General features: G+C 67.9%; 61 protein-coding genes (2 of these 61 cut by a window edge). 25 read left to right on the top strand and 36 right to left on the bottom strand.

Annotated elements, in window-relative coordinates; translation table 11 throughout:
• Positions 1-1,315: the 3' portion of a M1 family metallopeptidase gene (locus ABD231_RS30815; protein WP_344159640.1), read on the top strand. The gene continues 56 nt to the left of window position 1, outside the view; only the last 1,315 of its 1,371 coding nucleotides appear in the window; its start codon lies off the left edge, out of view; its stop codon occupies positions 1,313-1,315.
• Between the two features lie 122 nt (positions 1,316-1,437).
• Here the strand turns inward: ABD231_RS30815 and ABD231_RS30810 are convergent, their stop codons facing one another.
• Positions 1,438-2,304 carry a LysR family transcriptional regulator gene (locus tag ABD231_RS30810; RefSeq protein ID WP_344159637.1) on the bottom strand — a complete coding sequence of 289 codons (867 nt, stop codon included), beginning with the start codon at positions 2,302-2,304 and terminating at the stop codon, positions 1,438-1,440.
• A gap of 70 nt (positions 2,305-2,374) precedes the next feature.
• On the opposite strand from ABD231_RS30810, the gene ABD231_RS30805 reads away from it, so the two are divergent.
• Positions 2,375-3,337 (top strand): nitrilase family protein, encoded by a 963-nt coding sequence (locus tag ABD231_RS30805; RefSeq protein ID WP_344159634.1) that lies wholly within the window; start codon positions 2,375-2,377, stop codon positions 3,335-3,337.
• A gap of 40 nt (positions 3,338-3,377) precedes the next feature.
• Here the strand turns inward: ABD231_RS30805 and ispF are convergent, their stop codons facing one another.
• Genes ispF through ABD231_RS30790 form a run of 3 tightly spaced genes read right to left on the bottom strand, consistent with a single transcriptional unit; the run spans position 3,378 to position 5,086 of the window.
• Complete coding sequence (gene ispF, locus ABD231_RS30800; protein WP_344159632.1) at positions 3,378-3,857, bottom strand: 2-C-methyl-D-erythritol 2,4-cyclodiphosphate synthase; 480 nt, start codon at positions 3,855-3,857, stop codon at positions 3,378-3,380.
• Positions 3,854-4,549, bottom strand: a complete 696-nt coding sequence (ispD, locus tag ABD231_RS30795) for a 2-C-methyl-D-erythritol 4-phosphate cytidylyltransferase (protein ID WP_344159630.1) — start codon at positions 4,547-4,549, stop codon at positions 3,854-3,856. Before ispD ends, ispF begins: the two co-directional genes overlap by 4 nt.
• Positions 4,550-4,600: 51 nt before the next feature.
• Positions 4,601-5,086, bottom strand: coding sequence for a CarD family transcriptional regulator (locus tag ABD231_RS30790; protein WP_012918679.1), 486 nt, complete (start codon positions 5,084-5,086; stop codon positions 4,601-4,603).
• A 254-nt stretch (positions 5,087-5,340) separates the two neighbouring features.
• On the opposite strand from ABD231_RS30790, the gene ABD231_RS30785 reads away from it, so the two are divergent.
• On the top strand, positions 5,341-5,967 hold the full coding sequence (locus ABD231_RS30785; protein ID WP_344159627.1) for a hypothetical protein: 627 nt from the start codon (positions 5,341-5,343) through the stop codon (positions 5,965-5,967).
• A gap of 199 nt (positions 5,968-6,166) precedes the next feature.
• Here the strand turns inward: ABD231_RS30785 and ABD231_RS30780 are convergent, their stop codons facing one another.
• From ABD231_RS30780 to ABD231_RS30760, 5 genes are all read right to left on the bottom strand, one after another.
• Positions 6,167-6,649 carry a VapC50 family PIN domain-containing toxin gene (locus tag ABD231_RS30780; RefSeq protein WP_344159624.1) on the bottom strand — a complete coding sequence of 161 codons (483 nt, stop codon included), beginning with the start codon at positions 6,647-6,649 and terminating at the stop codon, positions 6,167-6,169.
• A gap of 104 nt (positions 6,650-6,753) precedes the next feature.
• Positions 6,754-7,287, bottom strand: a complete 534-nt coding sequence (locus tag ABD231_RS30775; protein ID WP_344159621.1) for a helix-turn-helix domain-containing protein — start codon at positions 7,285-7,287, stop codon at positions 6,754-6,756.
• A 493-nt stretch (positions 7,288-7,780) separates the two neighbouring features.
• A complete protein-coding gene (locus ABD231_RS30770; protein ID WP_344159618.1) occupies positions 7,781-8,791 on the bottom strand; it encodes an iron-siderophore ABC transporter substrate-binding protein in 1,011 nt (336 codons plus the stop codon).
• A gap of 76 nt (positions 8,792-8,867) precedes the next feature.
• The gene (locus ABD231_RS30765; RefSeq protein ID WP_185442982.1) at positions 8,868-9,545 is read right to left on the bottom strand and encodes a response regulator transcription factor; all 678 of its coding nucleotides are present in this window, start codon (positions 9,543-9,545) and stop codon (positions 8,868-8,870) included.
• Entirely contained in the window at positions 9,542-10,759 is a 1,218-nt protein-coding gene (locus tag ABD231_RS30760; protein ID WP_344159611.1) for a sensor histidine kinase, read from the bottom strand. The genes ABD231_RS30765 and ABD231_RS30760 overlap by 4 nt, the downstream gene beginning before the upstream one ends.
• Before the next feature lie 196 nt (positions 10,760-10,955).
• Here ABD231_RS30760 and phoU point away from each other — a divergent pair, with 196 nt between their 5' ends.
• Positions 10,956-11,669 (top strand): phosphate signaling complex protein PhoU, encoded by a 714-nt coding sequence (phoU, locus tag ABD231_RS30755; RefSeq protein WP_344159608.1) that lies wholly within the window; start codon positions 10,956-10,958, stop codon positions 11,667-11,669.
• Between the two features lie 3 nt (positions 11,670-11,672).
• Here the strand turns inward: phoU and ABD231_RS30750 are convergent, their stop codons facing one another.
• The 4 genes from ABD231_RS30750 to mshA all read right to left on the bottom strand — a co-directional run bounded on the left by ABD231_RS30750 (position 11,673) and on the right by mshA (position 15,516).
• A complete protein-coding gene (locus ABD231_RS30750) occupies positions 11,673-12,956 on the bottom strand; it encodes a hypothetical protein (protein ID WP_344159605.1) in 1,284 nt (427 codons plus the stop codon).
• Between the two features lie 67 nt (positions 12,957-13,023).
• Positions 13,024-13,770 carry a phosphoglyceromutase gene (locus tag ABD231_RS30745; RefSeq protein WP_344159602.1) on the bottom strand — a complete coding sequence of 249 codons (747 nt, stop codon included), beginning with the start codon at positions 13,768-13,770 and terminating at the stop codon, positions 13,024-13,026.
• Positions 13,771-13,780: 10 nt separating this feature from the next.
• Complete coding sequence (locus ABD231_RS30740) at positions 13,781-14,269, bottom strand: type III secretion system chaperone family protein (protein WP_344159599.1); 489 nt, start codon at positions 14,267-14,269, stop codon at positions 13,781-13,783.
• Positions 14,266-15,516: a D-inositol-3-phosphate glycosyltransferase gene (gene mshA / locus ABD231_RS30735; protein WP_425554228.1), complete on the bottom strand. Its 1,251-nt coding sequence runs from the start codon at positions 15,514-15,516 to the stop codon at positions 14,266-14,268. The genes ABD231_RS30740 and mshA overlap by 4 nt, the downstream gene beginning before the upstream one ends.
• A gap of 139 nt (positions 15,517-15,655) precedes the next feature.
• Here mshA and ABD231_RS30730 point away from each other — a divergent pair, with 139 nt between their 5' ends.
• Both ABD231_RS30730 and ABD231_RS30725 read left to right on the top strand, forming a co-directional pair.
• Entirely contained in the window at positions 15,656-16,660 is a 1,005-nt protein-coding gene (locus ABD231_RS30730) for a hypothetical protein (RefSeq protein WP_344159594.1), read from the top strand.
• Positions 16,657-17,400 carry an SDR family NAD(P)-dependent oxidoreductase gene (locus ABD231_RS30725; RefSeq protein WP_344159591.1) on the top strand — a complete coding sequence of 248 codons (744 nt, stop codon included), beginning with the start codon at positions 16,657-16,659 and terminating at the stop codon, positions 17,398-17,400. Before ABD231_RS30730 ends, ABD231_RS30725 begins: the two co-directional genes overlap by 4 nt.
• On the opposite strand, the gene ABD231_RS30720 is transcribed toward ABD231_RS30725, so the two are convergent.
• Complete coding sequence (locus tag ABD231_RS30720) at positions 17,394-18,227, bottom strand: erythromycin esterase family protein (protein ID WP_344159588.1); 834 nt, start codon at positions 18,225-18,227, stop codon at positions 17,394-17,396. The genes ABD231_RS30725 and ABD231_RS30720 overlap by 7 nt on opposite strands.
• A gap of 231 nt (positions 18,228-18,458) precedes the next feature.
• On the opposite strand from ABD231_RS30720, the gene ABD231_RS30715 reads away from it, so the two are divergent.
• The 3 genes from ABD231_RS30715 to ABD231_RS30705 all read left to right on the top strand — a co-directional run bounded on the left by ABD231_RS30715 (position 18,459) and on the right by ABD231_RS30705 (position 22,334).
• Complete coding sequence (locus ABD231_RS30715; RefSeq protein ID WP_344159585.1) at positions 18,459-19,586, top strand: FAD-dependent monooxygenase; 1,128 nt, start codon at positions 18,459-18,461, stop codon at positions 19,584-19,586.
• 148 nt (positions 19,587-19,734) lie between these two features.
• Complete coding sequence (gene typA, locus ABD231_RS30710) at positions 19,735-21,597, top strand: translational GTPase TypA (RefSeq protein ID WP_344159582.1); 1,863 nt, start codon at positions 19,735-19,737, stop codon at positions 21,595-21,597.
• 185 nt (positions 21,598-21,782) lie between these two features.
• Positions 21,783-22,334: a L,D-transpeptidase gene (locus tag ABD231_RS30705; protein WP_344159579.1), complete on the top strand. Its 552-nt coding sequence runs from the start codon at positions 21,783-21,785 to the stop codon at positions 22,332-22,334.
• A gap of 28 nt (positions 22,335-22,362) precedes the next feature.
• Here ABD231_RS30705 and ABD231_RS30700 read toward each other — a convergent pair whose 3' ends face one another.
• Positions 22,363-22,866, bottom strand: coding sequence for a macro domain-containing protein (locus ABD231_RS30700; RefSeq protein WP_344159576.1), 504 nt, complete (start codon positions 22,864-22,866; stop codon positions 22,363-22,365).
• Positions 22,867-23,000: 134 nt separating this feature from the next.
• On the opposite strand from ABD231_RS30700, the gene ABD231_RS30695 reads away from it, so the two are divergent.
• On the top strand, positions 23,001-23,792 hold the full coding sequence (locus ABD231_RS30695) for a L,D-transpeptidase family protein (protein WP_344159572.1): 792 nt from the start codon (positions 23,001-23,003) through the stop codon (positions 23,790-23,792).
• 7 nt (positions 23,793-23,799) lie between these two features.
• On the opposite strand, the gene ABD231_RS30690 is transcribed toward ABD231_RS30695, so the two are convergent.
• From ABD231_RS30690 to ygfZ, 5 genes are all read right to left on the bottom strand, one after another.
• Complete coding sequence (locus ABD231_RS30690) at positions 23,800-24,150, bottom strand: DUF2516 family protein (RefSeq protein WP_344159570.1); 351 nt, start codon at positions 24,148-24,150, stop codon at positions 23,800-23,802.
• A gap of 101 nt (positions 24,151-24,251) precedes the next feature.
• A complete protein-coding gene (locus ABD231_RS30685) occupies positions 24,252-24,806 on the bottom strand; it encodes a hypothetical protein (RefSeq protein ID WP_344159567.1) in 555 nt (184 codons plus the stop codon).
• Positions 24,806-25,273, bottom strand: coding sequence for a helix-turn-helix domain-containing protein (locus ABD231_RS30680; protein WP_344159564.1), 468 nt, complete (start codon positions 25,271-25,273; stop codon positions 24,806-24,808). Before ABD231_RS30680 ends, ABD231_RS30685 begins: the two co-directional genes overlap by 1 nt.
• Positions 25,274-25,330: 57 nt before the next feature.
• Positions 25,331-26,287, bottom strand: coding sequence for an asparaginase (locus ABD231_RS30675; RefSeq protein ID WP_344159561.1), 957 nt, complete (start codon positions 26,285-26,287; stop codon positions 25,331-25,333).
• 59 nt (positions 26,288-26,346) lie between these two features.
• Positions 26,347-27,339 (bottom strand): CAF17-like 4Fe-4S cluster assembly/insertion protein YgfZ, encoded by a 993-nt coding sequence (ygfZ, locus tag ABD231_RS30670; RefSeq protein ID WP_344159557.1) that lies wholly within the window; start codon positions 27,337-27,339, stop codon positions 26,347-26,349.
• 110 nt (positions 27,340-27,449) lie between these two features.
• Between ygfZ and ABD231_RS30665 the strand changes: the two genes are divergently transcribed.
• Positions 27,450-28,271, top strand: a complete 822-nt coding sequence (locus ABD231_RS30665) for an LLM class flavin-dependent oxidoreductase (RefSeq protein ID WP_344159554.1) — start codon at positions 27,450-27,452, stop codon at positions 28,269-28,271.
• Between the two features lie 338 nt (positions 28,272-28,609).
• On the opposite strand, the gene ABD231_RS30660 is transcribed toward ABD231_RS30665, so the two are convergent.
• A complete protein-coding gene (locus ABD231_RS30660) occupies positions 28,610-29,977 on the bottom strand; it encodes a cation:dicarboxylate symporter family transporter (protein ID WP_344159551.1) in 1,368 nt (455 codons plus the stop codon).
• Between the two features lie 130 nt (positions 29,978-30,107).
• Here ABD231_RS30660 and ABD231_RS30655 point away from each other — a divergent pair, with 130 nt between their 5' ends.
• Together ABD231_RS30655 and ABD231_RS30650 are read left to right on the top strand one after the other, a co-directional pair.
• On the top strand, positions 30,108-31,364 hold the full coding sequence (locus tag ABD231_RS30655) for a sensor histidine kinase (protein ID WP_344159548.1): 1,257 nt from the start codon (positions 30,108-30,110) through the stop codon (positions 31,362-31,364).
• Positions 31,357-32,034 (top strand): response regulator, encoded by a 678-nt coding sequence (locus ABD231_RS30650; protein ID WP_344159545.1) that lies wholly within the window; start codon positions 31,357-31,359, stop codon positions 32,032-32,034. Before ABD231_RS30655 ends, ABD231_RS30650 begins: the two co-directional genes overlap by 8 nt.
• Here the strand turns inward: ABD231_RS30650 and ABD231_RS30645 are convergent.
• On the bottom strand, positions 32,031-32,525 hold the full coding sequence (locus ABD231_RS30645) for a heme-binding beta-barrel domain-containing protein (protein WP_344159542.1): 495 nt from the start codon (positions 32,523-32,525) through the stop codon (positions 32,031-32,033). The two genes, ABD231_RS30650 and ABD231_RS30645, sit on opposite strands and share 4 nt — an antisense overlap.
• Positions 32,526-32,681: 156 nt before the next feature.
• Here ABD231_RS30645 and ABD231_RS30640 point away from each other — a divergent pair, with 156 nt between their 5' ends.
• The gene (locus ABD231_RS30640; RefSeq protein ID WP_344159540.1) at positions 32,682-33,044 is read left to right on the top strand and encodes a DsrE family protein; all 363 of its coding nucleotides are present in this window, start codon (positions 32,682-32,684) and stop codon (positions 33,042-33,044) included.
• Here ABD231_RS30640 and ABD231_RS30635 read toward each other — a convergent pair.
• Both ABD231_RS30635 and ABD231_RS30630 read right to left on the bottom strand, forming a co-directional pair.
• Entirely contained in the window at positions 33,041-34,414 is a 1,374-nt protein-coding gene (locus ABD231_RS30635; protein WP_344159537.1) for a putative sodium/potassium/calcium exchanger, read from the bottom strand. The two genes, ABD231_RS30640 and ABD231_RS30635, sit on opposite strands and share 4 nt — an antisense overlap.
• Complete coding sequence (locus tag ABD231_RS30630) at positions 34,414-34,971, bottom strand: hypothetical protein (protein ID WP_344159534.1); 558 nt, start codon at positions 34,969-34,971, stop codon at positions 34,414-34,416. The genes ABD231_RS30635 and ABD231_RS30630 overlap by 1 nt, the downstream gene beginning before the upstream one ends.
• A gap of 157 nt (positions 34,972-35,128) precedes the next feature.
• Here ABD231_RS30630 and ABD231_RS30625 point away from each other — a divergent pair, with 157 nt between their 5' ends.
• A complete protein-coding gene (locus ABD231_RS30625; protein ID WP_344159531.1) occupies positions 35,129-36,265 on the top strand; it encodes a molybdopterin-dependent oxidoreductase in 1,137 nt (378 codons plus the stop codon).
• A complete protein-coding gene (locus ABD231_RS30620) occupies positions 36,262-36,693 on the top strand; it encodes a hypothetical protein (protein WP_344159528.1) in 432 nt (143 codons plus the stop codon). Before ABD231_RS30625 ends, ABD231_RS30620 begins: the two co-directional genes overlap by 4 nt.
• Position 36,694: 1 nt before the next feature.
• Here ABD231_RS30620 and ABD231_RS30615 read toward each other — a convergent pair whose 3' ends face one another.
• A complete protein-coding gene (locus ABD231_RS30615; RefSeq protein WP_344159525.1) occupies positions 36,695-37,525 on the bottom strand; it encodes a beta-keto acid cleavage family enzyme in 831 nt (276 codons plus the stop codon).
• A 94-nt stretch (positions 37,526-37,619) separates the two neighbouring features.
• Between ABD231_RS30615 and dtd the strand changes: the two genes are divergently transcribed.
• Together dtd and ABD231_RS30605 are read left to right on the top strand one after the other, a co-directional pair.
• Complete coding sequence (dtd, locus tag ABD231_RS30610; protein WP_344159522.1) at positions 37,620-38,045, top strand: D-aminoacyl-tRNA deacylase; 426 nt, start codon at positions 37,620-37,622, stop codon at positions 38,043-38,045.
• A gap of 1 nt (position 38,046) precedes the next feature.
• Positions 38,047-38,937, top strand: coding sequence for a GIY-YIG nuclease family protein (locus ABD231_RS30605; protein WP_344159519.1), 891 nt, complete (start codon positions 38,047-38,049; stop codon positions 38,935-38,937).
• A gap of 85 nt (positions 38,938-39,022) precedes the next feature.
• On the opposite strand, the gene ABD231_RS30600 is transcribed toward ABD231_RS30605, so the two are convergent.
• The 7 genes from ABD231_RS30600 to arfB all read right to left on the bottom strand — a co-directional run bounded on the left by ABD231_RS30600 (position 39,023) and on the right by arfB (position 44,306).
• Complete coding sequence (locus ABD231_RS30600; RefSeq protein ID WP_344159516.1) at positions 39,023-40,249, bottom strand: choice-of-anchor P family protein; 1,227 nt, start codon at positions 40,247-40,249, stop codon at positions 39,023-39,025.
• A 292-nt stretch (positions 40,250-40,541) separates the two neighbouring features.
• Positions 40,542-40,838 carry a DUF1416 domain-containing protein gene (locus ABD231_RS30595; RefSeq protein ID WP_344159514.1) on the bottom strand — a complete coding sequence of 99 codons (297 nt, stop codon included), beginning with the start codon at positions 40,836-40,838 and terminating at the stop codon, positions 40,542-40,544.
• Between the two features lies 1 nt (position 40,839).
• Entirely contained in the window at positions 40,840-41,688 is an 849-nt protein-coding gene (locus tag ABD231_RS30590) for a sulfurtransferase (protein WP_344159511.1), read from the bottom strand.
• 14 nt (positions 41,689-41,702) lie between these two features.
• The gene (locus ABD231_RS30585) at positions 41,703-42,158 is read right to left on the bottom strand and encodes a DUF4395 domain-containing protein (RefSeq protein WP_344159509.1); all 456 of its coding nucleotides are present in this window, start codon (positions 42,156-42,158) and stop codon (positions 41,703-41,705) included.
• Positions 42,159-42,431: 273 nt separating this feature from the next.
• Positions 42,432-43,346 carry an RDD family protein gene (locus ABD231_RS30580; protein ID WP_344159506.1) on the bottom strand — a complete coding sequence of 305 codons (915 nt, stop codon included), beginning with the start codon at positions 43,344-43,346 and terminating at the stop codon, positions 42,432-42,434.
• Between the two features lie 42 nt (positions 43,347-43,388).
• Entirely contained in the window at positions 43,389-43,817 is a 429-nt protein-coding gene (locus ABD231_RS30575; protein WP_344159503.1) for a TlpA family protein disulfide reductase, read from the bottom strand.
• 60 nt (positions 43,818-43,877) lie between these two features.
• Positions 43,878-44,306, bottom strand: a complete 429-nt coding sequence (gene arfB / locus ABD231_RS30570) for an alternative ribosome rescue aminoacyl-tRNA hydrolase ArfB (protein WP_344159500.1) — start codon at positions 44,304-44,306, stop codon at positions 43,878-43,880.
• 46 nt (positions 44,307-44,352) lie between these two features.
• Here arfB and ABD231_RS30565 point away from each other — a divergent pair, with 46 nt between their 5' ends.
• From ABD231_RS30565 to ABD231_RS30555, 3 genes are read left to right on the top strand one after another with little or no spacing between them, the layout of a single operon-like run.
• Complete coding sequence (locus ABD231_RS30565; protein ID WP_344159497.1) at positions 44,353-44,994, top strand: hypothetical protein; 642 nt, start codon at positions 44,353-44,355, stop codon at positions 44,992-44,994.
• Positions 44,991-45,557: a DUF4352 domain-containing protein gene (locus ABD231_RS30560; protein WP_344159493.1), complete on the top strand. Its 567-nt coding sequence runs from the start codon at positions 44,991-44,993 to the stop codon at positions 45,555-45,557. Before ABD231_RS30565 ends, ABD231_RS30560 begins: the two co-directional genes overlap by 4 nt.
• Positions 45,554-46,171, top strand: coding sequence for a hypothetical protein (locus tag ABD231_RS30555; protein ID WP_344159490.1), 618 nt, complete (start codon positions 45,554-45,556; stop codon positions 46,169-46,171). The genes ABD231_RS30560 and ABD231_RS30555 overlap by 4 nt, the downstream gene beginning before the upstream one ends.
• Here the strand turns inward: ABD231_RS30555 and ABD231_RS30550 are convergent.
• Both ABD231_RS30550 and ABD231_RS30545 read right to left on the bottom strand, forming a co-directional pair.
• Positions 46,134-47,504, bottom strand: a complete 1,371-nt coding sequence (locus ABD231_RS30550) for a hypothetical protein (protein ID WP_344159957.1) — start codon at positions 47,502-47,504, stop codon at positions 46,134-46,136. The two genes, ABD231_RS30555 and ABD231_RS30550, sit on opposite strands and share 38 nt — an antisense overlap.
• A gap of 44 nt (positions 47,505-47,548) precedes the next feature.
• A complete protein-coding gene (locus ABD231_RS30545) occupies positions 47,549-48,262 on the bottom strand; it encodes a winged helix-turn-helix domain-containing protein (RefSeq protein ID WP_344159487.1) in 714 nt (237 codons plus the stop codon).
• A 133-nt stretch (positions 48,263-48,395) separates the two neighbouring features.
• On the opposite strand from ABD231_RS30545, the gene ABD231_RS30540 reads away from it, so the two are divergent.
• The gene (locus tag ABD231_RS30540) at positions 48,396-48,635 is read left to right on the top strand and encodes a MoaD/ThiS family protein (RefSeq protein ID WP_344159484.1); all 240 of its coding nucleotides are present in this window, start codon (positions 48,396-48,398) and stop codon (positions 48,633-48,635) included.
• Positions 48,636-48,767: 132 nt separating this feature from the next.
• Positions 48,768-49,073, top strand: a complete 306-nt coding sequence (locus ABD231_RS30535; protein WP_344159482.1) for a hypothetical protein — start codon at positions 48,768-48,770, stop codon at positions 49,071-49,073.
• Positions 49,074-49,111: 38 nt separating this feature from the next.
• Here the strand turns inward: ABD231_RS30535 and ABD231_RS30530 are convergent, their stop codons facing one another.
• Positions 49,112-50,869, bottom strand: coding sequence for a bifunctional metallophosphatase/5'-nucleotidase (locus tag ABD231_RS30530; RefSeq protein WP_344159478.1), 1,758 nt, complete (start codon positions 50,867-50,869; stop codon positions 49,112-49,114).
• Between the two features lie 146 nt (positions 50,870-51,015).
• On the opposite strand from ABD231_RS30530, the gene mshD reads away from it, so the two are divergent.
• Positions 51,016-51,960 (top strand): mycothiol synthase, encoded by a 945-nt coding sequence (gene mshD, locus ABD231_RS30525; RefSeq protein ID WP_344159475.1) that lies wholly within the window; start codon positions 51,016-51,018, stop codon positions 51,958-51,960.
• 85 nt (positions 51,961-52,045) lie between these two features.
• Here mshD and ABD231_RS30520 read toward each other — a convergent pair whose 3' ends face one another.
• Positions 52,046-53,101: an alpha/beta hydrolase gene (locus ABD231_RS30520; protein WP_344159472.1), complete on the bottom strand. Its 1,056-nt coding sequence runs from the start codon at positions 53,099-53,101 to the stop codon at positions 52,046-52,048.
• 76 nt (positions 53,102-53,177) lie between these two features.
• On the opposite strand from ABD231_RS30520, the gene ABD231_RS30515 reads away from it, so the two are divergent.
• On the top strand, positions 53,178-53,803 hold the 5' portion of the coding sequence (locus tag ABD231_RS30515) for an RNA degradosome polyphosphate kinase (protein ID WP_344159469.1). The gene runs 1,534 nt beyond the window's last position; 626 of the gene's 2,160 nt are visible here — the first part of the coding sequence; its start codon is at positions 53,178-53,180; the stop codon falls past the right edge of the window.

Here is a 53,803-nt window from a genome sequence, read left to right as displayed (position 1 = left end):
CGCTGGTGATCCCTATGTGCCCAGCCACGGCAACGGCGGGTACCACGTCGAGTCGTACGAGCTCGAGCTGGACTACCGCGTCAACAGCAACCGGCTGTCCGGTAAGGCCAACATCACTGCGGTCGCCGAGCAGGCCCTGTCCCGGTTCGCGCTCGACCTGTCCGGGCTGCGCGCCACCAAGGTGACGGTCAACGGCCGCCGGGTCTCGCGCTTCACCCAGCGCGCCGGCAAGCTGCACATCACCCCGGCGAGCACGCTGATGGACGGTGCGGAGTTCACCGTCGACATCCAGTACAACGGGAACCCGAAGCCCGAGGACAGTCCGTGGGGAGGCCTCGGCTGGGACGAGCTCACCGAGGGTGTGATCGTGGCCAGCCAACCCAGTGGGGCGGCCACCTGGTTCCCCTGCAACGATCACCCCGGCGACAAGGCGCACTACCGGATCACGATCACCACCGATTCGCCGTACCACGCTCTGGCGAACGGGCGACTGGTCTCGCGCCGGGTCAAGGCCAGTCGCACGACCTGGGTCTATGACCAGGCTGCGCCGATGGCGACGTACCTGGCGACTGTGCAGATCGGCCGGTACGACGCTCTCGATCTGGCCAGGACTCCGGTCACCACGCGCGCCCTGGTGCCGCCGGGCGAGCTGCGGGACTTCAAGTACGACTTCGGTCGGCAGCAGGACATGATGACGCTGTTCTGCCGAATGTTCGGGTCCTACCCGTTCGGCAACTACACGGTCGTGGTGACCGACGACGACCTGGAGATTCCCCTGGAGGCGCAGGGCATCTCGGTCTTCGGCAGCAACCACGTGGACGGGAAGCGCACGTCGGAGCGACTGGTCGCACACGAGCTGGCACACCAGTGGTTCGGCAACAGCCTCACTCCGTCGGCCTGGAAGGACATCTGGCTCAACGAGGGCTTCGCCTGCTACGCCGAGTGGCTGTGGTCGGAGGAGTCGGGCGGGCTGAGTGCCGACCAGCAGGTGTCCAAGGCGCACACGCGACTGCGTGGGCTGCCACAGGACCTGCTGCTGTCGGACCCCGGCCCGGAGCTGATGTTCGACGACCGCCTCTACAAGCGCGGCGCCATCACCCTGCATGCGATCCGCCTGCACCTCGGCGACGACGCCTTCTTCGACATGCTCCGCACCTGGACCAAGACCTACCGCCACGCGTCCGTCACCACCTCCGACTTCGTCGCCCTCGCCACCCAGTTCTCCCCCGACCAAGAGGCCCTCCGCTTCCTGTTCGCCAGCTGGCTAGGCGAATACGCCCTCCCCGACCTCCCCCGCCGCCCCCGCAAGCGCTAAACCCCGGCACCCCCAAGCCCTGCCCCAGCAACCATCTGATGGGTTACCCCACGAGGTTGTGGGTTCTGCACCCGCATGCGGTGGGGGAACCCACACGCCGATGGGTTAACCCATCAGATGGTTCAGGTGGTGCGGGCTACTTCGGCGGCGGCTTGGAGGAAGCGTTCGGTGAGGGGCGTGCGGGTGGACCAGGCGGCGCCGATCCACCAGGTGGCTGCGCGGCCGGGCAGTGGGACTAGGCGGACCTCGCCGGGGGCGATGCGTTCGGCAGACAGCGGTACGACGGAGGGTCCGGCGCCGGCTGCGGTGAGCGCGAGCATCGTCTGCAGGTCCCCGGCTTCCTGAAGTACTTGCGGGTGGCAACCGAGCTCGGCGTACAGGCCGTTGATCTGAGCTGTGAGGCCGGGGCCGCGGTCTGGCGTCAGTCGGACCAGTGGGCGACCGTCCAACCAGCGGGCGAGGTCTCGGGGCACGGACTGGTCGATGGGGAGTGCCAGGGCCAGGCGGTCCTTGCGGAGGCGCAGCTGCTCGAGGCCGGCCGGGACTGGGAGGCGGACGAAGCCGATCTGCAGACCGCCTGCTTGGAGCCGCTCACACTGCTCGGCCGAGGACATATCTTCCAGCGACACCGAGACTCGCGGCCAGCGGCTGCGGAAGAGCGCCACCGCGCGCGGGGCCAGCTCGATGCCGGACAGGCCGAAGCCGATCGCGAGCGAGCCCTCGACACCTGCGGCGACCTGAGCGGCCCGGCGTTCGAAGGCTTCTGAACGCTCGAGCAACTGCAGAGCGTCGGGTAGCAGCAGTTCACCCTCCGGAGTCAACCGCGCACCGTGCCGGCCGCGTACGAACAGCACCGAACCGAGCCGACGCTCCAGGACCTGGATCTGCTTGGTCAGCGCGGGCTGACTGGTCGCGAGCTCATCGGCCGCGGCCCCGAAGGTCCGCAGCCTGGCGACGGTGACGAATGCCCGCAGCAAGCGCAGGTCCATAACCATAGGATATGGAAAATCGATAAACATCTATTGGACGTGATGGATCGCTGGGCGTTTCGATGGTCGTATGAGGCTCTTTCGCACCGCCACCGTTCAGTTCCAGGCCGTCCCCGACCAGCCCGCCCAGAACCTCGCCACGGTCGAGCGGCTGGCCCGGCAGGCCGTTGCCGAGGGCGCGCGGCTGGTCGTCTTCCCGGAGCTCTGCCTGCTCGGCTACTGGCACTTGCGGCGGCACACGGCTGCGCGACTGGCCGAGCTGGCGCAACCGGTCGATGGTCCGCTGATCCGTCAGGTGCTTGCCCTGGCCAAGGACCTGGATGCTGGTCTTGGGGTCGGGTTCTTGGAGGCCGCTGGCGGTCAACTCTTCAACGCGTACGCCGTCTGTCTGCCGAACGGCGAGGTCCACGTGCACCGGAAACTGCATGCGTTCGAACACGAGGCGATCGCCAGCGGATCGTCGTACACGGTGTTCGAGACGCCGTGGGGATTCCGCGCCGGGGTACTGATCTGCTGGGACAACAACCTGGTCGAAAACGTCCGGATCACGGCGTTGCTTGGGGCCACGGTCTTGCTCGCTCCGCACCAGACCGGCGGTACGAACTCACGGAGCCCGCATGGGATGAAGCCGATCCCGCTGTCGGTCTGGGACGGAGATCCGACCGAAGCCTTCAACGGCCCGAACGGTCGCGAGTGGTTGCTGCGCTGGCTGCCGGCCCGGGCCCACGACAACGGCATCTTCGTCGTCTTCAGCAACGGAGTCGGCCCGGACGATGACGAACTCCGCACCGGCAACGCGATGGTCCTCGACCCCTACGGCCGCATCATCGCCGAAACCCCAGTCCCCGCCGAAGCAGTAGTAACCGCCGACCTCGACCTGGACCTCGTGCCGCTGTCCACAGGCCAACGCTGGATAAGGGGCCGCCGCCCCGACCTCTACGCGCCGCTGACGGTGGTCAGCGGAGACGAGTTAGATGCCCGAGCCACCCGCTTCTCGCCAGACCCGGTCGAGCGCAACGCGCCCCCGAGCTAGGCCCGGGCGAGGGCGACGTGCCCTTACTCCCCAACCACGGTCAGTAGATGAGGGCGGTGGCCATGGCGACTATGCCTTCGCCTCGGCCGGTGAAACCCAGGCCATCGCTCGTGGCGGCGGCTACTGAGACCTCGGCGCCGCAGGCTTCACTCAGGACCTCTTCGGCTTCCTGCCGGCGCAGGAGGAACCGTGGGCGGTTGCACACCACCTGCACGGTGACGTTGCCGATCTCGTAGCCGAGGGCACGCACACGGCTGGCGGACTCGGCCACCAGCGATACCCCGGACGCACCGGCGAACTGAGGATCATCCGTCCCGAAGTTGGTTCCGAGATCACCCAGCCGGGCTGCGCTCAGCAACGCCGTACAGATGGCGTGGGCTGCTGCGTCGCCGTCCGAGTGTCCTGCGGCGCCGACGGTTTCGCGCGGCCAGTGCAGGCCGGCCAGCCACATCGGGCGGCCCTCCTCCAACGGGTGAATGTCGATGCCGTTGCCGATCCGGGGGATCCTGCCCTCGATCAAACCAATCGCCTCTCCGCCAGCAGCGCCTCCGCCAGCAGTAAGTCCTGGGGGCGCGTCACCTTGAACGCGTCCGGCGACCCTTCGACCGTCAGCACGGTCACGCCGAGCGCCTCGCACAGCATCGCATCGTCGGTCGCCCCGACCACACCCGCCGCATGCGCGCGCCGCAGTACGTCGGGGGCGAAGCCCTGCGGAGTCTGCACCGCAACCAGCGTCGACCGGTCCGGCGTGGCCACGACCTCACCGGTCGGACCGACCTGCTTGATCGTGTCTGTCACCGCAACCGCCGGTACGACGGCCTCGGCGCCGGCTCGCACGGCCGCCACCACCCGCTCGATCGCGTCGACCGGGACGAACGCCCGGGCCGCGTCGTGCACGAGAATGCAGTCGATCCCCTCGACCGGAACCAGCTCGAGCGCGGTCCGGACCGAGTCCGACCGCTCCGCGCCACCCGCGACCACGAGCAGGCGGGTGTCCCCGACGTACGGGGTGAGCTCTTTGGTGACGGTTTCTTCGGTGCCGGGTGGGACTGCGACCACCAAACAGACGAGGTCGGCGGCGGACGCTGCCTTCAGTCCACGAACCGCATGGACCAGCAGCGCGTCGCCACCGACCTCTCGAAACGCCTTCGGGGTCTCACCACCGAGCCTCAACCCGAGACCTGCCGCCGGAATGATCGCCGCCGTACTCATCTGGCGACAACACAGGACAGCAGGGTCACGGGATCAGACTCGACCTGACAATCAGGACGCCAGGACCTCGTCGAGGATGGCTTCCGCCTTGTCCTCGTTCGTGTGCTCGGCTAGCGCCAGCTCCGAGACGAGGATCTGGCGAGCCTTCGCCAGCATCCGCTTCTCACCGGCGGACAGACCACGGTCCCGCTCACGGCGCCACAGGTCGCGGACGACCTCGGCCACCTTCATCACGTCACCGGAGTGCAACTTCTCCAGGTTCGCCTTGTAACGTCGCGACCAGTTGGTCGGCTCCTCCGTGTGCGGAGCCCGCAGCACGTCGAAGACGCGCTCCAGACCGGCCTGATCCACGACGTCACGCACGCCGACAAGATCGAGGTTGCACGCGGGGACCCGGACGACCAGGTCGTTCTGAGCGACGATCCTCAAGACCAGATAGGTCTTGTCCTCACCTTTGATCTGACGGGTCTCGATGTCCTCGATGACGGCCGCACCGTGATTGGGGTAAACAACCGTCTCGCCGACTGTGAAAGTCATATGTCACGTGCCCCTTTCCGAGTCCTATCCTACCACGCGCCGGCTGGTCCGGTTCTGACGTTTGTGCTGGTCAGAGGCCATTTCCCGCCTTGACAAAGGCTCCCCGCCATGCCTCGTGCGCGCGAAGACTGTTGCCGGTGACACCAACGGGTGCCCACCCGGCGTCGGCCCTCACCCGGGGTGGCACTACGCTGTGCTGCGCCGGAGGCCGTGCGCCGAAGGACCCCGAAACAGCTTGCAGGAGAGGGATTCCAGTGCCGATCACGTTGTCCGCGCGGTCCGTCCGGCGCGCCGCGCTGGCGAGTGCCGCCGCCACTCTCAGTATCGTCCTGGCGGCCTGTGGCGCGAACTTCAACGCCCAGACCGCACAGCCGTACCAGCCGGCCGAAGGCACCAACGCCTCCTCCGGCGGCATCGTGGTCCGCAACCTCCTGGTCCTCGCGGACGAGCACGGCAAGGGCGAACTGCACGGCGTAGTCATCAACAACGGCACCGCCACCGACACCCTGGTCTCCATCACCCAGGCCCCGCCGAAGCCGCCGACCGCCGACACCCCGCCGGAAGACCCGGCGCCCGTCACCTTCGGCAAGTTCGACCCCCTCAGCCTCGCGGTAGGCGCCGCCCTCCGCCTCCCCCAGACCGGCGGTGTCGACGCCACCCCGACGGCCACCCCGAGCACCACCCCCACGGTCACTCCCTCGGGCACCCCGAAGACCCCCGCGGCGGCTCCCTTCTCGGTCACCGGCGCCGAGCCCGGCAAGATGGTCAACGTCGTCATCACCTTCGCCAAAGCCGGCCCCATCACCACCGACATCCCCGTCCTCACCGACGACCACTACGCCCCCACCCCGCGCGACGACGCCCCCAAGGGCGAGCACTAGTACCCCTCGCACCGGCTCCCGCCTCGCTACCGCTCGGCCCGCCGGTGCCCCACCCACCCTTCCTGCGCGGCTGCCGCCGCTTCCTGCCAACAGCATTTCGGCGACCGCACATTCGCGACCGCCGCCGCTAAGCCCGCTCCTCCGTCGCGTGCACGCGGCTTGCTGACCCGGATGAGTGCGGTTCGGATCCCGACCGCGGTTAGCGGGCGTCGTTGATCAAGGCGACTGCCTCGTGCATCTCGTACCTGTCGCGCAGAACCGCGAGAATGTCGTCCACCGACATCGGAGGATCGATGAGGCGCCGGGTCATTTTCGACACCGCGTCCAGGGCCGCCTGCGGTGAGACCGCCACGGTGTTGGCAGCGAACTCTCGCGGTACCACCACCTGGATCCCGTGCGGAATCTTCTCCGCCGGGAAGTCCTTCAGATTGTCCGTCACGATCGCACCGGCATGACCCGCCACCGCGGCTGCCACGACATGTTCGTCATGGCGATCCGGGAGGTCGAACTGGCCGTCGCACGGCTCCCAGTTCGGTACCTCGGCGTCGTCGAAGAATCTGCGCAACTGCTCGATGAGACGTGCCGATCTCGTCTCGGCCTCGGCGAGGGGAAGTCCGTCTCTCGTTGTGTACTTGTCGATCTCGCAGTGCTCGAGCTCGTCGAGGATCGCGCTACTCCACAAGGGGCGGTAGAGATTCTCACGGCGAGACTGAGCAGGAAGTCTCTTTGGCGGCTGGGCTACAGGACGCAAGGATCGAGGAGTGCAGCGAACACTCCGCGATGATGTCAGAGTTCCGCTGCTCGCCGCCGCTCCTCGGCACGCTGCTTCCGAATCCGCTTGAGGCGCTCGGCCACGACCGCAGGATCCTCGTCTTCGCTGACATCGACCGACGTGTCTGCGATCGCCTGGTACTGCCTCTGTCGACGGAGTTCGCGGTAGGCCAGAAGGCTCCGCAGCGGGATCTTCCGCCGGCTGCCGATCCGGTCGCAGTCGAGTTCGCCCGCGTCGATCAAGCGGATCACTGTCGGTCGGCTGACGCCGAGGAGATCCGCGGCCTGTTGTGTCGTCATCATCGGCATCGTCGGCGAGAGCGTGATCGCCTTCCCTGCCGTCAAAGCCGCGACAGCCTGCACGAGCACGTTGTGCAGTGACTCGGGAAGCTCGATCTGCTCGTGCTCGTCGGCGCCTACGAGAAGGTAACGCCGCTCGGGTAGCTCGCCCGTCTTGCTGTGGTGGGCTTCGAGGAAGCTGGCGACCGTTGCCAGTTGCTCACGCTCGTCGGGCAGGTAAGTCTGCGATTCGAGAGATTCAGCAGTCATGACGGCTCCAGCGGTGAACATTGCGCACATGTGTTCATAACGTGCGAATATTGTCGCAGGTTACTGCAGATCTCAGCAAGGGTGCGGTCGGCCGGCGAGACGGATGCAATTCACCCGTGATGTGCAGCCCGGATCGGCAAAGACACTTTCGGCCTCGCGTAACCCGAGAGGGCGGCCGTGGGTGCCGCTCCTGAGCGCGGGGCACGCCGTGTGCATCGCAAGCGGCGCGCACCACTCCACCAATCCGGTTCAGCGAGCGGCGTGCACGCGACGGAGGAGCGGGCTTAGCGGCGGCGGTTGCGAATGTGCGGTCGGGCGAACTGTTCTCACCAGGAAGCAGCGGTAGCCGCGTGGGCACCGGCGGGCCGAGCGGTAGCGAGGTGGGAGCGAGGTGGGAGCGAGGCGGGGGTAGACAACCGAACGGGCCGCTCCCGGCGCGGGGCGGCCCGTTCGTCGTGCCGGCGGGGCCTGTGGCCGAGGTCCCGTCGGACGTTCAGTTGGCGGCTTGGGCCGCTTTGGCGAGGCTGGGGATCATTTTGTCGAGGACCCAGGGGACGCTCAGGACGCTGACCGAGCTCATGCCGGAGATGACCTGTTCGTCGTCGAGGGCGTAGGCGCTACCGCGTTTGACCGCGCCCAACGACGAGTAGACGGGGTCGGCGGCGAACTTCGCCGTACCCAGGCCGTCGACGTACGCGATCAGTACGTCGGCATCGGCGTCGGCGATCTTTTCCTTGCTGATGCTGATCGCGAACTCGTTCTTGGTGTTCTTCTTCTGCTGTGCCTCAACGCCGGGCGCGTTCACGAAGCCCATCTGGTTGAGGATCTGCACGCGCGGGTCGCCCGGCATGTAGAGCCAGTTCTCTTGGCCGAAGGAGCCGACGGCGAGGGTCTTGCCCTTGAATTCGGGGTGCTCGGCGGCGACCTGGTTGATCTTGTCGTTGAGGCCGGTGATCAGCTTCTCGGCCTCGGCCTTCTTGCCGAGGGCTTCGCCGACCAGCAGGGTCTGGTCCTGCCAGGTCGTCTGCCACGGGGCGCCCGGGTACGCGACCGTCGGCGCGATGCCCGACAGGGTGTCGTACGTCGCCTTGTCGAAGCCCTCGTACGGCGCCAGGATCACGTCCGGCTTCAGCGCCGCGATCTTCTCGAACGGGTACTTGTCACCGGTGTCGAGCAGTTCGGTCTTCGCGGGGTCGAACCACGACGCGTCCCAGGCGGTGACGCCGGCCGGGGTCGGGCCGTAGGTGACCTTGGGCATGGCGACCGGGGTTTCGCCGAGGGCGTGGACGATGTCCTGGGCGTTCCAGCCGAGGGTGACGATCCGCTGCGGCTTCGCGGGTACGACGGTCTCCCCGAAGGTGTTCTTCAGCTTCACCGGGAATCCCGCCGTACTGGCGGACCCCTGCGGCTGCGGGTCGTCGGCAGTACTGCAGGCGACGAGCAAGCTGGTTGCGATCAGTACGCCGGCGGCCGCACTGATCGCCCGGAAGGGGGGCAATGCCATCAGAGACTCTCCTCAGTCGAAACTAAGGACAGCCTAAGCTAACCCCGACGGTCCTGACGACCCGCGGGGCTGTGAGTCAGGACTCGAACTTGTAGCCGAGGCCGCGGACGGTGACCAGGTGCGACGGGTTCGAGGGGTCCTTCTCGAGCTTCGAGCGCAGCCGCTTCACGTGGACGTCGAGGGTCTTGGTGTCGCCCACGTAGTCGGCGCCCCAGATCCGGTCGATCAGCTGGCCGCGGGTGAGCACCCGGCCGGTGTTGCGCAGCAGCATCTCGAGCAGCTCGAACTCCTTCAGCGGCAACCGGATCTCGGTCCCACCGACGGTCACGACATGCCGCTCGACGTCCATCCGGACCGGCCCCGCTTCGAGGGTGTCCGGCAGCAACTCGACGTCCTGACCACGACGCAGTACGGCGCGGATCCGGGCGAGCAGCTCGCGCGGGCTGTAGGGCTTGGTGACGTAGTCGTCCGCGCCCAGTTCGAGCCCGACGACCTTGTCCACCTCGGTGTCCTTGGCGCTGACGATGATGACCGGGACGTTGCCGCGGCTGCGCAGCGCGCGGCACACCTCGGTACCGGACAGGCCCGGCAGCATCAGGTCGAGCAGCACGATGTCCGCACCGGCCCGGTCGTACTCGTCCAGTGCGTCCGGCCCGGTCTCCGCGACGGCGACCTCGAAGCCTTCCTTGCGCAGGACGTACGACAACGCGTCGCTGTAGCTCTCTTCGTCTTCGACGACCAGCACTCGGGTCACGAAGCTGTCTCCTTTGTGATCTGCTCCGACGGGGTAGGCGTCAGAGTGACGGCCGGCTCCTCCTGGCTGGGGGAACCGGTCTGGCCCGGGGCGGATTCGAGCCGCAACGGGAGTCTCACGGTGAATGTGGAGCCTTGGCCTTCGACACTCCAGACTCGCACGTCACCGCCGTGGATCGAGGCGATGTGCTTGACGATCGACAGCCCTAGCCCGGTGCCGCCGGTCTCCCGGCTGCGGGCCCGGTCGACCCGGTAGAAGCGCTCGAAGATGCGCTCGAGGTCGCTGGTCGGGATGCCGACGCCCTGGTCGCTGACGGTCACCTCGACCAGGTCGCCGATCGGGTGCGCGGCGACCGCGACCCGGGTGCCGTCCGGGCTGTAGTTGACCGCGTTCTCCACCAAGTTGCCGATGGCAATGGACAGCTGGTCCTCGCTGCCCATCACCTCCAGCTCCGGCTCGGTCTTCACGACGATCTTGATGTCGCGGTCCTCGGCGTCCACCCGGCAGCGGTCGACGGCGGCCTCGATGACCCCGTTGATGTCGACCGAGTGCGGGTGCTCCAGCGGGTCGTCGCCCTGCAGCCGGGACAGCTCGATGATCTCCTTGACCAGGCGGCTGAGCCTGGAGGCCTCGATCCGCATCCGGTCCGAGAACCGCTGCACCGCCTCCGGGTCGTCCGAGGCCTCGGAGACCGCGTCGGCGAGCAGGATCAGCGCGCCGACCGGGGTCTTCAGCTCATGCGAGACGTTGACGGTGAAGTCGCGCCGGATCGCCTCCAGCCGGCGCTCGCGGGTCCGGTCCTCGACCAGTACCAGCACCAGCTGGCTGCCCAGCGGCGCCACTCGGGCGCTCACGTACTGCGTGGCGCCGAGCCGGCCGCGGACGATCTCCAGGTCCTGCTGGCGAATCTCGCCGTCCCGGCGGACCGCCCGGACCATGGTCAGGATGTCGTCGACCACCAGCCGCTCACCCCGGACGATGCCGAGCACGTGCGCCGGAGCGCTTGCCTGCAGCACCTGATCCTCGGGGCCCATCACGACCGCCGAAGAGCGCAGTACGGACAGCACCGTCGCGACACCACTCGGTACGGCGGGGTCCGGGGACTCGGGGATCTTGCGCTGGGATCGCTCGGAAAGCATCATCGCGCCGAGTGAAAGGAGGGCCAGGGCCGCGCCGATGACGCCGCCCAGCACCGCAGCCAGCGTGGGGTCCACAGCATCGATGCTACGCGGGCAACCAGCAGGGAAAGCCCGTATGAGCACCGGATGACCGGGACACGTCTCAACTGTTCATCAGGCGTTCACCACTCGTCGCCGTCCGGCAACCTCGACGGCATACCGTCACCGTTGGACGGGTACTGGCCTGTCCGGCACCGGGGAACGGGCACACCACAGATCGGAAACGAACACAATGCGTGACAGTTACCACGAGCAGCTCGACGACATCCTCGCCGAGCTCGAGCGGATGACCCGGACCGTGTCCACCGCCGTCCGCCGGTCGACCGCAGCTCTGCTGGAGGCCGACATCCGCCAGGCCGAGGACGTCATCGCCGCCGACATCCAGCTGGACGCGGCCGGTGAAGGCGTCGAGGAGAAGGTCTTCGAGCTGATGGCCCGCCAGGCCCCGGTCGCCAACGAGCTGCGGATGCTGGTCGCCGCCCTCCGGATGGTCGCCGACCTCGAGCGGATGGGCGACCTCGCCGCCCACGTCTCCAAGATCGCCCGGCTGCGCTACCCGTCCCCGGCCATCCCGACCGAGCTGCACGACGTCATCCAGGAGATGGGCACCGTGGCCGGCCACATGGTCGACGCCGCCGGTGACGTGATCAAGACCCGCGACGTCGAAGCCGCCAGCGCCCTCGAGGCCACCGACGACGAGATGGACAAGCTCCGCACCAACCAGTTCCGCCTGATGATGGACGACAGCTGGCCGCACGGCGTCGAGGTCGCCGTCGACATCGCCCTCCTCGGCCGGTACTACGAGCGCATCTCCGACCACGCCGTCTCGATGGCCCGCCGCGTCGTCTACCTCGTCACCGGCGAGCTCCCGGTCGCCGTCGGCGGCACCGCCGCGGGCTCCGGCGCCGGCGCCTCCACCCCCAACCCGAACGGCAACGGCGACTGACCGTCAGAGCTGCACGGGCTTCGCAGCCCGCCAGAGGATCTCAGCCTCTTCCAGGAACTGCGGATACCAGGTGTCAGTCGGCTGAAGGACGAACTTCGGTTCGCCTTCAGCCTGGAAGGTGTAGTACTCGACGAACAGCGCCGAGTACTCCGTTTGCCCGTCAGGGTCGACTGCGACGACCCCGAGCGGGATCGGATGATTCGTGAGCCGAACCTCGAGTGATCCACCGGTCGATGCGGCCAGCTCGGCCAGCAATCGCAGCGACTGCTCGATCCTGGCCCTGGCCGACGCCGGCGATCGTTCTGCGTAATAGCGTTCGGCGGCGATCCCGACCGCACCGGACGAGGGTTCGATCAGCAGCATCCGGATCGAGCAGCCGTGCCGCAGCCGGCGTTCGAACTCGTTGTAGTTCTCGGTCAAGAGCGTGTTCCGCGCGACGCCGGTGATGAACAGGTCGTTCGCGGCCTTGATCGAATTCATGAGTTCGGGTCCGAACGACTGGGCGAACTGCGGTCGCGCCATCGCCTGCAGCCGTCGGCTCGGCGGTGGCGGCCACGCCGTACCGGCCTCCCAGAGCCGTTCGGCCTGCTGCGCGTAGAAGGTGAACCAACCACCGTCTGACTCGGCGAAGTGCATGATCGGGCCGGGCTCGGACGCGGGCCGCAACTCGGGCTGCTGGACGGTCACGGTCGACGAACCACGCGACCGGATCAGGTTCACACCGATCGGCGGGACGAACTGCGCGACCCGGATCTCGAGGTTTCCCTGCGTGCTGGCCTTGAGCTCGTCCAGTTCCTCGAGCGTGCTCAGGATCCGCTGCGACAACAGCGCCGCACGCCCGACCGGCCGGTTCATCGCAGCCTGCTCGACGAGCGCCTGCTCGTTCGGATCGACTACCAGCACTCGCAGCCGCGCCCCACGCACCAGCGCCCGGTGGAAGTCGTCGCGCGATCCCTGAACGGTCCGCGCCATCGCGATCCCGATCAGCAGTACGTCGTCCGCCTCGGCCCGCCGCCGCGCCAGATCCTCAGGAAAATCCCGCAACAGTACGTCGGCCGGTCGGCCCTTGCCCGCCATCTCGGCCACCAGTCGCCGGGACCGGATCTGTGCAAACGCCAAGACGGCCAGCAACGCCAGAATCGCCGAACTCAACACAGCCATGTCGGCCACATCCACGATGCCGAGCACCGTGAACACTCCGGCTGCGCCGGTCAGCAACCACAGATCGAGGTTGTCGCTCTTCAACACCCGCTGAACGCCCCGCCCCAGGGCTCGCACGAAACTCACGCACCAACCGTACGAACCCGAACCCCCACCCGCGCACTCACGCGTGTCCGGGTGGGGAAGGCAGCTGTCAGCGGCCTTGGTTCTTGACTGCTTCGATGGCGTCGGCGGCTGCGGCGGGGTCGAGGTACTCGCCGCCGGGGGTGATCGGCTTCAGGTCCTCGTCGAGTTCGTAGAGGAGGGGGAGGCCGGTGGGGATGTTGAGGCCGACGACGGTGGGCTCGTCCAGGCCGTCGAGGTGCTTGACCAGGGCGCGCAGGGAGTTGCCGTGGGCGGTGACCAGGACGGTCTTGTTGGCGCGGAGGTCGGGGACGATCGCGTCGTACCAATAGGGGAGCATCCGGGCGACGACGTCCTTGAGGCACTCGGTCGCGGGGAGGATCTCCGGCGGGAGGGCCGCGTAGCGGGCGTCGCCGGCCTGGTCGAACTCGGAGCCGCGCTCGATGGCGGGCGGCGGGGTGTCGTAGGACCGGCGGAAGAGCATGAACTGCTCCTCGCCGAGCTCCTCGAGGGTCTGCTTCTTGTCCTTGCCCTGCAGGGCGCCGTAGTGGCGCTCGTTGAGGCGCCAGGAACGGCGGACGTCGATCCACTGGCGCTCGGCCACCTCGAGCGCGATGTTCGCGGTGCGGATCGCGCGGCGCAGCAGCGAGGTGTGCAGGACGTCGGGGAGCAGGCCGCGGTCGCGGAGCAGCTCACCGCCGCGGTGCGCCTCCTCGACACCCTGGGCGTTCAGGTCGACGTCGACCCAGCCGGTGAAGAGGTTCTTGGCGTTCCAGTCGCTGTGGCCGTGGCGGAGCAGGATCAGACGATAGGTCATGCGGCCGAGTCTAACGAGGCTCCAGCCAGCCCTTGAAAGCGTCCAGATTCCGGGTGGATTCGCCCCGCGAGATCCGCCAGTCGTACTCCTTGCGGATCGACGAGGCGAAGCCCAGCTCGAGGATCGTGTTGAACGACGAGTCCGCATACTCCAGTACGGCGCCCAGCAGCCGATCCACCTCTGTCGGGGTGATCGCGTGCAGCGGGACCCGGCCGTCCAGATGGATGTCGCCGAGATGGTCGACCGCGAACGCGACGCCGTACATCTTCAGGTTCTTCTCGAGGAGCCAGCGATAGACGGCCTCGTGGTTCTCGTCCGGGTGCCGGGCCACGAAGGCGTGCACCTGGACGGCCTGGGCGCCGACCGTCAGCGCGACCGTGGTCTTGAGCTTGCGCTCCCCCGGCAGGTCGGCGCTGAAGACGCCTGGTGAGCTCTCGGTGAACTCGATCTCGTTCTCGGTCAGCACCTGGCGGATCACGTCCGCCGCGGACACTCTCATCCGGCTACCTCCGCAGCCAGATCGGCCGCCATCGACTCCGCTGCGGTCCGGTACGCCGTCAGCGTCTTCCGAGCGGTCAGTTCCCAGCCGAAGCCGCGCGCATGCTTGACCGCTGCCTGGCTCATCGTCTCGCGGGTGACCGGATCCGTCGCGATCCGGGCCAGCGCGTCGGCGAAGTCGTCGACCCGGTGCCCGTCGACCAGCAGCCCGGTCTGCCCGTTCGCGACCGCGGTCGTCAGCCCACCGACGGCCGCCGCGACCACCGGCGTACCGCAGGCCTGCGCTTCCAGGGCGACCAGCCCGAAAGACTCCGAGTACGACGGGACGCAGACGACCGAGGCGGCTCGGTACCAGTCGGCCAGCCCGCTCCGCTCCATCGGCTTCACGAACCGGGTCACGTCGTCCACGCCCAGCTCCCGCGCCAGCTCGGCATGCGCCTCCGGGTGTTCCATCCCGTTGCCCGACGGACCGCCGATGATCGCGACCACCAGCCGATTCCGAAGCGACGGGTCCCGCTCCAGAATCCGCGCGGCCGCCCGAATCAACAGATCGGGAGCCTTCAGCGGCTGAATACGCCCGACAAAAGCCAGGACAACAGCATCCTCCGGTACGCCGACCGCCCGCCGCGCCGCCGCTTGGTCGCCGGGCCCGAACACCTCCAGGTCCACGCCAGGGTTGACCACACCGACCTTCGCCGGCTGAGCGCCGTACAGGCTGATGAGCTCCTGGGCCTCGTCCGGAGTGTTGGCCAGCAGCCGGTCCGCGGACTCGACCACTTGCTCCTCGCCGATCACGCGGGCCGGTGGTTCCGGTATGTCGTCCTCGGCCAGGCTGGCGTTCTTGACCTTCGCCATCGTGTGCATGGTGTGCACGAGCGGGATCGCCCAGCGGTCCCGCGCCAGCAACCCGACCTGCCCGGACAACCAGTAGTGCGAGTGGATCACGTCGTACCAGCCGGGTTCGTGGATCGCTTCGGCTCGCAGCACGGCCCGGGCGAACGTACACAGCTGGGCCGGCAGCTCGTTCTTGGTCAGGCCCTCATACGGACCCGCGGCGACATTGCGAACCGTCACGCCGGGCATCAGCTCGATCCGCGGCGGCAGCGCCGAGGTGGTCGCCCGGGTGAAGACGTCCACCTCGATCCCGAGCTCCGCGAGCTGTTTCGACAGCTCAACGACGTACACATTCATGCCGCCGGCGTCACCGATACCCGGCTGGTCCAGCGGCGAGGTGTGCAGGCTGATCATCGCGACCCGCCGCGGCGGGCGGTCGGCGGACGGCGGGAAACTCACCTCGCCAGCGTACGCCGGTAAGTAGACCTACCACCCCCATGGGAGGCGGACTGAGCCCACTGCGGTGCAGGCGTTGCGCAGAAAGCATGAATGCATGCACAAAGTCCTCGCCGAAGTACGCACGTGGCATCGCCCGCTGATGGTGATGGTGTCGGTCATGGCCGCCCTGGTCCTGGTCTCGTTCGTCGGTCTCCTGATCGACAGCCGCGAGATCCTGAACGAGTCCGTCTGGCTCAAGCCGGCCAAGTTCGGCATCTCCTTCGTCCTGTACGGCGCGACGCTGGCCTGGCTGCTGTCGCGGCTGCGCAAGGGCAAGCGGTTCGGCTGGTGGCTGGGGACCGTGTTCGCGGTCACCGGTGTGGTCGACGTCGGGTTCGTCGCCGTGCAGGCCGCACGCGGCACGTTCAGTCACTTCAACGCCAACACCGACACGTTCAACCAGGTCGGTCAGCAGGTCTTCATGTCCGGCGTTCTCGGGCTGTTCGGCGCGAGTCTGGTGATCGCGATCCTGCTGCAGTTCCAGCGCGTCGGCGACGCCCCGCTGAACCGCGCGATCCGGACCGGCATCGCGCTGGCGCTGGCCGGGATGGCGCTGGCCTTCTACCTGGTGGGTGCGAACGGGGCGCGCCAGCAGACTGTGGACGCCTACGGCAACGCGGTCGAGCTGGGCGGTAGCCACGGCGTCGGTGTCGAGGCGGGCGGTCCAGGCCTGCCGTTCGTGCACTGGAGCACCGAGGGCGGCGACCTGCGGGTCCCGCACTTCATCGGATTGCACGCGATCCACGCCCTGCTGGCGGTCGTCGTACTGCTGAGCATCCTCGCGGCCCGCGTGGTCTGGCTCCGGCCGGAACGGGTCCGCGCCCGGCTCGTCGGTGTAGCTGTCATCGCCTACACCGGTCTGATGGTGACCACCAGCGTCCAGGCGTTCCGCGGGCAGTCGGTCATCCACCCCGACGGACAAACGCTGGGTTTGTTCGGTGGTTTCCTCGCACTCAGCCTGCTCCTGCTGGTGTTCACGATCGCTTCCGCGCGGCGACAGGCCGCCGTACCTGAGACAGGTTCGGACAAGATCCTGGCGAGTGAAACACTGAAGGTATGACTGAACGTCCACTTGCCGTGGTGACCGGAGCGAGCAGCGGGATCGGGGCCGCCACGGCCCGCCGGCTGGCCAAGGATGGGTTCGAGGTGATCGCGGCCGCCCGGCGGCTGGATCGGACCGAGGCGCTGGCCAAGGAGATCGACGGTCGCGCGGTCCAGTGTGATGTCACGTCGGCGGACGACGTGGCCGCACTGGCCGCGACTGTCGGTGACCGGCTGGATCTGCTGGTGAACAACGCCGGTGGCGCGTTCGGCGCCGAGCCGGTGGCCGACGCCGATCTGGACGCCTGGCGGCGGATGTACGAGGTGAACGTGATCGGCGTCGCGGCCGTCACCAAGTCGTTGCTCCCGGCCCTTATCGCCGGGCAGGGCACGATCATCGTGATGGGCTCGACCGCCGGTCAGGTGGCCTACGAGAACGGCGGCGGGTACGTCGCCGCCAAGCACGCCACCAAGGCGGTCGTCGACACGCTGCGGCTCGAGCTGTTCGACCAGCCGGTCCGGGTCAGCGAGATCGCGCCCGGCATGGTCAAGAGCGAAGGCTTTGCCCTGACCCGGTTCGAGGGCGACCAGGCCAAGGCCGACGCCGTGTACGCCGGGGTCGCCGAACCGCTCACGTCCGACGACATCGCCGACATCGTCAGCTGGGTCGCCTCACGCCCACCCCACGTGAACCTCGACCGCATCACCGTCCGCCCCCGCGCCCAAGCGGCGCAGCACAAGGTCCACCGCGTTCAGTAGGCGTGCGTCGGCGATACCCGGTGTTCGAACCAGTCGGGCTTGGCCGGCGGCAGGTCGACGCCGCCGAACGCCGTACCGCGGTCGAACGTGCAGCCGAGTGAGCGGTAGCGATCGCCGTACCAGTCGCGGAGCGCCGTACCGACGTTCTTGAAGGTGGCATCGGGGGTCACGAAGCGCAGGTTCGGAGCGTTCATGGTGTGGGCGTTGGCGGCCCAGTAGATGACCTTGTTGCGGGTGAATCCGTGCCACCAGCGCACGTTCTCGGCCGCGCGTGCATCGCGGTAGGCCCAGATCTCGGCCTCGGGCAGACTGAACGCCGTGTAGAACGACCGGATCTGCCGGGCGTGCTGCTCGGTGATCGCGTGATCCCGGTCGTTGGCGCGATGCGGGAGATCCGCGATCAGGTCGTGCACTGCCTCCGCCTTCGCGATGTACGACGCCTTGTCGGCTGCCGGGACTTCGCGCCAGTACCGCTGCACGTAGTCGCCGATATCCGTCATGGTGGGCCGGATCGGATTCAGGCTGCGGCGCAGCTCCGACAGGCGGTCCGGGGCGCGGCGGCCGACGTACTCGTCGATCGCGTCGTAGGAGAGATGTCTGGTGGCGAAGTATTCCGCGCCGGCGAAGCGGACCTTGTCGCGATGGGTTGAGTTGTAGGCGCGAAGGTATTCGAACAGCTCGGCGATCTCGTGGGTCCGGGATTCCTTGCTGAGCTGGCGAACCAGTGTCCGCAGATCGCCGCGACCGGTGAGCACGTACTCGTTGAGCTGCGTGCCAAGCGACCAGTCGTCCTCAAAGGCGATCGCCCGGAAACCCAGCTCCTCCACGAGAAACCGGACCACTCGCAGCTTCAGACGGGTGAGTTCCGCCGTACCGTGCACGGCCTCGCCGAGCCCGACGATCTGCGCGCCACCGATCGACCGACGTAGGTCTCCGATCGGCGTCCATGGTGATCACTCTGGGCGCGGCAGCATCCGGCGGGCATCCGCCACCGGAAGGCTCCGCGAATACGCCCAACGCCGTACGCGAAGAACGCCGCAAACTTCTAGCGTGGAGCCATGGCACAACGAGCAATTGTGATCGGTGGCGGGATCGCCGGGCTGACCGCTGCGGCGTCATTGCTCCAGGCGGGTTGGCAGGTGCAGATCCTCGAGAGCGCGCCGGAGCTGGGCGAGGTCGGCGCCGGGCTGGCCGTGACGGTCAACGGGATGCGAGCCCTGGCAGCGATCGGCGCGGCTGATGCGGTCCGACGATCCGGGTACGCCGTTCGTCCGGCCGGGACCCGGCGTTCGGACGGCAAATGGTTGCTGAGGGCACCTGAACCGGACGCGCTCAGCGAGATGGTCGGTATCCACCGCCAAGCACTGCACGCAGCACTCGCCGGGGCGGCTCGCGGCGCCGACCTCGTCACCGGAGCGCGGGTCACCGCCGTCGAGCCCGGTACGCCGGGAGCCGAACGAGCCAAGGTGATCTGGGGCACACACACCGCGACCGCGGATCTCGTGATCGGCGCCGACGGGATCCGGAGTGCGACTCGGGATGCGCTCTTTCCTGGCCATTCGTTGGCCTACAGCGGGTATTCGAGCTGGCGTGCGGTCGTGGCCGACGCGACCACGGCGGCCGATCGGTTCGCGATGGTGTGGGGACCGCGAGCCGAGTTCGGCAGGCTGCGGATCAGCGCTGAGCAGATCTATTGGTACGGGTACGTCGCATTGTCGGCTGGGCACCGATTCTCGGACGAGCTGGCCGGTGTTCACGAACACTTCGCTTCGTGGGCTCCCGACGTACAGGCGTTGATTGCGGCGACTGAGTCGTCGGAGTTGATCCGGCATGACGTGTGGCAGCTCGCGAAGCCCTTGCCGCGATACACCCGGGGGCGTACGGCGTTGATCGGTGACGCGGCTCATCCGATGCTCCCGACACTTGGGCAGGGGGCGAATTCGGCGCTCGAGGACGGTGTATCGGTTGGAGCGCTGGCGCGGTCGGATGGTGATCTGCGCGACTACGAGAGCGCGCGCTACCGGCGTACCCAGAAGTTGGTTGCCAGGTCGGCGCAGATGGCGCGGGTGGGCGCACACCTCGGGCGCGGGCAGGCGTTGCGCAATGCACTGCTCCGCTTGACTCCCGCCCGTACGGCGCAGCGGTCGGGCACCCGGGCCCTGGACTGGCAGCCACCGGGGAGCTGATCGCGATTCGTTGCCACGCACCGTGACAGGTAGGATAGAGACGCTGTGCCTTGCGTCGAGTGGCCCCTGCTGCAAATCAATGCGGCGTGACTCAACACACGCCGTAGCCACCGCCTGACACCCAGTCTACTGCTTGGAGCGCTTCCCCATGCCTGTCCGTAACGACCTGCGCAACGTCGCGATCGTGGCCCACGTCGACCACGGGAAGACCACCCTGGTCGACGCGATGCTGTGGCAGTCCGGCGCCTTCGGCGCCCACCAGCACGTGGACGAGCGGGCGATGGACTCCGGTGACCTGGAGCGTGAGAAGGGCATCACGATCCTCGCCAAGAACACCGCCGTCCGGCACAAGATGGCCAGCGGTGAGACGGTGACGATCAACATCATCGACACCCCCGGTCACGCCGACTTCGGTGGCGAGGTCGAGCGCGGCCTGTCCATGGTGGACGCGATCGTGCTGCTGGTCGACGCCTCCGAGGGCCCGCTGCCGCAGACCCGGTTCGTGCTGCGCAAGGCGCTGGCCCGCCGGATGCCGGTCATCCTCGTGGTGAACAAGGTCGACCGTCCGGACTCCCGGATCGCCGAGGTCGTCGACGAGACCTACGAGCTGTTCCTGGACCTGCTCGACCACGACGCCGACCAGAGCGCCCTGGACTTCCCGGTCGTGTACGCCTCGGCGCGCGCGGGCCGGGCCTCGCTGACCCAGCCCGCCGACGGCGGCCTGCCGGACTCCGAGGACCTCGAGCCGCTGTTCGAGACGATCCTGGCCAACGTGCCGGCCCCGGAGTACACCGAGGACGCGCCGCTGCAGGCCCACGTGACGAACCTGGACGCCTCGCCGTTCCTCGGCCGGCTCGCGCTGGTCCGGGTGCACGAAGGCACGCTGAAGAAGGGCTCCCAGGTCGCCTGGTGCCGCCACGACGGTTCGATCCAGCGGGTGAAGATCACCGAGCTGCTGGTCACCGAGGCGCTCGAGCGGGTGCCCGGCGACTCGGCCGGCCCCGGTGACATCGTCGCGATCGCCGGTATCCCGGAGATCATGATCGGCGACACCCTGACCGACCCCGAGAACCCGAAGCCGCTGCCGCTGATCACCGTGGACGAGCCGGCCATCTCGATGACGATCGGTACCAACACCTCGCCGCTGGCCGGCCGGGTCAAGGGCACCAAGGTGACCGCCCGCCTGGTCAAGGACCGGCTCGACCGTGAGCTCGTCGGCAACGTCTCGCTGAAGGTGCTGCCGACCGAGCGTCCGGACGCCTGGGAGGTGCAGGGCCGTGGTGAGCTGGCGCTGGCCATCCTCGTCGAGCAGATGCGTCGCGAGGGCTACGAGCTGACCGTCGGCAAGCCGCAGGTGGTCACCCGCGAGATCGACGGCAAGCGGCACGAGCCCGTCGAGCGGCTGACCATCGACTGCCCCGAGGAGTACCTCGGGACCGTCACCCAGCTGCTCGCGGTCCGCAAGGGCCGGATGGAGCAGATGACGAACCACGGCACCGGCTGGGTCCGGATGGAGTTCCTGGTGCCCGCGCGTGGCCTGATCGGCTTCCGCACCGAGTTCCTCACCGACACCCGGGGTACCGGTATCGCGCACCACGTCTTCGAGGGTTACGAGCCGTGGTTCGGCGAGCTGCGCACGCGCCCGTCCGGTTCGCTGGTCTCCGACCGGGCCGGCGCCGCGACGTCGTACGCGATGATCAACCTGCAGGAGCGCGGCACGATGTTCGTCGAGCCGACCACCGAGGTGTACGAGGGCATGATCATCGGCGAGAACTCGCGCGCCGACGACATGGACGTCAACATCACCAAGGAAAAGAAGATGACCAACGTCCGCTCGAACGCGGACGAGTTCGAGAAGCTGGTGCCGGCCCGCAAGCTGTCGCTCGAGCAGTCGCTGGAGTTCTGCCGCGAGGACGAGTGCGTCGAGGTCACCCCGGACGCGATCCGGATGCGCAAGGTCGCGCTGACGCAGATCGAGCGCGCCAAGCTGGGGCGCAAAGCCAAGGCCTGATAAGCCTTTTCGCAACACGGTTCGGCAACGCCGACCCCGACGACGTGCGCCGAATTCCACCGGTGTGATACACCGTTTTTCGGCCGGTCGTCGGGGAGATACTTCTGGATCGTTACCAACCAGATGGCGCTGCCCGACGTCTGACTCTGTGAACAGCAAAACTTCAGTTGGGGGAAGGAAACACCATGGGCATGCTGCGTAAGCTCGGCGCCACCGTGACCGCAGTCGCATTCGTCGGGGTCGGTGCTCTGACAGTCGGTACGACGGCACAGGCCGCGACCGTGGCTCCGAAGGTCGCACCCAAGACCGCCGTGGCCGTGCCGCAGAAGGCCGCCGTCAAGACCAAGTACATCGGCCGCTACCACCTCGACCCGCGGTGCATGAAGGGCCGCGTCATGTGCGCCAACAAGAAGACGCGCAAGATGGTCTACCTGATCAACGGCAAGACCATCTACGTCCTGGACGCCCGCTTCGGCGGCTCCAAGACGCCGACCCGGAACGGCCAGTTCAAGGTCTACCGCAAGTCGAAGAACCACGTCTCGAAGCTCTACAAGTCGAAGATGCCGCTGGCGATGTTCTTCAGCGGCGGCCAGGCCGTCCACTACTCGTCCGACTTCAAGGCCCGCGGCTACAACGGCGCCTCGCACGGCTGCCTGAACATCCGCGACAAGGCCAAGCTCGCCAAGATCTACGCCCAGATCAAGATCGGCGACAAGGTCGTCGTCTACAGCGGCTGACATATCGTTCGTGCACAGCGGCCGGGGCTCACGCCTCGGCCGCTGTTGCGTTCCCGAACGCCTTGTACAGCCGCGGCTCCACCAGACAGAACGTCGCTGTCACGACACTGCTCGCCGTACGACGAACTGTCCCGACCGCGATGTCGGCCGCCGACTGCGCCGGCCACCCGAAGATCCCCGCCGAAACCGCCGGCAGCGCCAACGTCTTCACGCCGAGCTCGTCGGCGATCCGCAACGCGTTGCGGTAACACGATTCCAGCAACGCCGGATCCCGTTGCCCGGCGTTGTAATTCGGCCCGACCACATGGATCACGTACGACGCCGGCAGCGCCCCCGCGGTCGTCCACACGGCCTCGCCCGGTGCCGCGCCACGGGGATAGCGCTCGATGAGTTCCGCCAGGATCTCGGGACCACCGGCCCGGTGAATCGCGCCGTCGACACCGCCTCCGCCGCGTAAGGCGTGGTGGGCGGCGTTCACGATCGCATCGGCAGGCACGGTGGTGATGTCCGCCGTACTGAGGACGATCTCCATGCGGGGTTCTCCGGTCACGAGTTGCTTACGGCGGATGCGGGGTGGTGGTGAGTAATTTACGCTGGGGGGTCAACAAAAGTGGCTGTGAGGACGTCCTACGGGGTACGGGGACAAGGTCGACTGAGGGGTGTCCGATGCGCGCGCTGATCATTCGCAACGTGGTGGCCGGGGTGGTCGCCGGGGTGGCGGTTGCGGTGGTGGCTGGGGCTGGGGTGGTTGCGAAGGCGACGCCGGCTGAGGTGAAGGTGGTGCCGTTCGAGGTGAGCGGGGAGCTGCCGATCTATCCGAAGGCCCTGTACCGGTACGGCGCGGTGAGTGTGAGCGTGCGGAAGCTCGAGGCTCGGTTGATCCAGCTGAAGCTGCTGGACAAGCGGTATCTGGACAACGAGTACGGGACGATGACGCGGTCAGCGGTGAAGAAGTTCCAGCAGTCCAAGGGGATTCCGCCGCTCGGGTATGTCGACCAGAACACGTGGGACAAGCTGGCTGCGGTCACGAAGGAGCCGATGCAGAAGGAGCTGTACCCGCCGGTGCCGGTGGTCGACGGGCGGAAGCTGGACTCGCGGTGTGCGACCGGGGTGGCGTTGTGCATCGACAAGACCACGCGCAAACTGCGGTACGTCGTCGATGGCGTCGTGAAGATGCAGTTCGACGTACGGTTCGGGGCGGTGAAGACCGCGACTCGTGAGGGTGGCTTCACGGTTGGCTGGAAGAGCCGGAACCACGTGTCGAAGCTGTACGACTCACCGATGCCCTACGCGATGTTCTTCAGCGGCGGCCAGGCCGTCCAGTACTCGTCGGACTTCGCGGCCCGCGGCTACAACGGGGCGTCACACGGCTGCGTGAACGTCCGGGACCTCGGCAAGATCAAGATCCTGTTCGACCAGGTGCACGTCGGCGACAAAGTGATCGTCTACCGCTCGTAGCGGTACCTCAGAGCGGACGGGGGCCGCGCCGGCGGCGGATGCCCCAGCCGCCCCGGCCGCGGCCGGTGGCGGCGCGCAGGGCGGGCCGGGCGTCGACGAGGTAGACACCGGCGGCCGCGATCCCGATCAGGCCGAAGAAACTCAGCCATCCCTGGAAGAGCTGGCTGAGCGAGAACACGACCAGGATCAGCACCCAGCCGGGCTTGGTCAGCTTGTCCGCGGCGAGGAACACCGCCCGCGGCCGGAAGGCCGCATCGAGGAGCGCGACCAGCTTCAGCCCGAGCAGCACCCACCAGATGATCTCGAACGGGCCCGCGAACCCCGGGAAGAGGTTCGGGAACGTGGCGAGTGGGAGCATGCCCCGAGCCTAGCCGAAAGACCGGGCGGCCCACCCCTGTCATGCACAGGTGCGGGCCGCCCAGGCGGAACTTTCACCCAGTGTTGGGTGAATTACTACTGTCAGTCGCCAACCTTGGCGGCCGCGTCGGTGGTGGCCTTGGCGGCCGTCTTCGCGGTCTTCTTGGCCGCGGTGGTGGTCGCCTTGACGTTGCGCTGCGCGGTCTCGGCGGTCTTCTTCACCGTCGTACGGGTGGCCTTGGCCTTGCTCACCGTGGTCTTCGCGGCGGCCTCGAGGTCCTCGGTGGCCTGCTGCGAGCGGATCCGCTCGACCAGGTCCTTGCCGCGACCGGCGAGGTCCTCGTAGGTCTCCTCGGCCTGGCCGAGCACGGTGGTGAAACCGGCCTGCGCGACGGCCGGCAGCTCACGCAGCTTGGCCGGAGCGGTGCGGGCGTCGGCAACCAAAGCCTCGAAGCGCTTGGTCAGCTCGGCCTGACGCTTGGTCAGCTCCGCGGTGAGCTCGCTCTGGCGCTTGCTGATCTCGGCCTGCACGGTCTTCTGGTCGAGCTTGGCGAACCGGGTGGTGACGTCGGCGCCGACAGCGCGGACCTTCTCCACGGCCAGGTCGCCGGCACCGGCGATCGCGTACAACGGGGTGACGGGCGTACGGGTAGCCATCAGGCTTCTCCTTGAATTTTCGGCGAGTTGGTACTGCGGGGTCGTGCAGGGGTCTTCTTGGCCGCGGCCCGCTTCTTCGCAGGCTCCTCGGTGGGCGTGTTCTCACGGACGAACGAGGCGTACACATCGAGCAGAACCCGCTTCTGCCGCTCATTGAGCGAGGGGTCCAGCAGGACGGCATCAACCACCCCGGAGGCGCGTTCGCCGTCCGAGCTGTCGTCCGGATCGAGAATGCCGGCCCGTACGTACAAGGTCTCCGCAGAGATCCGCAACGCCTTCGCAAGCTGCTGCAGCACATCGGCCGACGGTTTCCGCAGGCCGCGCTCGATCTGGCTCAAGTACGGGTTCGACACTCCAGCCAGATCCGACAGCTGCCGCAACGACAACTGCGCCTGCCGCCGCTGCTCGGCCAGGTACTCCCCCACGGAGCCCACCGACCCGGCAACACGATCACTCAATCTGGCCATACCCACAGTCTGCTAGCAACCTGCTTGCAATTGCAAGCAGACCCGCAGTGACCTCACTCACCCAAAGGCAGGAGCATGCGGCTGCACGGCGCCGACCTGGGTGCCGCCGCCCAGTAGCGGGAACTGGGACTGCTGGTCGATGACCTCGTGGTTGACCCCGAGCTTGCGCAGTACGGCGGCCATCACGACCGCGCGGGCTCGCGGCGTACCGTCTTCGATCTTGATCGCGATTCCGCGGCCGTCGTCGAGGCCTACGGCGTAGACGGCCTCGGCGCCGACCTTGCAGAACAGGCCGGGGACCGCGCGCATCAGGGCTGCCTCGTCGCGCGTACTCCCGCTGGCGTACTCGGGGTAGGCGCGGAAGGCGTCCTTCACCTTGGCCTCGAGGGTGCCGGGGGCCGCGGCTGCGAAGAGGCCGAACGAGCGGGCTAGACCGGCCAGGCTGATCGCGAGGATGGGCGCACCGCAGCCGTCGACGGCGACGTACGAGACCTTCTCCCCCGCGATGTCCTCGACCGCGGTCCGGATGGCCTGCTGGAGCGGGTGGTCGGGCGAGCGGTACGTGTCGATCGGCCAGTCGTTGGTCACGCAGGTCAGCAGCATCGCGGCGTGCTTGCCCGAGCAGTTCATGACGATCGATTCCTGGCCATGGCCGGCCCGGACCCAGGCATCGCGTACGGCGTCCTCGATCGGGTACGCCGGCGGTGTCTGGAGCGCCGACTCGTCCAGGTTCGCAAGGCTGAGGATCTCGCGGACGCCGTCCACGTGGAACGTCTCACCCGAATGCGACGCTCCCGCCAACGACAACAGTTTCCCGTCCAGCGGGAGGCCGTGGCGGAGCATTCCTACGGCTTGCATGGGTTTGTTGGAGGAGCGGGGGAACATCGGCTGGTCGGTGATGCCGACCGACCAGGAGACGGTGCCGTCGGGGTCGGTCACCACGACGGAGCCACGGTGGTGGCCTTCGACGAAGCCGCTGCGGACGACGTCGGCCAGGATCACAGGTTCGCTCACGGCACGAACTGTACGGCCTGAATGTCAGGGGCAAAAAGCGGTCTTGCGAATGATCCGGCTCACAGCCGGGAGCGGACGTGCAGACCGACCTCGGGGTCGACCAGGACCTCCTGGGTCGCGGTCACGGTCGGCTGCTCGTCGGCGACGACCTCGAGGATGGCTTCGGGGTCGACGTTCCGCTTCACCAACGCGAGCGCAATCGGGCCGAGCTCGTGGTGCCGGGCCGCGGAGCCGATGAAGCCGACCTGCTTCTCACCGACCCGTACGGCGTACCCGTGCGTGGGGAGGTGGTCGACCGAGCCGTCGAGCAGGAGTCGGACGAGGCGGCGCGGTGGGCGGCCGAGGTTGTGGACACGGGCGACTGTCTCCTGACCGCGGTAGCAACCCTTGTCCAGGTGGACGCCGATGCCCAGCCAGCCCAGCTCGTTCGGAATCGCGCGCTCGTCCGTGTCCAGGCCGAAGCGCGGGTGGCCGGCCTCGATCCGGAGCGCCTCGTACGCCCAGATGCCGGCGGCCGGACCCTCCAGCGTGGCGAGCTCAGCCCGCGGGAGGAAGACCTCATGCCCGCCCAGCGAGTCCGCGCCCGAACGCGTCAGGTGCTCAGCGCTAGCCGCGCCCGGCCGCCAGACGATCGCGTAGTCGTCCGTGACGTCGGTGATCTCGACTCGCGACATGAAGACCATCTTCTGCAGCCACTCGACCAACGCAGCCGCTGCACCAGGCTCGGTGTGCAGCCAGAACGTTTCGCCGTCGTCGACGCCGTACATGGCGTGCTCCACGTGACCGGTCGGCGACAGCAGGAGCGCGGTGGTCGACGTACCGGGCTTGAAACCTTCGAAGTACTGGGTGGTGAGCGCGTGCAGCCAGGTCAGGCGGTCGGGCCCCTTGATCGTGACGACGTCACGGTGCGACAGGTCGACGAACGCCGTACCGGCGACCAGGGCGCGTTGTTCGCGCAGATCCGAGCCGTAGTGGGCCGCGACTCCGGCGTCGAGTCCGTCGGCCTCGACGGCTGCGGGCCGGTCGAGCAGGGGGCTGCGGGTCCGTGACATGTCACCAGAGTACGTCGCCCGGCGTACGGCGATCGCCTCCCACCGTGGGATGTGGACGACACCCGTCTCCGGCGAGGCTGTGGGTACACCAGGTTGAAGGGAGCAGGACGATGAGTGACAGGCGATTCCGGTTCGGTGTGGTGGGTAGCCCGCGGAGCGGAGCGGATTGGATGACGACCGCACGGCGAGCGGCCGAACTCGGCTACGAGACCGTGCTGATGCCGGACGGGCTGCAACTGCCGTCCCCGTTCCCGTCGCTGGCGATGGCGGCCGCTGTCGCCGACATCCGCGTCGGCACGTTTGTGGCCGCGGCCCCGCTGCGCACCCCGCGGCAGACGGCTTGGGAGGCGCACACGCTGACCGTGCTGACCGACGGCCGGTTCGAGTTCGGCATCGGTACCGGACGCCCGGTCGCCGAGCAGCAGACCGCCGAGGTCGGCCTCCCCTGGGGCACGGCTCGCGAACGCCGTGAGCAGGTCATCGAGACGCTCGACCTGCTGCGCGAGCTCGACGGAGAACGCCGTACGCCGATCATGCTCGCCGCCGGCGGGCCCAAAGCCCTCGCGCTTGCCGCCGAACGCGCCGACATCGTCTCGCTAGCCAAAGACGCCACCACCCCACGCTCCGAGGTCATCGCCGTCGCGAACGAACTCCGCACCCTGGCGGGCTCCCGAGCCGACGACATCGAACTAGCCACGAACCTCCTAGCCGCCGGCACCCGCCCCCTCCCGCCCTGGACCAAACGAGCCTCCGGCGTAGACCCCGACGCCCTAGAAGCCATGGACTCCCTAATGCTCCTCCGCGGCACCCCACACCAGATGGCCGACGAACTCCTCCGCCGCCGCGAATCCATCGGCACCACCTACATCACCGTCAACGACACCTACCTAGAAGACCTAGCCCCCGTCATCGAACTCCTCGCCGGCAACTAACCACCCCCCACCCCGCCTCGGCCGCCGGCGGCGAACCCCCCATCTCAGGGGATATCCACCGAGTTGAGGGGTTGCCCACTGAGATTCCGAGGGGGCAACCCCCGATGTGGAGGGACACCCCCTCAGCTGGGGGGTTGGCGGGAAGAGTAGGGGGTTGCCCACTGGGATGGGGGGTTGCCCACTGAGATTCGGAGGGGGCAACCCTCGAGGTGGATGGGCATCCCCTCAGTTGGGGGGTTGGCGGGGGGAGTGGGGGGTTGCCTGCTGGGGTGGGGGTGGGCGTGGCACTGCCCGCCGGGCTGTGGTTCCGGCGGGCAGTGTGGGGGTGGGGAGGGTGGTTAGGGGGTGGTGGCGGTGCTGGGGGCGGTGGGGTGGGGGACGTCGCCGGCGTGGGTGTCGCCGGCTGCGAAGGCGGCTTCGTCGAAGGGGTCTTCGCCGGCGAAGACCTGGCGGGCCTGGGCCTTGTCGAAGTCGCCGACCCAGTGGCCGACGAGGACGGTGGCGACCGCGTTACCGGCGAAGTTGGTCAGGGCGCGGGCCTCGGACATGAAGCGGTCGATGCCGACGATCAGGCCGACGCCGTCGACGAGTTCGGGGCGGTGCGACTGCAGGCCGCCGGCCAGGGTGGCCAGGCCGGCGCCGGTGACACCGGCGGCGCCCTTGGAGGCGACGATCATGAAGACCAGCAGCGAGACCTGCTGACCCAGCGAGAACGGGGTGTCCATCGCCTCGGCGATGAACAGGGACGCCATGGTCAGGTAGATCGCGGTGCCGTCCAGGTTGAACGAGTAGCCGGTCGGGACGGTGATACCGACGACGGGCTTGCCGACGCCGAGGTGTTCCATCTTTCCGATCAGTCGCGGCAGCGCGGTCTCCGACGACGAGCTCGAGACGATCAGCAGGAACTCGCGGCCCAGGTACTTGAGCAGCTGGAAGATCGAGATCCCGGTGACGATCTTGAGAATGGTGCCCAGGACAACGAAGACGAACAGCGCACAGGTGATGTAGAAGGCGACCATGATCTTCAGCAGGCTGACCAGCGCGGTCGAGCCGGCCGCGCCGACGACCGCGGCGAGCGCGCCGAAGGCGCCGATCGGGGCGGTCCACATGATCATCGACAGGATCTTGAAGACCAGCCGCTGGATGTGGCCGATGCCGACCAGGATCGGCTGACCCTTCGAGCCCAGAGCCTGCAGGGCGAAGCCCACCAGCAACGCCACCAGGACGGTCTGCAGGACCTCACCTTCGGTCAGCGAGGACAGCAGCGACTTCGGGATGATGCCGAGGATGAAGTCGGTCGTCGTCTCGTGGGCGCCACCGGCCTGCTTCTGGCCGGCCTCGCGGAGCTTGTCGGTCAGGTTCAGGCCGGAGCCGGGCTGGACGATGTTGCCGACCAGCAGCCCGATGAACAGCGCGACCGTCGACATCACCAGGAAGTAGACGAGCGCAAGGCCACCGACCTTGCCGACGGACGCCGCCTGGCGGACCGAGCCGATGCCGATCACCAGGGTGCAGAAGATGATCGGGCTGATCAGCATCTTGATCAGGTTCACGAATCCGGTGCCGAGCGGCTTCAGCTCGACCGCGAAACTCGGGAACAGCAGTCCGACACCGATACCGAGCAGAGCGGCGACGATGACGGCGATGTAGAGGAAGTGGGTTCGATCGTTCCGGACCGGGGTGGGTCGGGGTTCGGTCGTGGCCATGCGGGACTCCTGTATCGGCCGGCGGGCAGTACTGACAACCAAGGGGCTGGGAGGGCTTGAGTAACTGTGACGTGACGCACAGGAGAAGTGCGCGTTTCGTTCATATCGTTCTCGGTGCAGACTGTCCGGTGTGAAACGCAGGCCGTGGGAACTCCGTCGCCAGGTTCTCTGGCTGCAGACGGTCACGGTCCTGGTGCTCATTGTGATGGTCTGGATCTCTCTGGTCGCAAGATCCCGCGCCCAGGCCGACCGGGACGCGGCCGCGACCGGCACTACCCCGGCCGGATTGTGGGAGCTCATCCGGCTCGACCTGCGCCCGATGCTCGGTATCGCCAGCCTGATGCTCGGGGTCGCGATCGCCGGGAATGCCCTGGTCGCCTTCCGGGTCCGCCGTGCTACCCGCGGGATCGGCACGCAGTCGCTGGCTCGGATGCTCGACTTCTACGAGGGCGTTCTACACGCCGCCCGCGAAGGCCTGATCCTGCTCGACGCCAACGGCCGGGTCCAGCTCGCGAACGACGAGGCCTTGCAGCTGCTCGGCCTGCGCGAGGTCCCACCCGGTACGCCGATCGAGGAGCTCCACCTCGGTACGCCGCTAGCCGAACTCCTCCGCGACGGCCGGACGGCGTACGACGAACTTCACCTCGGCGCGAGCGGTGTCCTGGTCGTGAACCAGCAACCGTCCCGGGCCGGCCGGATCGTCACCCTGCGAGACCACACCGAGCTGCAGCGACTCCTCGGCGAGCTGGACGCGGTCCGCAGCCTGGCCGAATCGCTGCAGGCACAGAACCACGAAGCATCGAACCGGCTGCACACGGTCGTCAGCCTGATCGAGATCGGCAAGCCCGAGCGGGCCAGGGAGTTCGCAGTGTCCGAGTTGCAGTTCGCCCAAGCGATGACGGATCGAGTGGTCGGCACCGTCGGCGACCCGGTGCTGGCGTCGCTGCTGCTCGCCAAGCTGGCGCAGGCCCAAGAGCGCGGTGTCACGCTCACCCTCGAGCTCGGCCACGAGCCCCTGAACACCCGGCTCCCGGCGCAGGACGTCGTCACCGTCGTCGGCAACCTCCTCGACAACGCGATCGAGGCGGCCCGCGGCGGACCGGCACCCCGCCGCGTCGAGCTCCGAGCCGGTACGACGCCAGACGCGATCGACCTGATTGTCACCAACACCGGTGCCGAGCTCGGCGCGACCGAGCTGGCGCACATGTTCGAGCGCGGCTGGACCACGAAGGCCGAACCCGGTCATGGCCTCGGGCTCGTCCTCGTCCGCAGCACGGTCGAGCGCTGGCAGGGCACCCTGATGGTCGACCCGGATTCCGAACTGGCCGACGTACCGGCTCTGACCGTGCGCGTGCGGCTGCCGCGGGCGGTGAGCGCGAGTGCCTGACCTGCAGGTCCTCGTGGTCGAGGACGACCCGGTCGCGGCCGAGGCACATCGCATGTACGTCGATCGGCTGCCGGGGTTCACGTGTATCGGCATCGCCGGTACGGCGGCCCGCGCGCTCCAGGTGCTCACCCGGCCCGGCGTGGATCTCGTACTGCTGGACATGAACCTGCCGGACGGTCACGGGCTCGACGTGGTTCGCCGAATGCGGGCCCAGGGCAACCAAACCGACGTGGTCGCGGTGACGTCGGCACGGGAGGTCGCGGCGGTACAGGCGGCGGCACGGATCGGCGTCGTCCAGTACGTGCTGAAACCCTTTGCCTACGAGACTTTGCGCGACCGACTCACGGCGTACGCCCGCCAACGCCGCGCCGCCGAGGCCGGCCAGGTAGTCGCCGACCAGGACGAGGTCGACCGTTTGTTGCACCCGGCAAGAATCTCCTCGGTCCCGAAGGGCCTGGCCGGCTCGGTCCTGGACCGAGTGGTCCAACTCCTCGGCAACCGCGAAGGCTGGACCGCAGAAGAAGTCGCCACCTCACTCGGTACGTCGCGCATCACCGCACGCCGCTACCTGGAACACCTCGCCGACCAGGGCCAGGCGCTGCGCACCCAGCGGTACGACGGGCGCAGCGGCCGCCCGAAGGTTGAGTACAGCTGGGTGGCCGAGAGCTAGGAGCGGACGAGAGTGGCCCAGAGGTGGGGTTGGAGGGGCTGGCCTTCGGCGGCCATGTCGTAGGCCCACATGAGTTCGCCCTTGACCAGGCCGTAGAGGCGGTGGCCGGCGGTGACTTCCTTGGCCGTCTCGGTGCGGGCGACGACGTCGGTCCGCAACTCGATCTTGGCGCCCTCGATCTCGCCGTACCAGATCTCGGCGAAGCCGGTCGGGTGCGCGAGGATCACCTCGAGCTTGTTGTCCGGCTTCGGCCGCCAGAAGCCGGTCTCGAGCGCCAGCGGACGCTCCCGCTTGCCGTCCTCGCCGACCACGAAGGTCTGGCTGACGTAGTGCAGGAACGGCTTGCCGTTGTGGCTGAAGTCGATCTGCTGCCCGAACTCGAACTTCTCGATGGTCGGGTAGTCACCGTGCCCGCGGCCCTCCCAGCGACCGAGCAGCCAGGCCAGCGGCATCAGGTCGGGGTGCAGGTTCTGCGGGATCTCGAACGCCATCAGCTGGCCGTCCGGCCCTTGAACAGCCGGTAGACGACGTATGCCGAGAACCAGCCCATGAAGATCGTGACCAGGACCAGCAGCGTGGTGAAGATGACGTGGAGCACGATCACGAGTCTAGAGGATGGTTCGCGGGGCTTCGGCTACCGTGGCGTGATGTCCCGCACGCTGGTGATCAAACTGACCGCAGGCGCCGACGAGGCCGAGCGCGCCAACCAGGCCTTCACCGTCGCCGCCACCGCGGTCGCGGCCGGTGCCGAGGTGTCGCTCTGGCTGACCGGTGAGGCCGTCTGGTTCGCCGTCCCCGGGCGCGCCGAGAGCTTCGAACTCCCGTACGCCGCTCCTCTCGCGGAGCTGCTCGCGGCGGTGTTGGAAGGTGGTCAGCTGACCGCCTGCACGCAGTGCGTCAAGCGCCGGGATCTGACCGAGGCGGATCTGCTCCCCGGTACGCGGATCGCCGGAGCGCCCGCGTTCACCGAGGAGATCCTGGCCGACAACGCCCAGGCGATCGTGTACTAACCCTTCTGCAGTTCGTGGCCGCTCTGTTCGCGGCCGCCGCGCTGGGTGGTCTTCGCGTGCACCTGGGCCGCAGTCTGACCGCCGCGGGCGCCATCCAGCGACTCCCCGCTGGGGCGGCTGCCGACGGCGCCGTTCGGGTTCTCGAGGCCCTTGTTCATGTCCTGGAGACGCTGCATCTCCTCCGGTGACATCTGGCTCCGGCCGGTCCCATCCTGCTCGGGACTCGCGCCGCCCTGGTTCTGGCGATCGAGCCGCTCCTGCTCGAGCAGCTGGTCCTCAGCCTGAACCCGCCCGTCCGGCTGCTCCGCCTGCTCAGCCGCCCGATCCGCCACCGCGTGATCGCCGCCGGTCGCGAACCCTTCCCCGGTACCGACGTCAGCCTGCTCCCGGTCCTCCTCCTGCCGCTCGGTCTCCTGCTCCCGCCGGCTCTCAGGCTCCTGCCCGTGCAGCGCTTCCTGGTTGACCGAGCCGTCCTCGTGGGTGAACTCGCGGTCGTCCTGCTCCTGCTGCCGCTCAGGCTCCTGCCCGCTCAGCGCTTCCTGGTTGACCGAGCCGTCCTCATGCGTGAACTCCCGCTCCGGCTCACCTCGGTCCACCTCCTGCCCGTTCAGTGCTTCCTGATTGACGGTGCCGTCCTCGCGGGTGAAGCCCTCCTGCATCTGCTCGCGCTTCGCCTCGACGTCGTCCCGCATCTGCTGGCTGTCGGCCTCGAACTCGGCCTCCATCTGACGGCTGTCCCGCTCGTAGTCCGCGGCAGCTGCTGCTCCCGCCGCCTCGGTACCCAACGCCGCTGCCGGCGCCCCGACTCCCGGCGTACCGGACTCGCGCTCGTGCTCCTTCTCGCGAGCGGCCTTCTCCCGCTCTTCCTTCTCGCGCTCTTCGCGTTCACGTTCCTCGCGTTCGCGCTCCTCCCGCTCGCGCTCTTCCTCGGCGCGCTCGCGGTCGTCTTCCTGCTGCTCGTCGCGGTCGTCGGTGGTCTCTTCGCGGTCGTCGCGGTCGTCGGTGACCTCGTCGCGCTCGTCGCGGTCGTCGACCGAGGTGTCGTCGATGCCGTCGCGGTTCAGGTCCTGGTTCGCCTCGAGTTCGCGCTGCCGGTCGTCGAGTTGCCGCTGCAGGTCGGCCTCGCGCTGCCGCAGCACCTGCAACTGCTGCTCGATCCGCCCGTACTGATCGGACGACGGGCGGTCGTTCATCGACCGGTCGATGTCCGGGTTGTGGGTCCGGATGTCCCGGATCTCCTCCATCAGCGAGCGCGGCATCTGCGCCTGCTTGTTCTGCTGGAGCACCTTCCGGAACCGGTCCAGGTCGCGGACCAGCTTCCTGATCTGCTTGAACAGGATCTCCAGCATCTCTTCGGCTTCATCAGCCATCAGGCGACCTCGCTCGCATAGACGGAGTACCCGAACCCGGCCTGCGGAGTGTCCACAGTCGGCTGCGTGGCATAAAGGTGGAACTCGGCGCCCGGACGAAGCCAGACGGCCAGGTGCCGCCGGCGATCCCGCCACTCCGGCGGAACCCGCGGGTCCGACCCAGGTCCGACGTACACCGGGGCACCCCAGTGCCGGCGGCCGCGTTCGATCTCGGCCGGCCAGTGCTCGTCGAGGCCCTCCTCGGCCGCGGCCAGCTCACCGGGCCCGATCTCGTACGCCGACCACCCGCTGCGCGGGCTCTCCGGCAGTACGGCGTCGGGCAGCAACAGCATCACCGTCTCGCGCGGGGTGACGAGGCCCCAGGTGAATCGCTCGGGGTCGATGTTCCCCGGCGCCCAGGGCCGCCAGCCGGTGGCAGCAGTGATCCGCAGAACGCGCTCCCGGATCGCCTCCGGGCCGGCCCCGGCCGGTCCCCAGACCGCTGTCCAGTCGGACACCTCGGCCAGGTCCGCCATCGCCCGCTCGTCGTCCTCGAACGACCGCTGCTGCGTCTTCACCTGCTGCTCACTCCTCTCCGCTGATCCGGCCCAGCCTATGCCTTCGGCAGGCCGGACACCCTGTTCATAGACGTGCCGGAACGTGCAACGGATCCCGTTCGCGAGCAGTAAGCGCAGATCGCCGTTCAGCGGCCGAGTTCTGGGTTGTAGTTGAGTCATGAAGCTTCCGGCCCTTCCGACGGAGAAGTCGTTCCGGTCGCCGCTGCACCATCCCCGGGTGGCGACGGTGCTCGGGCGCTGGCTGGCCGTGGCGGTGGTGATCTGCTTCCTCACCGGCCTGTTCAGCCACTTCCAGCAGCACACTCCGCTCTGGCTGCACATCCCGAGTCGCCCGGCATCGCTGTACCGGTTCACCCAAGGTCTGCACGTGCTGAGCGGCACAGTGGCCGTACCGTTGCTGCTGGCAAAGCTCTGGACCGTCTACCCGAAGCTCTTCAACCTCAAAGGCCTCGGCCTCAAGGACATCGCGGAGAAGGCGTCGATCCTGGTTCTGGCCTCCGCGCTGGCCCTGGAACTCTTCATCGGCTACCTCAACACTCTCCAGTGGTACCCCTGGCCCTTCCCCTTCAAGGAAACCCACTACGCCCTGGCCTGGATCATCATCGGCGCGCTCCTGGTCCACCTCGCGGTCAAACTCCCGCTGATCCGCGCCCATTGGCGCCGTACGGCGGAAGTCCGGCCCACCTCGTTGCCGTCAGCAACCACCGGGTTGACGCGGCGCGGTTTGTTCCGCACCGTCGCGGGCGCCGCCTCGCTGGTCGGGATCAGCGCCATCGGCCAGTCCGTGCCTGCGTTCGGCCCGGTTGCCGTCCTCGCCCCGCGCAAGCCCAACGTCGGACCGCAAGGGCTGCCGGTGAACCGCACCGCGCACGACGCCGGCGTGTCTGGTGTTGCCGCGGACTGGCGCTTCACGATCAGCGGCCCGCAGAAGCTGTCGTACTCACTGGATGAGCTGAGAGCCCTGCCACAGAGCCGATCCGACCTGCCGATCGCCTGTGTCGAGGGCTGGAGCCAGGGCGCTCGCTGGGAAGGCGTCCGGATTCGCGACCTGTTGCAACTGTGCGGCGCGCCGGCGTCCTCGCGGGTCCGGGTGGTGTCGATGGAGAAGGGCGGCTTCTATGCGACCAGCGAGCTCCCACCCGAGTACGCCGCCGATCCGCTCACGCTGCTCGCGCTTCGACTGAACGGCGGGGAACTCGCGCTCGACCACGGCTTCCCGGCCCGGATCATCGCGCCCAACCGCCCCGGTGTCCTGCAGACCAAATGGGTACACCGGCTGGAGGTGCTGTCATGAAGACCCGGGCGGCTCTGGCCGCGTTCGGCGTCGGCTTCGGCCTCTGGGGTGTCTGGCTGATGTTCCAAGCCCTGGAACCGCAGGCGCTGATCCGCCTACCGCTCTGGCTGGGTGGTGCCGTGATCGCGGACGACCTCTTCCTCGTCCCGATCACGGTCGCGGTCGGCTGGCTCGTCACCCGCTGGTCGATCGGCCCCGACCATCACCGCACGGTCGGCGCCGTCCGCACCACTTTGCTGTACGTCGGCATCACGACACTGATCGCGATTCCGCTACTCCTCCGCCAGGGCAAGGGCGCGAACCCAACCGTCCTGCCGCGGAATTATCTCCGCGACTGGTTATTGCTCGAAGCAACGATCGTCGTGGTGGGGGCCGCGGTGTTCGTGGTGCGGCGATCACGCTCCACGATCAGCAGGTCGAGGGACTGATTCAGCGGTCGCGCTTGACGTTGAGCAGGTCCCGCGCCTCGTCGGGCGACATCGGGGGCCGCTGAGCCATCGTCGCCAACGCAGCAGCGCGCTCGACCAGCTCGGCGTTGTGGTTCACCGGCTGTCCCTTCGCCAGGGTCAGCGTGTCTTCCATGCCGACCCGCAGGTGGCCGCCCTTCGACAACGCGGCCAGCGCGACGGTGATCGACGTACGGCCGATGCCGGTTGCGGACCAGGATGTCACCGCGGGCGGCAGCGCGTTGACCGCGGCCACCAGGGCGTCCGCCGTACCGGGCATGCCGCCGGGGACTCCCATCACCAGGTCGCAGTGCACGCGACCGCCGTACGGGAGGCCGAACTTGTCCAGCAACCGGTGCAGCGCGGCCACGTGCCCGAGGTCGAACAGCTCGAACTCCGGGACGATCTCGCGCTCCTGGCTGAGCTGGTAGAGCTCGGTCACGAACGGCCACGGGTTCATGAAGACGTCGTCGCCGAAGTTGACCGTGCCCATCGTCAGCGAGCAGGAGTCCGGCTCGGCATCGAGCACGCGCAGCCGGTTCTCGTACGGATCGGTGACCGCGCCGCCACTCGACAGCTGCACGATCAGCGCCGTGTTCGCCCGCACTGCGCCCACCGCCTCGGTCAGCCGGCTGAGGTCGAGCGTCGGGCGGTGCTCACCGTCGCGGATGTGCAGGTGGATCATCGCGGCCCCGGCCGCCTCGCACCGCTTCGCCGTCTCGACCAGCTCGTCGAGAGTGGTGGGCAGCGCCGGACAGTCCGCCTTCGCGGTCTCGGCGCCGGTGGGGGCAACGGTGATCAGAGTCGAGGCCATGGGGAGATCTTGCCAGATCACTCCGAGATCCGGGAGATTCGGCGGTAAAACAGCAGACTCGCAGGATTTTTTCCGGCACGGCAGGATTGATGCCATGAGAGCAGTCGTACAGCGGGTCAGTCAGGCATCCGTCACGGTCGAGGGCGAGGTGGTCGGGGCGATCGACGGGCCGGGGCTGCTGGTCCTGCTCGGCGTGACACACGACGACACCGCCGAGACGGCGAAGACGCTGGCCGCCAAGATCTGGACGCTCCGCATCCTGCACGGCGAGCGTTCCGCATCCGACGAGCAGGCGCCGATCCTCGCGATCAGCCAGTTCACCCTGTACGCCGACACTCGCAAGGGCCGGCGCCCGTCGTGGAACGCGGCCGCTCCCGGTCCCGTTTCCGAACCCCTGTACGACGCCTTCTGCGCAGCCCTGGAGGAGTTGGGCGCCAAGGTGGAACGGGGCAGGTTCGGTGCCCACATGGACGTGAGTCTGGTCAATGATGGTCCGGTCACGCTGATTCTCGACGCCTGACATGGACCAGGCCCGTCTGGTCGCCCGCCGGCTGCCGCAGGCACCTGGCGTCTACCGCTTCCGCGACGACGGCGGCCGGATCCTCTACATCGGTCGCGCGGTCAACCTGCGCCGCCGCGTCCTGTCGTACTGGACGCATCTCGGCGACCGCCCGGGACTGGCCAGGATGGTGAACCGGATCGCCCGGGTCGAAGGTGTCCAGTGCGACTCCGAGCACGAGGCGGCCTGGCTCGAACGCAACCTGCTCGAGCACACCAAGCCCCGCTGGAACCGGACCGAAGGTGGCGCCGAGGTCGTCGGGTACATCCGCTTCGACCCGGACGGCCCGCGGTTCACCCACGAACTAGAACTCACGAGGAAGCATTTCGGGCCTTATCTCGGTGGCCTGCGCGTTCGGCAGGCAATCTCAGCCCTGCAACGCGTGATCCCGTTGCAGTACACGACCGAGGCGACCGGTTCGGTCCGCGAGTTCGCCAAGCTCTTCGGCGTCGGCCCCGACGACCGCGAGACGCTGACCAGGACGGCGTACGCCGTACTCGACCGCGAGCCGGACGCGGTGGCCGCCGTACGGGATGAACTGACGCGGCGGCGCGATCTGGCCGCGGGTGCGTTGCGGTTCGAGTTCGCGGGGAAACTGCAGGACGAACTGGCGGCATTCGAGTGGATCGTGGCCGAGCAGAAGGTGTCGCTGCTGACAGCCGACGATGTCGATGTGTTCGGCTGGGCCGACGGGGTGATGGTCAGCTTCGGGTTGCGTGACGGGCGGGTGCGGACCTGGACTCAGCACGCGATGACCGAGCGGACGGCAAGGGAGCGGGTCGCTGCGACTCCAGCCGGCTGGCAGTTGTTTGCCCAACGCAACGCCGAGTTGGCTGCGCGCTTACTGGCATAAAGAAACCGCCCCGAGTCCCGAAGGACCCGAGGCGGTTTTCAGAGATTCTGAGACGGTGAGGTTCGACTCAGACGGGTTGGCTCGATCAGCCGATGACGCCCGCGGCCGAGTGGCCGACGACAACCTTGGTGTTCAGGCTGTAGACGTCGATCACGAGCGCGTTCACTGCGATGTACCGCTGCTGCCGGACGACCTGGTTGAAGGTCAGCTTGGCGATACCGGGGATGTCCAGCGTGGAGTTCTCGCCGGTCTTGACCGGGTAGACCTTGCCGTTCACCGAGATCGACGCGATGCTCGACGTCGACTTGACGCCGTACCCGCCGTCCTTGGACTTCCAGGCCGCTGCCGAGGAGTTGATGGCTCCGATGGCCAGGTTGCCGACCTTCACACCCGCGACGTGCGAGGTGAAGTTGACGGCGGCCTTGTCGGCGTTCTGGTAGCCGTTCTTGGTGGTGAACGCGGCCCCGACGTAGGCGACCTTCGGGATGACGACCTCGCCGACCGAGGCGCGGATCGTCTTGCCCTCGGTGCCCTTGCAGGTGGCCTGGTACGACGTCGGGCCGGAGACGACCAGCTTGTCGACGTTCGCCTTGGTCACGTAGGCGTCACCGATGACGACACCGACGGCCGGCTTGGCGATCTCCGCACGCGTCTTCAGGATCGCGACGTCGACACCCTCCGGGATGTACTTGTTCTTCACGTTCGCGTGGACGACGACCGCCTGCGCGTACGAGTAGATGCCGCTCGCGCTCTTCACGCCACCGACGCGGTTCAGCACGATGTAGCCCAGGCCCGGTACGGCGACCTTGGTGTTCCACTCCGGCTTGAGCAGCGACGGCACCGAGACGGCGCCGATCTTCACGCCGGCGAACGTCGTGTTGCCGGTGTAGGACAGCTTGCCGTTCTTGTACACCGCCGTGGTGGTCGTCTTCACACCGGTCAGGTGCAGCAGGTTGCCGATCTTGATGTCGACAGCCGAGGCATTGCTGGTGACGCCGTTGCCGTTCTTGTTGTTGAAGGCGTGGGTGTCGGTCCGCACGGTGCGCGCGATGGCCTGGTTGTTCACGTTCGCCGCGGCGACGTCGTTCGACATCTTGGCCGACGAGTTCGTGGTGCAGCTGATGGTGCTCACGGTCTGCGGGCCGCTGTTGACGACACCTCCCGTGGCCTCAACGCCGATGCCGTAGCCGCTGTAGCCGAAGACCGGCGACGCGGACGCCGAGCCCGAAGTCAGCGCGATCGTAGAAGCAACGCCGACGACCGCCGCTACACCGACGGCGGCGAGCTTCTTGTATCCGATGCGGGGTCCCATGACCCCTCCTCCCTGAGTGATGACATGACCCGTAGCGCGGGCCAGGACACAGAGCACAACTCAGGCGGTAGCGGTAGGTAACGAGTCTGATGCGCTCCGAGACCAAACCGTTACCTTGCAGTTCAATGAACCCGCACCCATAACCCCGGTCGAATGACCTGGAATCCGTTGTGCACAACAGGTTCCAGGCATGCCGAAGGGCCCGGACGCGCAAGGTCCGGGCCCTTCGGGGACTTGCCTCAGGGTGGGCCGCCGTCCCGTGACGGCGGCACCATCAGTAACGAGCGAGAGCTCAGACGGTAACGGCCACTTCCGCGACCGCGCCGTACTGGGCCACCACCTGGCGGTCGACCGGGTCGGCCTTGGGCGCCAGCGTGCGCAGCGTCCACTCGCCCGGCTTGGCGAAGAAGCGGAAGTGTCCGGTCGCCGAGGTCGGGACCTCGGCGGTGAACTCACCCGTTGCGTCCAGCAACCGCACGTAGGCGCCGCCGACCGGCTCCTCGCCGCGCAGCACCTGGCCCTGGATCACGGCTTCCTTGTCCACGTCGACGCCCTTGAGATCAAGGCCGCCCTTCTTGGCTCCGCACATGTCAGGCCTCCCCGGGCTCGTCGCCGAGGGCGACCGGTACGCCGACCAGCGAACCCCACTCGGTCCACGAACCGTCGTAGTTCTTGACGTTCTCCTGGCCGAGCAGCTCGTGCAGCACGAACCAGGTGTGCGCCGAGCGCTCGCCGATCCGGCAGTACGCGATGGTGTCCTTGCCGAAGTCGACCCCGGCGTCGGCGTACAGGGTCTTCAGCTCGTCGTCGGAGCGGAAGGTGCCGTCGTCGTTGGCCGCCTTGCTCCACGGGATGCTGGCCGCGGTCGGGATGTGACCCGCGCGCTGTGCCTGCTCCTGCGGAAGGTGGGCCGGGGCGAGCAGGCGGCCGGCGTACTCGTCGGGGCTACGGACGTCCACCAGGTTCTTCACGCCGATGGCCTCTTCGACCTCACCGCGGAAGGCGCGGATATTCAGGTCCGGCTCCTTGGCCACATACTCGGTGGCGTCGCGCTTGACGGCCTCGTCGGTCAGCTCGCGGCTGTCCAGCTCCCAGCGCTTGCGGCCACCGTCGAGCAGGCGGACATCGGCGTGACCGTAGAGCTTGAAGTACCAGAACGCGTAAGCGGCGAACCAGTTGTTGTTACCGCCGTACAGCACGACGGTGTCGTCGTTCTTGACACCGCGGCCGGACAACAGTTCCTGGAACTGCTGCTGGTTGACGAAGTCCCGGCGTACCGGGTCCTGCAGGTCGTCCTTCCAGTCCAGCTTGATCGCACCGGCGATGTGGCCGGCGTCGTACGCCGAGACGTCTTCGTCGACCTCGATCAGGACGACGTTGGCATCGCTCTTGTGCTCTTCGACCCAGTCGGCCGAGACGAGCGCAGATTCCCTGCTCATGTGTGCTGCCTCTCTTAATTGGTAGCGGTGCTTGGCGTACGAATGCGTTGGATCAGCAGATAAGCCTCGCAGCCGAGGCAGAGCCCCACGGCCGCGTTCACGAACGCGGCGACGAGGGCGAATCCGGTGGCGACCACTCCGAGCACGGTCGCGCCGCTCAGGTAGCCGATCAGGCCGGCGATCGCGAAGACCAGCCCGACCAGTTGGGCGAACCGCGGCGGCGCCGCGTCCTCCAGCTCCTTCGGCGGGCTCAAGCGCGGACGAATCACACGCTTGAAGAACTGGCCGTACGGCGACGCCTGGACGCCGAAGGCGGTCCCGATCGCGAACACCAGTGTCTGGACCGCCAGGATCCACGGGTTACCGAGGATCAGTGTCAACGCCAGCAGAACCGCGGTCACACCGGCTGCGAACCGGAGCCCCCGCGGGTCGACCTGGGGAGGAGTGAGTTTGGCCGTCTGTTCGGACATGACGACTCCTGGAGGAGGAGTGGTTCGAGCCGGACCCGCCCGTACCTGCGGGAGACGACGTACGTGGAACCGCGCTCAGCGATCAGTTCCACAGCGCTCGGGACGCCGCCTGGTCAGCGGCCACGACACAGCGACGAGCGCATGCGGCAGTTGTCCACTGCGCGGCGCTTGGTCAGCAAGGTCGTGTACTCCACGCTCCGAGAGTACGGAACGTGGAGCGGGACGTTCGCAGTTGTCCCATTGAGTGAGACAACTGTTCGCATTGTGGACGCGTTACGTGCGGACGACATTCGTGCCGGCGACCTTGTCCCACAATGCCTGCTTCTTGTCGTCCCACAGCGGCCACAGGTAGTTCAGCAGGACCACGATGCCGAGCAGCGAACCGAGGATCGGAACCGCCCCCAGCACGGTCAGCGCAAGGCCCATCCCGGCCCGCTTCGCGATCGCCGCACCGGGTGCCGCCCCGGGCACGTCCCGCAGCCGCACCGCGATACCGGCCGCCGACTTGCCGATCGTGGCGCCCTTCTTGGTCAGCATCAGGTACTCGTACGCGAACATCACCACCGCGGTCAGGATGGCCGCCGGAATCGTCCAGGCCACCGCGGACATCGACGAGTTGAGCATCTCCGAGAAGGTCGGCGGAGTCGTGCTCCGCATCTGCCGCTCGACGTTGTCCGTGTAGTCGTTGAGGTACTTCATCCAGAAGTAGCCGGTCAGCGGCAGGCTGACGAAGAAGATCAGAACCGAGTCGATGACGCGGGCCAGCACCCGGCGCCACCAGCCGGACAACGGCTGGCCGTCCGGAGTCGTGAAGCGGTTCTGGCCCGGGTAGCCGTAGCCCGGCTGCTGCTGCGGGTACGCCGGATAGCCGTGCTGCTGAGCGGGCTGGCCGTACTGCGTCTGCGGCTGGCCGTAGTGGGCCTGCGGCGGCGGCTGCTGCTGCGGACCGGGCTGGCCGTAGACCGGGCGGTCCGACGCGGGCTTTTGCGCCTGTCCACCGCCGAACACCTGGCCGTGCTGCACCGGCTGACCGTACTGCGGCTGGTCCTGCTTGGGCTGTCCGTACTGGCCTTGGTACGGCGACGGCTGCTCACGTGGACGACGCTCGTCGGTCCACACGTTCCCGTCCCAGTAGCGCTGCTGTGTCGGGTGCTCAGGGTCGTCGTACCAACCGGCTGGGAAGTTCACTGGCACAGCATGCCGGTCAGGCGGGGTCGAGCGCCATCCCTATCAGTTCGGCTGGTGGTCGATCGCCGTAGCCAGTGCCGCGATCACATCCGGCTTGCGCGGTGCACCGCTGGCGCGTTTGACCACTGCACCAGTGCTGTCGAGCACCAGCGTGGTCGGTGTCCGCAGGATGTCGAGCTTCCGGACCAGGTCCAGATTCGACTCCGCGTCCAGCTCCACATGCCGGACCCCATCGACCATGCCTTCGACCTCGGCCAGCGTGCGCCGCGTCACGCGGCAGGGGGCGCAGAAGGCGGAGGAGAACTGCAGCAACGTGGCCCGCTCGCCCAGCTCGACGCCAACGTCGGCTGCGGAAACCCTCTCCACGTCACTCGCCTTCTCGCGGAATCGCCCGTCGATCCAGGTTTTGAGCACACTGAGAAGCACTCCGGCGACGAGCGCGCCGGCTAGTACCCACAGACCTAGGCTCACAACAATCCAGAGTACGTCGATGGTTTTTCAGCTCCACCTGCTGTTTCACGCCTTGGACAGTCAGTCCTCTGGGCGGGATCTCAGCCGCTTGGTCTGACCGCGGCGCTTCTTGTCGTCGAGGCGGCGGCGGACCGCGCCCTTACTGGGCTTGGTCGCCCGCCGCGGCCGTGGCGGTGGCGCGATCGACTCCCGCAGCAGCGCGACCAGCCGGGTCCGCGCCGCCTCCCGATTACGCCACTGCGACTTGTACTCCGAAGCTGCGATCGTCAGCACACCGTCCACCAGCCGGGACTCCAACCGCTCCAGCGCTCGAGTCTTCAGTACGCCGGACAGCGCCGTCGTACGGGCGAGGTCGAAGCTCAGCTCGACCCGGCTGTCGGTGGTGTTCACCGACTGCCCGCCCGGACCGCTGGATCGGGAGAAGCGCCAACTCAGCTCCCCCTCGGGGACCACCAGCCCCGGTCGCACGATCAGCCCCGTCTCCTCCACAGACCCATTACACCTTGTTGCCCCCGCTGCTCGTTACCCTTTTCCCGTGCAGACGGGGAGGCCAGAGCAAGGGCCGGGGCAAGAGCAAGAGCCTGAAGAGCTTCCGGAGCTGGCGAACCTGAAGGTGCGCGGGCGTTCGGTCAAGACCTGGGTGATCGGCGCGAGCGCCGTCGTACTGGCTGTTTCGGCCGCGTTCGGTGGGCTGAACAAGGCGGCCGCGGAGACGCCGCCGCTGACCGCGGGGAAGTCGGTGGACGCCGGGCAGTTCGCGATCACCGTCGATCGGGTCGTCACGGTCAAGGACCTGAAGCCGCTGTTCCAGCCGGAGCCCGGTGGTGCACTGATCGCGATCGTGGCCAAGATCAAGGTCACCGACGACCTCGGGACCACGCCGCCGTCGGACCTGTTCCGGCTGATCGGCGTACCGGGGATCAAGGAGACCGAAGCGCCGATGGGGACCACCACCATCGACGACGAGACGATGAACCCGGTGCTCACCCCGGATGTCGAGCAGCAGATTGCCTTCGTCTGGAAGCTGCCGAAGCTCTCCGACCTGCCGACCGAGGTCAAGGTGAGCGTGCAGGGCTACAAGCACTACGACGAGTCGCTGCTGGACCACCACGAGAAGTGGCTGCCCGACGAGCTCGCCGGCGAGGGCACGATCAAGGTGAAGGACAACACGAAGTGACCGGCCGCAAGCTCCTGAACGGCGGCCTGACGCTGGCCGTCCTGGTCGCGATCATCGGTCTCTACCGGCTGACGCCGACCCAGCAGGACATCCAGGACCCGACTCCGGTGAACGGCATCGTCGGCCGCGCGGTCGACGCCGGCCGGTTCGAGCTGAAGGTCGACGCGGTGCGGGTCGGGAAGACGCTGAAGATCCCGAGCAGCTCGCCGGACCGCAAGACCCAGACCAGCTTCGTCGTCGTGGACGCGACCGTCACCGCGACGCGTGAGCCGATCCACCTGAACCGGGTGCAGATCCGCAGCTCCGACGGGATCACCTATCTCGGCGCCAACCGCAGCGGCCTGGACCGGGTCGACCTGACCGGCTTCCAGTTCGCGCCCGGGATCCCGGCGCGTGGCGCCTTCGTGATCGAGATGCCCGCCGACAAGTTGCCGGGGGCAACCCTGCAGGTGATGGAGAAGTCGATCATGAACGACCTCGAGCCCGAGGTGAACGTCCCGCTGGACGTGAAGTCCCCCGAGATCAGCCCGGTCGTCACCTTCACCCGCGCGAGCGCGTCATGACCGGGGCACGCCGGGCCCGCCGGCGCAGCGGCTGGTTCAGCAAGAACGTCGCCGCGCTCGCCTCGCTGGTCGTCACCGTGCCGCTGGCCGGTTGGTGGACGACGAAATCGGACTACAAATCCTGGTACGACGCACAGCCGCGCGACGCGGTCGTCGTGGCCGACGGCGGGACGCCGTACCAAGGAGCCGTCTGGTACGCCGCCAGTGTCGAGGAGAACCCGGAGCCCAAGCGGGCCGGGGCCGAGGATCCGCTGCCGCCGGACACGACGCGGATCCGGGTGCACTTCCGGCTTCAGGTCGACGACATCAAGACGCTCGACGAGCCCGGGCTCGGCGGTTGCCGACCACACCTGCGCGCGTCGGACGGGCGGATCTGGGACGAGGACATCCTCGCCGACGACTACCAGGACCGGCCGAACAGCTGCACCGGTGGGTACGACGACAAACCGCAGAGCTGGCGTGGACCGTCGGCCCAGTACTACGTGAAGCCGGTCGCCGGGAAGCCGTACGAGATCGTGGCCGTGTTCGTCGTACCGAAGTCTGTTGCGGCCGAGGTTCAGCCGACGATCACGTGGGCTACGAAAGTCCCTGAGTATCTGGCATTCCCGAGGTAGCGGCGGTCAGGTCGGCGACGCCGCCCTGCTCGCTGTCGTCCTGCTCGACGACCGCGTGCGTGCCGCGGTTCAGGTAGCCGGCCAGGCCGCCGATCATCCGGTCGTAGGCGGCCGCTAGCAGCGCGACCTGGAGCATGATCTTCAGCCCGTCCGTGAGCAGGCTCAGCGGCTCGTCGATCACCAGCCAGAACGGCAGCGTGTGCGGGCCGAGGACCCAGAGCTTCAGCGCGATCCACACGCCACTGGCGAGGAACGTGACGACCGCCCAGGCGAGGAAGTAACCCAGCATCGGGCGCAGGCCGGAGCGGAGCACCAGCCGGAACGCGTCCGCGACCGGGGTCCAGCGGTCCTTCCAGTCCGCGACGACGGTGTTGCCGGCAGCCTGCACGAAGCGCGGCGTCGCCTGCCAGCGGTTCGTCAGCCGGTCGAAGCGCCAGCGCGGCTGCTGCTGCGCCTTGTGCACGGCCCGGCCGTAGATCACCGCGGTCATGGTGATCCACATCAGCGGGAGCACGGCAGCGCTCCAGAGATCACCGACGCCGGCGGCGATGAAGCCGGTGACGGCGTCCCAGATCTCGCGGACCTGGCTCACCCCGAGCACCTTGTCGAGGAGCCAGACGTAGGCGTCGTGGAACCACTGCCAGATCTGACGCTCCTGCAGCCACTGCTTCGGCGACGGGACGTACGACGAGGCCTGGTAGATGACCACGAAGATCCAGAGCGCTTCGAGGTAGGTGATGAACAGCTTGCGGACCGGGCCCTCGTTCTCCCGCTTCCACTTCTTGAACGCGAAGCGGAGCAGATACGCCACGGCACCGAGGCCGATGAACAGCCAGGTCGACAACGACTGCAGACCCTGCGACGGCTCAGCGACTGTCCCGCCACCGAGCGACGTGGCGACGGCCTCGTTGACCTTGTGCACCGCCAGCTTGTACTCGTAGTCGAGCGCCTCGGCCTGCAAGAACTTGTAGGCCGCGTAGAACGCCAGGAACGGCAGCAGGGCCGCGGCCAGTGCGTCGACCGGGCGGCTCTCCTTGCCAGGCTCAACACCGTCGGGCGCGAGCATGCCCTCGGCAACGGCTCGCCGGTGGAACGGCAGCTCACCGCGCAGGACGAGGAACATCGCGACGTACATGGCCAGTGAGACCACGACGATCAGCGCGAGGACGGCGAGACCGGCCGCCTCCGCGGCGGCACCGGCCTGGACTGCCACCCATTGCAGCCCGCGATGCGCGAGCTGGGCGATGAGAAACACCGCCAGCAACCTCGGCCACGCCTTACCGAACAAGACCCCCGCGCGGCCCACCGTGGTGAGCAACGACCCCGACTCCATCGCCACGCGCAGAATCTACCTGCCCGTGGGGGCGTCACGAGACTTCAGGCGGGAGTATCGGCCGTTTCGCGTTGGCTGGCGGCCGGCGGGACCACGAAGCGGTAGCCGACGTTGCGGACCGTACCGATCAGCTGCTCGTGCTCCGGGCCGAGCTTGGCCCGCAGCCGCCGGACGTGGACGTCGACCGTCCGCGTGCCGCCGAAGTAGTCGTAACCCCAGACCTCCTGCAGGAGCTGCTCCCGGGTGAACACCCGACCGGGGTGCTGCGCCAGGAACTTGAAGAGCTCGAACTCCTTGTAGGTGAGGTCGAGCGCCCGCCCGTTGAGCTTGGCGGTGTAGGACGCCTCGTCGATCACCACGTCACCGGTGCGGATCAGGCTGGTGTCCGGGTCCTCGTTGCGGGTCGCGGCCAGCCGACCGATCACCAGGCGCAGCCGGGCCTCGATCTCCGCGGGACCAGCGGTGTCGAGCAGCACGTCGTCGGCGCCCCAGTCCGCGTTCACCGCGGTCAGGCCACCTTCGGTGACGACGAGGATCAGCGGTACGTCGATTCCCGTCGTACGGATCAGGCGGGAGACGCCGCGGACGGCGACCAGATCCCGCCGGGCGTCCAGCAGGACGGCATCCGCGTCCGGGGCATCGACCAGCGCGGCCACCTCGGCGGGCAGGATCCGGATCTGGTGCGGTAACAACGCGAGCGACGGCAGCACCTCGGTGGAGGCCTGCAGTGCGTTCGTCAGCAGAAGCAACGTGCTCACGTTGTCCCCCTGTGCCGGTCGTAGTGCACGTCGAGCCCCAGCGGCGTCATTGCCGGGGGCCCGAGACACTGGATAGCAACAGCAAGCTGACATAATAGCGGAAGACTTAACCGATTAGTGAGGTCCCCTCCAGATGCCGGAAGTCACCATCAGGTACTTCGCCGCCGCCCGCAGCGCCGCCGGTGAGTCCACCGCGACCGCAGACGCCGCCTCGCTCGGCGATCTGATCAGCACGGTCTCGTCCGATCGCCCCGAGCTCGCGCGGGTCCTCTCGCTCTGCACTTTTCTGCTGAACGGCGAGCGTGCGACGCCTGCCACGCTGCTTCCGGCGGGGGCTCAGGTCGACGCGCTGCCACCCTTCGCCGGCGGCTGATACGCCGTTGCGCGGCCGTCGTTATGTGACGGAAGAAAGTAGTGTGACTGGTGAGGCGACGACCTTTTACGACTGTCAAGGATCCTGCTACCTTGCGTATTCCGTCGTTCCACGGAAGGTCACCGATCATCGATGGCGCACGTTGCTCCGACCTCGCATCGCCGCGCGACCCGCGCTTCGCACCGCGGTCATCGCACCGCTGACGGTCCGATCCGCCGGTCCACCTGGCTGGGTCTGACCTTCGCGATGATTCTCGGCCTGGTCCTCACCGGCCGCGAGCACGTCGGCGTCCACGCGGGCGGCGTCACCCTGCTGGTGATGCTGGTCCCGCTCACCCTGGCCGTCTTCGGTGCCGCCCTGCGGCGCGGGTTCGGAGGTCTCTCCGCGCTCACCACCGCAGGGGCACTCACCTTCGTGCTGCTCAAGTTCTTCCTGTGAGTGCGCCCCGCTGAGGCGGCGCACTCACCCGGAGCCAGTCAGGAACCGATCGAGATCCGGTCGGTCGCGCCCGGGGTGTACGGGTCGTGCGCGGTCAGGTACTTCGCGAAGGCGTCGATGTCGAGCCCGCCGAAGAACTTGTTCGTCGCGGTCGTGAAGGCCGGGAAGCCGTCACCACCGTCGGACAGGAAGTTGTTCGTGACGATCCGGTACGACGTCCCGTCCACGATCGGCTGCCCGGCGATCTTCACCGACCCGGGCACGATCTTCGAACCCGCCGCGGCGGCCGGGTTCCAGGTGTAGGTGACACCGGCGACCTGGAGCACCTTGTACTTCCCGGCCTCCGGACCGTTCACCCCGGAGAACTGCTGCTCCAGCAGGGCCTTGATCTGCGTACCGGTCATGTCCATCGAGACCAGGAAGTTGTTGAACGGCTGCACGGTGAAGGCCTGCCCGAAGGTGACCTCACCCGCGTTCGACGCCAGGTCCGCCCGGATCCCGCCCGGATTCATGAACGCCGCCACCGGCACCTTGCCACCGGTCACGGTCGACGGATCGGCCAGCTGCCCGTCCGCGATCAGGTTGCCCAGCGGGGATTCGAGGGAATCGTCCGGGGTGCGCGACACCGACGTACCGGTCAGGTGACCGATGACCTTGTTCGAGATCGGGGCCACCAGCGTCTGGTACTTGGTGATCAGTTCGCTGGTCCGGCGGTCGGCCGGTACATCGCGGGTGACGATCTGGTTGTTGGCCAGCGTGTTCAGCCGGTCGACGTCACCGGTCGCGTTGTTGATGCTCAGCCGGACCTCGGTGACGAGGCGGCCGAACGACGAGGCACTGGTGACGAGCCGCGGCTGACCGGCACTGTCCGGCAGGCTGCAGTTGTAGCCCTGGTGGGTGTGCCCCGAGATGATCGCGTCGATCTCCGGGCTGAGGCCCTTGTTGATGTCGACGATCGGGCCGGAGATCCCCGGGCAGCTGTTGTACGCCTTCGGGTCGGCCGGGAAGCCACCCTCGTGCAGCAGCACGACGATCGACTTCACACCCTTCTTCTGCAGCACCGGAACCAGCGCGTTCGCGGACTCGATCTCGTCCTTGAAGGTCAGCCCTTCGACACCGGACTTGGTGACGATGTTCGGCGTGTTCTCCAGGGTCATCCCGATGAAGGCGACCTTCCGGCCGTCGTCGAAGGTCTTGATCGTGTACGGCTTGAACAGCGTCTTCTGCGTGTTCTCGAAGAACACGTTGGCCGCCAGGTACTTGAACTTGGCGCCCTGGAACGGACGCTCCGGGTCCGGGCAGGAGTTCTGGTTGTTCTGCCCGTCGCCGTCCGGCAGGCAGCCACCGGTCTGCATCCGGAGCAGCTCGTGCCAGCCCTCGTCGAACTCGTGGTTGCCGACCGAGGCGGCCTCCAGGCCCATCCCGTTCAGCGCTTCGACGGTCGGCTCGTCGTGGAACGCGGCCGACAGCAGCGGCGAGGCCCCGATCAGGTCACCGGCGGCGACCGTCACCGAGTCCTGTCCCTTGGCCTCCGCCGCCGCGCGCAGCTGCTTCAGGTGCGTGGCCAGGAAGGCCGCCCCACCGGCCGGGACGCCGTTGATGTTGCCGCTCGAGCCACCGGGAGCTTCCAGGTTGCCGTGGAAGTCGTTGATGGCGAGCAGCTGGATCTGCGTGTGCGTCGGCTTCGGTTTCGCCGGCGCTGCCTGGGTCACGGTTCCCCCCGTGGCCAAGCCGAGCACCGCGGCGGTGCCGACGGCGATCAGGCCGACGCCCCGCCGTCCGCGCAGCCACTTCATGTCTCGTCCTGTCAAGGCCATGTCTACTCCGTCGTCGTAGCGATCACCGCGCGGATTCGCCACGCGATCCCGAGAAATTACCCGACGCGCGGCGACCCTTCCAAGGACTCGAGCATGAACTGACCAGGACCTTTTACGGTATTCCTGTGACTCTCGAAGCAGTTCCCTCACCGTTGCCCCCGGCCACCGCTGCCGCCGTCACAGAGCTCGCTCGCACGGCCGCGCACAGCGACGGTGTGAACCCGCTCGACGAGCGCACCCTCCTGCACCTCGACGGCGAACATCCCGGCGACCTGCACGTGCTCGCCTACGACGGCGAACCCGGCACTCTCGAACCCACCGGCCTCCAGTCCGCCCGCAACCTGATCGGCTACGCCGCCCTCACCCCCGAAGGCTCCGCCGAGCTCGTCGTCACCCCGGACTTCCGCCGCCAAGGCACCGGTACGGCGCTCCTGCGCATCCTGCTCGACCATGCGGGCTCCCGGCTCGCCGTCTGGGCGCACGGCCGGCTGCCCGGCGCCGACGAACTCGCCGCCCGCCTCGGGCTCGAGGTATCCCGCGAGCTCTACTTCCTCCGCCGTACCCGCGCCGACCTCCCCAAGCCCACCTGGCCTGAGGGCATCACGGTCCGCACCTTCGTCCCCGGCCAGGACGACGCCGCCTGGCTGAAGGTCAACAGCCAAGCCTTCGCCACTCACCCGGAGCAAGGCGCCTGGACCCAGTCGGACCTCACCGACCGCCTCCACCAGCCTTGGTTCGACCCCGAAGGCTTCTTCCTCGCCATCGATGCCGAGGGCAACCTAGCCGGCTATCACTGGACCAAGATCGAGGACGGCGGCGGCGAGGTCTACGTCGTAGGCGTCTCCCCCAACCACCAGGGCGCCGGCCTGGGCAAGGCCCTGACCCTCCAAGGCCTGATCTACCTTCAGGACACCCGAGGCCTGGACACGATCACCCTCTACGTGGACGGCACCAACACCCCAGCCCGCCGCCTCTACACGAACCTCGGCTTCACGACCGCCGCCCAACACGTCCAGTACACGCCAGTGACCGACGCCACACCGAACTCGGTCGCTCACTCCGCGTCATAATCCGCGGCCCTGCTCGTCTCACCTGCAACCAGGAGCCGTCTGCGCCTCTAACCCCCCAGCCGGACGGCTCCTGGCCCCCAACTCGTCAGTGCAGTGCTGACTTGAGGTGGGTCGTGAGGGTGGTCAGGGCGTCCGCAGCGGCTCCGGGCAGGGCCTGGAGGTTGTAGTGGCCGTGCGGGAGCGAGTCGTGCGAGATGTGGGTCACTTCGACTCCGGCCTCGGCCAGCTTGTCGGCGTACTCGATGCCCTCGTCCCGGAGCGGGTCGAAACCGGCGGTGGTGATGAGAGCCGGCGGCAGGCCGGTGAGCGAATCGGCCAGGAGCGGGGAGACGACCGGGTCGGGGCGGAGAGCTGGGTCGGGCGTGTAGTGGTCCCGGTACCAGAGGATGTCTTCCTCGGTGAGGATGAAGTTCTCGCCGAAGAGGTCTCGGCTGGGACGGCGGCCGACCAGATCCACTGCGGGGTAGAGCAGCACCTGAAGCGCCGGGCGCGGGAAGTCGCGGACGACGGACTGCTGGGCCACCACCGCCGCCAGGTTGCCGCCGGCACTGTCGCCGCCGACCGCGATCAGCCCTGGGTCGACTGTCAGGTCTTCGGCGTGCTCGACGGCCCAGGTGAAGGCGGCGATGGCGTCTTCGGCGGCTGTGGGGGCGGGCGCCTCGGGGGCAAGGCGGTAGTCGACGGACAGGACGCGGATGCCGGCATCGGCGGCGATGGTGCGGCAGAGGGCGTCATGGGTGTCGAGGTCGCCGACCACCCAGCCACCGCCATGGAAGAAGACGAGCAGACCGCGGCCGGCGTTCCGGGGCACGTAGAGACGCGCACCGAGCTGGCCGTCGGCGCCACGAACGGTGAGGTCGGTCACACGCTGTAGCTCGCGGGGGTGGCCGGCGATCAGCTTGCTCACGCTGCGCAGGTTCGCGCGGGCCGTGGCGGCGTCCGTCTTTGTTGTGCCCGGCAACAATGACTCCACGCGCAGGAGCAGTTGCACTTCGGGGTCGAAGGTGTTGCCGTCGATCTGGATCGGGGCGCCGGCCAGGCGCCGGCGGACAGCGGTGGGCAGCGCGTAGAGCGGCGTCAGCGCGTTCGCCTGTACGGCGGACACGGTGCTGCGGAGCAAGGCGTCCAGTCGAGGGTTCACAAGGAGTGACGCTAGCAACAAGTTCGGACTGTCCGCCGATATGCCCTCCGCAACCTCGTGTTCACCAAACGATGGGATGCTTGTCAACGTGGCTGGAGACTTGCTGGCGTCCCATAATCGCGAGTACGACGTGGAACCGCCGTACGACATCGCGGCTGCGGGCGATCTCCCGGCGGACCGCTTCTCCGACCGTGAGTTGAGCTGGCTGGCGTTCAACCAGCGAGTGCTCGAGCTCGCCGAGAACGACACGGTTCCGTTGCTCGAGCGGGCCAAGTTCCTGGCCATCTTCGCGAGCAACCTCGACGAGTTCTACATGGTCCGGGTGGCCGGTCTGAAGCGCCGGATCGCGGCCGGGGTCGCGGTGAAGGCGGCCAGTGGGCTGCTCCCGCGTGAGGTGCTCGACCGCAGCCTGACCCGCAGCCGTGAGCTGATGGACCGCCAGGCCGACACCTGGCGCAAGGTGGTCCAGCCGGCGCTGACCGAGCAGGGCATCGACATCCTGCGCTGGGTCGACCTGGAGCAGAGTGAGCGCGAGGAGATGACCCGGTTCTTCCGGGACCGCGTCTTCCCGGTGCTGACCCCGCTGGCGGTCGACCCGTCGCACCCGTTCCCGTACATCTCCGGCCTGAGCCTCAACCTGGCCGTCGTGGTCCGCAACCCCGACACCGGCGGCGAGCACTTCGCACGGGTGAAGGTGCCGCC

The sequence above is a fragment of the Kribbella yunnanensis genome, from assembly GCF_039529655.1.
Classification (GTDB): Bacteria; Actinomycetota; Actinomycetes; order Propionibacteriales; family Kribbellaceae; genus Kribbella; species Kribbella yunnanensis.
The sequence above is the reverse complement of the archived record's forward strand: the minus strand, read 5'-3'. Positions and strand labels throughout refer to the sequence as shown.

Excerpts from the sequence above, each read along its gene's own strand:
- ABD231_RS30810 (WP_344159637.1), bottom strand. The coding sequence starts at position 2,304 with ATGGACCTGCGCTTGCTGCGGGCATTCGTCACCGTCGCCAGGCTGCGG.
- ABD231_RS30805 (WP_344159634.1), top strand. The coding sequence starts at position 2,375 with ATGAGGCTCTTTCGCACCGCCACCGTTCAGTTCCAGGCCGTCCCCGAC.
- ispD (WP_344159630.1), bottom strand. The coding sequence starts at position 4,549 with ATGAGTACGGCGGCGATCATTCCGGCGGCAGGTCTCGGGTTGAGGCTC.
- ABD231_RS30790 (WP_012918679.1), bottom strand. The coding sequence starts at position 5,086 with ATGACTTTCACAGTCGGCGAGACGGTTGTTTACCCCAATCACGGTGCG.
- ABD231_RS30775 (WP_344159621.1), bottom strand. The coding sequence starts at position 7,287 with ATGACTGCTGAATCTCTCGAATCGCAGACTTACCTGCCCGACGAGCGT.
- ABD231_RS30770 (WP_344159618.1), bottom strand. The coding sequence starts at position 8,791 with ATGGCATTGCCCCCCTTCCGGGCGATCAGTGCGGCCGCCGGCGTACTG.
- phoU (WP_344159608.1), top strand. The coding sequence starts at position 10,956 with ATGCGTGACAGTTACCACGAGCAGCTCGACGACATCCTCGCCGAGCTC.
- ABD231_RS30745 (WP_344159602.1), bottom strand. The coding sequence starts at position 13,770 with ATGACCTATCGTCTGATCCTGCTCCGCCACGGCCACAGCGACTGGAAC.
- ABD231_RS30740 (WP_344159599.1), bottom strand. The coding sequence starts at position 14,269 with ATGAGAGTGTCCGCGGCGGACGTGATCCGCCAGGTGCTGACCGAGAAC.
- mshA (WP_425554228.1), bottom strand. The coding sequence starts at position 15,516 with ATGATCAGCCTGCACACCTCGCCGCTGGACCAGCCGGGTATCGGTGAC.
- ABD231_RS30730 (WP_344159594.1), top strand. The coding sequence starts at position 15,656 with ATGCACAAAGTCCTCGCCGAAGTACGCACGTGGCATCGCCCGCTGATG.
- ABD231_RS30725 (WP_344159591.1), top strand. The coding sequence starts at position 16,657 with ATGACTGAACGTCCACTTGCCGTGGTGACCGGAGCGAGCAGCGGGATC.
- ABD231_RS30715 (WP_344159585.1), top strand. The coding sequence starts at position 18,459 with ATGGCACAACGAGCAATTGTGATCGGTGGCGGGATCGCCGGGCTGACC.
- typA (WP_344159582.1), top strand. The coding sequence starts at position 19,735 with ATGCCTGTCCGTAACGACCTGCGCAACGTCGCGATCGTGGCCCACGTC.
- ABD231_RS30705 (WP_344159579.1), top strand. The coding sequence starts at position 21,783 with ATGGGCATGCTGCGTAAGCTCGGCGCCACCGTGACCGCAGTCGCATTC.
- ABD231_RS30700 (WP_344159576.1), bottom strand. The coding sequence starts at position 22,866 with ATGGAGATCGTCCTCAGTACGGCGGACATCACCACCGTGCCTGCCGAT.
- ABD231_RS30695 (WP_344159572.1), top strand. The coding sequence starts at position 23,001 with ATGCGCGCGCTGATCATTCGCAACGTGGTGGCCGGGGTGGTCGCCGGG.
- ABD231_RS30690 (WP_344159570.1), bottom strand. The coding sequence starts at position 24,150 with ATGCTCCCACTCGCCACGTTCCCGAACCTCTTCCCGGGGTTCGCGGGC.
- ABD231_RS30685 (WP_344159567.1), bottom strand. The coding sequence starts at position 24,806 with ATGGCTACCCGTACGCCCGTCACCCCGTTGTACGCGATCGCCGGTGCC.
- ABD231_RS30680 (WP_344159564.1), bottom strand. The coding sequence starts at position 25,273 with ATGGCCAGATTGAGTGATCGTGTTGCCGGGTCGGTGGGCTCCGTGGGG.
- ygfZ (WP_344159557.1), bottom strand. The coding sequence starts at position 27,339 with ATGTCACGGACCCGCAGCCCCCTGCTCGACCGGCCCGCAGCCGTCGAG.
- ABD231_RS30665 (WP_344159554.1), top strand. The coding sequence starts at position 27,450 with ATGAGTGACAGGCGATTCCGGTTCGGTGTGGTGGGTAGCCCGCGGAGC.
- ABD231_RS30660 (WP_344159551.1), bottom strand. The coding sequence starts at position 29,977 with ATGGCCACGACCGAACCCCGACCCACCCCGGTCCGGAACGATCGAACC.
- ABD231_RS30645 (WP_344159542.1), bottom strand. The coding sequence starts at position 32,525 with ATGGCGTTCGAGATCCCGCAGAACCTGCACCCCGACCTGATGCCGCTG.
- ABD231_RS30640 (WP_344159540.1), top strand. The coding sequence starts at position 32,682 with ATGTCCCGCACGCTGGTGATCAAACTGACCGCAGGCGCCGACGAGGCC.
- ABD231_RS30635 (WP_344159537.1), bottom strand. The coding sequence starts at position 34,414 with ATGGCTGATGAAGCCGAAGAGATGCTGGAGATCCTGTTCAAGCAGATC.
- ABD231_RS30625 (WP_344159531.1), top strand. The coding sequence starts at position 35,129 with ATGAAGCTTCCGGCCCTTCCGACGGAGAAGTCGTTCCGGTCGCCGCTG.
- ABD231_RS30620 (WP_344159528.1), top strand. The coding sequence starts at position 36,262 with ATGAAGACCCGGGCGGCTCTGGCCGCGTTCGGCGTCGGCTTCGGCCTC.
- ABD231_RS30615 (WP_344159525.1), bottom strand. The coding sequence starts at position 37,525 with ATGGCCTCGACTCTGATCACCGTTGCCCCCACCGGCGCCGAGACCGCG.
- dtd (WP_344159522.1), top strand. The coding sequence starts at position 37,620 with ATGAGAGCAGTCGTACAGCGGGTCAGTCAGGCATCCGTCACGGTCGAG.
- ABD231_RS30605 (WP_344159519.1), top strand. The coding sequence starts at position 38,047 with ATGGACCAGGCCCGTCTGGTCGCCCGCCGGCTGCCGCAGGCACCTGGC.
- ABD231_RS30600 (WP_344159516.1), bottom strand. The coding sequence starts at position 40,249 with ATGGGACCCCGCATCGGATACAAGAAGCTCGCCGCCGTCGGTGTAGCG.
- ABD231_RS30595 (WP_344159514.1), bottom strand. The coding sequence starts at position 40,838 with ATGTGCGGAGCCAAGAAGGGCGGCCTTGATCTCAAGGGCGTCGACGTG.
- ABD231_RS30590 (WP_344159511.1), bottom strand. The coding sequence starts at position 41,688 with ATGAGCAGGGAATCTGCGCTCGTCTCGGCCGACTGGGTCGAAGAGCAC.
- ABD231_RS30585 (WP_344159509.1), bottom strand. The coding sequence starts at position 42,158 with ATGTCCGAACAGACGGCCAAACTCACTCCTCCCCAGGTCGACCCGCGG.
- ABD231_RS30555 (WP_344159490.1), top strand. The coding sequence starts at position 45,554 with ATGACCGGGGCACGCCGGGCCCGCCGGCGCAGCGGCTGGTTCAGCAAG.
- ABD231_RS30550 (WP_344159957.1), bottom strand. The coding sequence starts at position 47,504 with ATGGAGTCGGGGTCGTTGCTCACCACGGTGGGCCGCGCGGGGGTCTTG.
- ABD231_RS30540 (WP_344159484.1), top strand. The coding sequence starts at position 48,396 with ATGCCGGAAGTCACCATCAGGTACTTCGCCGCCGCCCGCAGCGCCGCC.
- ABD231_RS30535 (WP_344159482.1), top strand. The coding sequence starts at position 48,768 with ATGGCGCACGTTGCTCCGACCTCGCATCGCCGCGCGACCCGCGCTTCG.
- ABD231_RS30530 (WP_344159478.1), bottom strand. The coding sequence starts at position 50,869 with ATGAAGTGGCTGCGCGGACGGCGGGGCGTCGGCCTGATCGCCGTCGGC.